The organism is Spirillospora sp. NPDC047279, assembly GCF_040643285.1.
Taxonomy (GTDB): Bacteria; Actinomycetota; Actinomycetes; order Streptosporangiales; family Streptosporangiaceae; genus Spirillospora.
In genome coordinates this window covers 1-55,992 of the sequence record NZ_JBEYUA010000033.1, presented here as the reverse complement: position 1 = coordinate 55,992, position 55,992 = coordinate 1, and the positions used below count along the sequence as shown (strand labels likewise).

At 71.8% G+C, this 55,992-nt stretch carries 50 protein-coding genes and 1 pseudogene (1 of these 51 only partly in view); 16 read left to right on the top strand and 35 right to left on the bottom strand.

The window, feature by feature from the left end; all coding sequences use genetic code 11:
* The 5 genes and pseudogenes from ABZ810_RS46425 to ABZ810_RS46405 form a co-directional block, all read right to left on the bottom strand.
* Positions 1–2,338: the start of an RHS repeat-associated core domain-containing protein gene (locus tag ABZ810_RS46425; protein WP_358414833.1), read on the bottom strand. It extends 3,737 nt beyond the left edge of the window; the window shows 2,338 of its 6,075 coding nt (coding positions 1–2,338); its start codon is at positions 2,336–2,338; its stop codon lies off the left edge, out of view.
* 61 nt (positions 2,339–2,399) lie between these two features.
* Positions 2,400–6,653, bottom strand: coding sequence for a LamG-like jellyroll fold domain-containing protein (locus ABZ810_RS46420; protein WP_358414830.1), 4,254 nt, complete (start codon positions 6,651–6,653; stop codon positions 2,400–2,402).
* A gap of 600 nt (positions 6,654–7,253) precedes the next feature.
* Positions 7,254–7,352 (bottom strand): annotated as a pseudogene (locus ABZ810_RS46415) (winged helix-turn-helix domain-containing protein); the annotation flags it as partial.
* A 236-nt stretch (positions 7,353–7,588) separates the two neighbouring features.
* Positions 7,589–8,425 (bottom strand): hypothetical protein, encoded by an 837-nt coding sequence (locus ABZ810_RS46410; RefSeq protein WP_358414827.1) that lies wholly within the window; start codon positions 8,423–8,425, stop codon positions 7,589–7,591.
* A 48-nt stretch (positions 8,426–8,473) separates the two neighbouring features.
* Positions 8,474–9,043, bottom strand: coding sequence for a hypothetical protein (locus ABZ810_RS46405; RefSeq protein ID WP_358414824.1), 570 nt, complete (start codon positions 9,041–9,043; stop codon positions 8,474–8,476).
* Between the two features lies 1 nt (position 9,044).
* On the opposite strand from ABZ810_RS46405, the gene ABZ810_RS46400 reads away from it, so the two are divergent.
* Positions 9,045–9,482: a hypothetical protein gene (locus ABZ810_RS46400; RefSeq protein WP_358414821.1), complete on the top strand. Its 438-nt coding sequence runs from the start codon at positions 9,045–9,047 to the stop codon at positions 9,480–9,482.
* A 1,340-nt stretch (positions 9,483–10,822) separates the two neighbouring features.
* Here the strand turns inward: ABZ810_RS46400 and ABZ810_RS46395 are convergent.
* On the bottom strand, positions 10,823–12,190 hold the full coding sequence (locus tag ABZ810_RS46395; RefSeq protein ID WP_358414818.1) for a hypothetical protein: 1,368 nt from the start codon (positions 12,188–12,190) through the stop codon (positions 10,823–10,825).
* 218 nt (positions 12,191–12,408) lie between these two features.
* Between ABZ810_RS46395 and ABZ810_RS46390 the strand changes: the two genes are divergently transcribed.
* Positions 12,409–13,638, top strand: coding sequence for a cytochrome P450 (locus ABZ810_RS46390; protein WP_358414815.1), 1,230 nt, complete (start codon positions 12,409–12,411; stop codon positions 13,636–13,638).
* Here the strand turns inward: ABZ810_RS46390 and ABZ810_RS46385 are convergent.
* From ABZ810_RS46385 to ABZ810_RS46365, 5 genes are all read right to left on the bottom strand, one after another.
* Positions 13,610–14,833: a cytochrome P450 gene (locus ABZ810_RS46385; protein ID WP_358414812.1), complete on the bottom strand. Its 1,224-nt coding sequence runs from the start codon at positions 14,831–14,833 to the stop codon at positions 13,610–13,612. The two genes, ABZ810_RS46390 and ABZ810_RS46385, sit on opposite strands and share 29 nt — an antisense overlap.
* Positions 14,830–15,447 carry an ATP/GTP-binding protein gene (locus tag ABZ810_RS46380; protein ID WP_358414809.1) on the bottom strand — a complete coding sequence of 206 codons (618 nt, stop codon included), beginning with the start codon at positions 15,445–15,447 and terminating at the stop codon, positions 14,830–14,832. Before ABZ810_RS46380 ends, ABZ810_RS46385 begins: the two co-directional genes overlap by 4 nt.
* A complete protein-coding gene (locus ABZ810_RS46375) occupies positions 15,428–15,790 on the bottom strand; it encodes a DUF742 domain-containing protein (RefSeq protein WP_358414806.1) in 363 nt (120 codons plus the stop codon). Before ABZ810_RS46375 ends, ABZ810_RS46380 begins: the two co-directional genes overlap by 20 nt.
* Complete coding sequence (locus ABZ810_RS46370; protein WP_358414803.1) at positions 15,787–16,197, bottom strand: roadblock/LC7 domain-containing protein; 411 nt, start codon at positions 16,195–16,197, stop codon at positions 15,787–15,789. The genes ABZ810_RS46375 and ABZ810_RS46370 overlap by 4 nt, the downstream gene beginning before the upstream one ends.
* 89 nt (positions 16,198–16,286) lie before the next feature.
* Positions 16,287–18,002 carry an ATP-binding protein gene (locus ABZ810_RS46365; protein ID WP_358414800.1) on the bottom strand — a complete coding sequence of 572 codons (1,716 nt, stop codon included), beginning with the start codon at positions 18,000–18,002 and terminating at the stop codon, positions 16,287–16,289.
* 575 nt (positions 18,003–18,577) lie between these two features.
* Here ABZ810_RS46365 and ABZ810_RS46360 point away from each other — a divergent pair.
* Complete coding sequence (locus ABZ810_RS46360) at positions 18,578–19,312, top strand: class I SAM-dependent methyltransferase (RefSeq protein ID WP_358414797.1); 735 nt, start codon at positions 18,578–18,580, stop codon at positions 19,310–19,312.
* Positions 19,313–19,379: 67 nt separating this feature from the next.
* Here the strand turns inward: ABZ810_RS46360 and ABZ810_RS46355 are convergent, their stop codons facing one another.
* A complete protein-coding gene (locus ABZ810_RS46355; protein ID WP_358414794.1) occupies positions 19,380–20,795 on the bottom strand; it encodes a serine/threonine-protein kinase in 1,416 nt (471 codons plus the stop codon).
* Between the two features lie 79 nt (positions 20,796–20,874).
* Entirely contained in the window at positions 20,875–21,435 is a 561-nt protein-coding gene (locus tag ABZ810_RS46350) for a dihydrofolate reductase family protein (protein ID WP_358414791.1), read from the bottom strand.
* Positions 21,436–21,818: 383 nt separating this feature from the next.
* Here ABZ810_RS46350 and ABZ810_RS46345 point away from each other — a divergent pair, with 383 nt between their 5' ends.
* Complete coding sequence (locus ABZ810_RS46345; RefSeq protein ID WP_358414788.1) at positions 21,819–22,760, top strand: alpha/beta fold hydrolase; 942 nt, start codon at positions 21,819–21,821, stop codon at positions 22,758–22,760.
* Between the two features lie 53 nt (positions 22,761–22,813).
* Here ABZ810_RS46345 and ABZ810_RS46340 read toward each other — a convergent pair whose 3' ends face one another.
* Entirely contained in the window at positions 22,814–23,659 is an 846-nt protein-coding gene (locus ABZ810_RS46340) for a sugar phosphate isomerase/epimerase (protein ID WP_358414786.1), read from the bottom strand.
* A 13-nt stretch (positions 23,660–23,672) separates the two neighbouring features.
* Entirely contained in the window at positions 23,673–26,162 is a 2,490-nt protein-coding gene (locus ABZ810_RS46335) for a PQQ-dependent sugar dehydrogenase (protein ID WP_358414783.1), read from the bottom strand.
* A 471-nt stretch (positions 26,163–26,633) separates the two neighbouring features.
* Between ABZ810_RS46335 and ABZ810_RS46330 the strand changes: the two genes are divergently transcribed.
* A complete protein-coding gene (locus ABZ810_RS46330; protein WP_358414780.1) occupies positions 26,634–28,553 on the top strand; it encodes a serine/threonine-protein kinase in 1,920 nt (639 codons plus the stop codon).
* Between the two features lie 102 nt (positions 28,554–28,655).
* Entirely contained in the window at positions 28,656–29,837 is a 1,182-nt protein-coding gene (locus ABZ810_RS46325) for a cytochrome P450 (protein ID WP_358414775.1), read from the top strand.
* Between the two features lie 3 nt (positions 29,838–29,840).
* Here the strand turns inward: ABZ810_RS46325 and ABZ810_RS46320 are convergent, their stop codons facing one another.
* The 3 genes from ABZ810_RS46320 to ABZ810_RS46310 all read right to left on the bottom strand — a co-directional run bounded on the left by ABZ810_RS46320 (position 29,841) and on the right by ABZ810_RS46310 (position 32,491).
* Positions 29,841–31,016: an SAM-dependent methyltransferase gene (locus ABZ810_RS46320; RefSeq protein WP_358414772.1), complete on the bottom strand. Its 1,176-nt coding sequence runs from the start codon at positions 31,014–31,016 to the stop codon at positions 29,841–29,843.
* Between the two features lie 100 nt (positions 31,017–31,116).
* On the bottom strand, positions 31,117–31,581 hold the full coding sequence (locus ABZ810_RS46315) for a hypothetical protein (RefSeq protein ID WP_358414769.1): 465 nt from the start codon (positions 31,579–31,581) through the stop codon (positions 31,117–31,119).
* A 55-nt stretch (positions 31,582–31,636) separates the two neighbouring features.
* Positions 31,637–32,491: a universal stress protein gene (locus ABZ810_RS46310; RefSeq protein WP_358414766.1), complete on the bottom strand. Its 855-nt coding sequence runs from the start codon at positions 32,489–32,491 to the stop codon at positions 31,637–31,639.
* Positions 32,492–32,696: 205 nt separating this feature from the next.
* On the opposite strand from ABZ810_RS46310, the gene ABZ810_RS46305 reads away from it, so the two are divergent.
* Positions 32,697–33,500: a DUF6544 family protein gene (locus ABZ810_RS46305; RefSeq protein WP_358414763.1), complete on the top strand. Its 804-nt coding sequence runs from the start codon at positions 32,697–32,699 to the stop codon at positions 33,498–33,500.
* Between the two features lie 51 nt (positions 33,501–33,551).
* Here ABZ810_RS46305 and ABZ810_RS46300 read toward each other — a convergent pair whose 3' ends face one another.
* The 3 genes from ABZ810_RS46300 to ABZ810_RS46290 form a co-directional block, all read right to left on the bottom strand.
* The gene (locus ABZ810_RS46300) at positions 33,552–34,166 is read right to left on the bottom strand and encodes an HNH endonuclease (RefSeq protein WP_358414760.1); all 615 of its coding nucleotides are present in this window, start codon (positions 34,164–34,166) and stop codon (positions 33,552–33,554) included.
* Between the two features lie 91 nt (positions 34,167–34,257).
* On the bottom strand, positions 34,258–34,923 hold the full coding sequence (locus tag ABZ810_RS46295) for a hypothetical protein (protein ID WP_358414757.1): 666 nt from the start codon (positions 34,921–34,923) through the stop codon (positions 34,258–34,260).
* 43 nt (positions 34,924–34,966) lie between these two features.
* Positions 34,967–35,764 carry a methyltransferase domain-containing protein gene (locus tag ABZ810_RS46290; RefSeq protein ID WP_358414754.1) on the bottom strand — a complete coding sequence of 266 codons (798 nt, stop codon included), beginning with the start codon at positions 35,762–35,764 and terminating at the stop codon, positions 34,967–34,969.
* Positions 35,765–35,872: 108 nt separating this feature from the next.
* On the opposite strand from ABZ810_RS46290, the gene ABZ810_RS46285 reads away from it, so the two are divergent.
* Positions 35,873–36,577 carry a helix-turn-helix domain-containing protein gene (locus ABZ810_RS46285; protein ID WP_358414751.1) on the top strand — a complete coding sequence of 235 codons (705 nt, stop codon included), beginning with the start codon at positions 35,873–35,875 and terminating at the stop codon, positions 36,575–36,577.
* A gap of 10 nt (positions 36,578–36,587) precedes the next feature.
* Complete coding sequence (locus ABZ810_RS46280) at positions 36,588–37,046, top strand: hypothetical protein (RefSeq protein ID WP_358414748.1); 459 nt, start codon at positions 36,588–36,590, stop codon at positions 37,044–37,046.
* A gap of 43 nt (positions 37,047–37,089) precedes the next feature.
* On the opposite strand, the gene ABZ810_RS46275 is transcribed toward ABZ810_RS46280, so the two are convergent.
* Complete coding sequence (locus ABZ810_RS46275; RefSeq protein WP_358414745.1) at positions 37,090–37,404, bottom strand: hypothetical protein; 315 nt, start codon at positions 37,402–37,404, stop codon at positions 37,090–37,092.
* A gap of 82 nt (positions 37,405–37,486) precedes the next feature.
* A complete protein-coding gene (locus ABZ810_RS46270) occupies positions 37,487–38,128 on the bottom strand; it encodes a TetR family transcriptional regulator (RefSeq protein WP_358414742.1) in 642 nt (213 codons plus the stop codon).
* An 88-nt stretch (positions 38,129–38,216) separates the two neighbouring features.
* Between ABZ810_RS46270 and ABZ810_RS46265 the strand changes: the two genes are divergently transcribed.
* Together ABZ810_RS46265 and ABZ810_RS46260 are read left to right on the top strand one after the other, a co-directional pair.
* Positions 38,217–39,098, top strand: a complete 882-nt coding sequence (locus ABZ810_RS46265; protein WP_358414739.1) for a hypothetical protein — start codon at positions 38,217–38,219, stop codon at positions 39,096–39,098.
* Positions 39,095–40,342: a methyltransferase gene (locus tag ABZ810_RS46260; protein ID WP_358414736.1), complete on the top strand. Its 1,248-nt coding sequence runs from the start codon at positions 39,095–39,097 to the stop codon at positions 40,340–40,342. Before ABZ810_RS46265 ends, ABZ810_RS46260 begins: the two co-directional genes overlap by 4 nt.
* A gap of 39 nt (positions 40,343–40,381) precedes the next feature.
* Here the strand turns inward: ABZ810_RS46260 and ABZ810_RS46255 are convergent, their stop codons facing one another.
* Genes ABZ810_RS46255 through ABZ810_RS46240 form a run of 4 tightly spaced genes read right to left on the bottom strand, consistent with a single transcriptional unit; the run spans position 40,382 to position 43,894 of the window.
* Positions 40,382–41,188: a heme ABC transporter ATP-binding protein gene (locus tag ABZ810_RS46255; protein WP_358414733.1), complete on the bottom strand. Its 807-nt coding sequence runs from the start codon at positions 41,186–41,188 to the stop codon at positions 40,382–40,384.
* Positions 41,185–42,213, bottom strand: coding sequence for an iron ABC transporter permease (locus ABZ810_RS46250; protein ID WP_358414730.1), 1,029 nt, complete (start codon positions 42,211–42,213; stop codon positions 41,185–41,187). Before ABZ810_RS46250 ends, ABZ810_RS46255 begins: the two co-directional genes overlap by 4 nt.
* Positions 42,210–43,250 (bottom strand): ABC transporter substrate-binding protein, encoded by a 1,041-nt coding sequence (locus ABZ810_RS46245; RefSeq protein WP_358414727.1) that lies wholly within the window; start codon positions 43,248–43,250, stop codon positions 42,210–42,212. Before ABZ810_RS46245 ends, ABZ810_RS46250 begins: the two co-directional genes overlap by 4 nt.
* Positions 43,247–43,894, bottom strand: a complete 648-nt coding sequence (locus ABZ810_RS46240; RefSeq protein ID WP_358414724.1) for a hypothetical protein — start codon at positions 43,892–43,894, stop codon at positions 43,247–43,249. Before ABZ810_RS46240 ends, ABZ810_RS46245 begins: the two co-directional genes overlap by 4 nt.
* Before the next feature lie 117 nt (positions 43,895–44,011).
* On the opposite strand from ABZ810_RS46240, the gene ABZ810_RS46235 reads away from it, so the two are divergent.
* The 5 genes from ABZ810_RS46235 to ABZ810_RS46215 all read left to right on the top strand — a co-directional run bounded on the left by ABZ810_RS46235 (position 44,012) and on the right by ABZ810_RS46215 (position 49,115).
* Positions 44,012–44,836 (top strand): hypothetical protein, encoded by an 825-nt coding sequence (locus tag ABZ810_RS46235; protein ID WP_358414721.1) that lies wholly within the window; start codon positions 44,012–44,014, stop codon positions 44,834–44,836.
* A 60-nt stretch (positions 44,837–44,896) separates the two neighbouring features.
* Positions 44,897–45,874, top strand: coding sequence for a hypothetical protein (locus tag ABZ810_RS46230; RefSeq protein ID WP_358414718.1), 978 nt, complete (start codon positions 44,897–44,899; stop codon positions 45,872–45,874).
* Positions 45,875–45,956: 82 nt separating this feature from the next.
* Complete coding sequence (locus tag ABZ810_RS46225; protein WP_358414715.1) at positions 45,957–46,919, top strand: DUF916 domain-containing protein; 963 nt, start codon at positions 45,957–45,959, stop codon at positions 46,917–46,919.
* Positions 46,916–48,076, top strand: coding sequence for a hypothetical protein (locus tag ABZ810_RS46220; protein WP_358414712.1), 1,161 nt, complete (start codon positions 46,916–46,918; stop codon positions 48,074–48,076). Before ABZ810_RS46225 ends, ABZ810_RS46220 begins: the two co-directional genes overlap by 4 nt.
* A complete protein-coding gene (locus ABZ810_RS46215; protein ID WP_358414709.1) occupies positions 48,060–49,115 on the top strand; it encodes a methyltransferase in 1,056 nt (351 codons plus the stop codon). The genes ABZ810_RS46220 and ABZ810_RS46215 overlap by 17 nt, the downstream gene beginning before the upstream one ends.
* A gap of 24 nt (positions 49,116–49,139) precedes the next feature.
* Here ABZ810_RS46215 and ABZ810_RS46210 read toward each other — a convergent pair whose 3' ends face one another.
* From ABZ810_RS46210 to ABZ810_RS46175, 8 genes are all read right to left on the bottom strand, one after another.
* Positions 49,140–49,445, bottom strand: coding sequence for an SHOCT domain-containing protein (locus ABZ810_RS46210; RefSeq protein WP_358414706.1), 306 nt, complete (start codon positions 49,443–49,445; stop codon positions 49,140–49,142).
* A gap of 11 nt (positions 49,446–49,456) precedes the next feature.
* Positions 49,457–49,897, bottom strand: coding sequence for a DUF6325 family protein (locus ABZ810_RS46205; protein ID WP_358414703.1), 441 nt, complete (start codon positions 49,895–49,897; stop codon positions 49,457–49,459).
* An 83-nt stretch (positions 49,898–49,980) separates the two neighbouring features.
* A complete protein-coding gene (locus ABZ810_RS46200) occupies positions 49,981–50,454 on the bottom strand; it encodes a carboxymuconolactone decarboxylase family protein (RefSeq protein ID WP_358414700.1) in 474 nt (157 codons plus the stop codon).
* 145 nt (positions 50,455–50,599) lie between these two features.
* Positions 50,600–52,027: a rhamnulokinase family protein gene (locus tag ABZ810_RS46195; protein WP_358414697.1), complete on the bottom strand. Its 1,428-nt coding sequence runs from the start codon at positions 52,025–52,027 to the stop codon at positions 50,600–50,602.
* The gene (locus tag ABZ810_RS46190) at positions 52,024–52,614 is read right to left on the bottom strand and encodes an LUD domain-containing protein (RefSeq protein ID WP_358414694.1); all 591 of its coding nucleotides are present in this window, start codon (positions 52,612–52,614) and stop codon (positions 52,024–52,026) included. Before ABZ810_RS46190 ends, ABZ810_RS46195 begins: the two co-directional genes overlap by 4 nt.
* Positions 52,601–54,028 carry a lactate utilization protein B gene (locus tag ABZ810_RS46185; RefSeq protein ID WP_358414691.1) on the bottom strand — a complete coding sequence of 476 codons (1,428 nt, stop codon included), beginning with the start codon at positions 54,026–54,028 and terminating at the stop codon, positions 52,601–52,603. Before ABZ810_RS46185 ends, ABZ810_RS46190 begins: the two co-directional genes overlap by 14 nt.
* Entirely contained in the window at positions 54,025–54,753 is a 729-nt protein-coding gene (locus tag ABZ810_RS46180; protein ID WP_358414688.1) for a (Fe-S)-binding protein, read from the bottom strand. The genes ABZ810_RS46185 and ABZ810_RS46180 overlap by 4 nt, the downstream gene beginning before the upstream one ends.
* Positions 54,750–55,775, bottom strand: coding sequence for a LacI family DNA-binding transcriptional regulator (locus ABZ810_RS46175; RefSeq protein ID WP_358414685.1), 1,026 nt, complete (start codon positions 55,773–55,775; stop codon positions 54,750–54,752). The genes ABZ810_RS46180 and ABZ810_RS46175 overlap by 4 nt, the downstream gene beginning before the upstream one ends.
* Between the last annotated feature and the right edge of the window lie 217 nt (positions 55,776–55,992).

Genomic DNA, 55,992 nt, shown 5'->3' with positions numbered 1-55,992 from the left:
TCGCGGTCGGGCCCAGCTTCCACGGCCTATGGACGACCGTCGTCAGCACCGGCCCACCGGCGCCCTCGTAAGTGATCTCCTTGCGGAGGAATCCGGCGAGCGGGTCGGTGTCGGCGATGCCGTCCACCGTCGCGCCGTCCATTCCCCGGAAGTATTGGTACAGCGTCGAGGACTGGGTGCCCTTCGACGGGTCGCCGTGCTTGACGTGCACCTTCTCGTAGCCCCGGTACTGGGACCAGGTCCGCAGCTTCTCCGGGATCAGCGGATTGTCGTCCTGACGCCAGGCGGTGCCGCCGACGTACTCGTAGGCGGTCTTCTCGGTCTGCTGCCCGCCCACCCGGTCGAGCTGCGAGATCGACTGCACGACGTACTTGTTCATCCAGTCGTTCACCTGGACGTGTTCGTCCGGCGTCCAGATCACCGGGTAGCAGCGGCTGGTGTTGGCCTTCGGGTCCGGCTTCGAGGCCGGGACGCAGTCGGTGTCGAGGTAGTGGACCTCCACCGTGCCGCCGGACTCGTTGTTGACCGTGGCGATCCGCCATTTGTTCATCGGCAGCAGGCCGTCGGTGTCGGAGTTGAGGCGGTTGGGCTTCTGGACGCCGCCGAAGGTCACCTTCGGCAGCGAGACGGCCTGGCCGACGACGTTCGGCCCTGCGGCGAGCCCGGTGTGGGTGATGGCGGCCAGCCACAGCGACGGCGTGGTGCCGTCGGTGTTGGCCGGGTGGCTGTGCTCGAACGTCCACCGGTCGACGTCGGTGAACGCCCCGCCCTTCCACACCTGGGTGGTGACCTTGGCCAGCCGCTTGGTCGTCCAGAACGTCGGGAAGTACTTTGTCCCGCAGTTCTGCCCGTCGGCGCACGCCTGGTCGGTCGGGACGTCGGAGCCGCCGCGCTCGGCGTGGTCGAAGACCACGGCGGCGGTCGCGTGCTCCCCGGCCCGTCCGCCGTAGTCGATGCGGTCCAGCACGCCGCCGCGCACGTACTTGGTGGTCTTCGCGCCGTCGAGGTTGCGGCCGTAGTTGTTGGTCTCGGTCGTGTAGGAGTACGTCATGACGTTGCCGTGGGTGTCGACGACCTTGTCGAGGTTCCACCGGTAGGCCTGGTTGCACCACGACGCGTCGAACGTGGACGCGTGGCACGGCTCGCCCGACTCGTTGCCGTAGACCGGCACCGTCCACGCCGACGAGGAGTTCTGGCCGAAGAAGTACTGGGTGCCGTCGGTCGTCGTGACCTTCCAGTACTCACCGGCCCCTTCCGTGCCGCCCTTGTCGCCGTTGGACGCACCGGTGAACCGCTCGACCCGCGAGCCGTCGTCGCTCTCCGGCCGCCACCGGAGCACGCCGTCGCTGCTCTTGCCCGCGTACACCAGCGGCGTCGAGCGCCCGCCGAAGCTCATCGTCGCGTTGTCGAGCTCCCAGCACAGGTCGCCCGTCTTCCTCTCCGTCGCGGCGACGTCGTCGGCGCAGCCCTTGTAGGAGCGCTCGATCGACCCCGGCCACATGGTCCAGCCCTCTCCGAGCACCGAGGTCTGGTTGTTGGTCGCCGCGGTCCGCCCGTCCACCGCCCCGGACGAGTACGACAACGACAGGTCGGGCTTCAACTCGCCGGGCGCGGCCGGGAACCGCAGCGGGTAGGAGTAGGTGAAGTCGCCGGACTGAGTCGACACCGCCCACGTGCCGGCCGGTGACAGCGACGTCGCCCGATAGTCGCCCGTCTCTCCGTTGGGCTCGGCGGCGAGAGCGAAGGTCGCGCCCTCCCCTGTCACCGCCGCGTCAGCGGTGGCCTTCCCCGCCTTGACGTCGTTCTTCGTCTTCAGGACCTTCGCCGCCGAGCCCTCGCGTAGCTCGACCAGCCGGAGCCTGGCCGCCCAGTCCCCGCCATAGGCGTAGCGGAACGACGAGTAATCAACGGTGAGGGACACGCGACCGGCCTCGGCGTTCCCGTCCGTACGCCTCAGCTTGAGGATGAGCCCGTCAACGCCCTGCTTGACCGCGCCCGCATGGTCGACCAGTTCCACCCCCACCTCGGCGGGCGGCCCGGCCTTCGCCGCGCCGTCCGTCCCGGCCGGTACAGCGGCGGCACCCACCCATACCGGGAGCCCGCCTGCCCGTTCAGGCGCGGCGGATCGAGCCGAGGGCGGTTTCGCCTCCGCCTTGCCCGCGGATGGCCAGGACACCGTCGGCCGCCAGGCCTCCGCGGCCTCGGCGGTTCTGTCGACCGGCCGCGGCTTGACCGGCACCTTGGTGGTCTTGGCCAGGTGCGGCGCCGCGGGCTTGATCGGCGGCCACGTCGCCGCCGCCCCGGCGGGCGCCGCGTGCACACCCGTGACCGCCCCCATGACGAGGGCCACACCAGCGCTCAGAGCTGAAAAGCGACGCATGAACATGGCGGACGTTCCTTCAGGGTGAGGAGATCACGTAGCCGAGCGGGAGACCGGGTTCGGCGTTCCCCTCGCAGAAGCGGTCGAGCGACTCGAACCGCTCGCCGTCGTCCCCACGGCAGGCGAACAGCTGCCGGCTCGCCAAGCCGGTGGGCGGTGCGGGCCAGAGCCAGCCCACGGGCCAGGCGCCCAGGTCTCGCTCGCCGTCGCAGTCAGGGTCGGTGGACAGGAACTCGTCGAACGTCTCGGGGTCGCTGACCTCGCACATCCGCAGCCGCAACGCCTCGTCCCCCGGATCGGTCAGCGCCAGGTAGCCCAACGCTCTCTCGGCCTGGTAGCCGGTCGGCAGCTGTTGGCCGTGCGTGCTGGCCCAGTGCTCTCCGTCCGGGCCCCGATGGCGGATGAGGGGCGCGAGCATACGGACGTAGCCGAGCAGCCCTTCGGTGCGCACCCGGTCCGGGGTGCTCTCGCAGTCGTCCCGGTGGGAGAGATAGTGGTCCCCGCTCCCCACGACCGCGCACCGGTAGACCGGCGCGGTCGGGACGCCCCCGGACGGCGGACTCGCGTACAGCCACCCGGCCTGGCCGAGGAGCTCCCGGCCCTCGCAGCCGACCGAGAGGGCGAGGAAGAACCCGCCGGAGTAGCGGCAGGAGTAGACCGGCCGGGTGTTCGGCGCGCCCTCCGGCGCTGTGAAACCGCGCGAACCCTCAAGGTGGTATCCCGGCGGCACCGGGCCCGGTCCGGTGTAGCGGCCGACGCCGTTCCCGCTGAACTGCGTGAAGGAACCCGCGAAGAGCGAAGGTGGCTCCGGCTCCGTCTGACCGCTGAGCTCAGCGATCGCCGGGTCGGGCAGCACACCGTTGTAGAGGTGGACCTCGTCGATCGACCCCCGCCAGGGGGCGACCGGCTGCCCCTTGAGCTTCGCCCGGCCGATGACGAGCGGGCCCGTGGCGTTCCAGGTCGAGGTGAACGGCGCCGAGCCCGCGAGCGCGCCGTTGACGTAGATACGGATCTCTCTCTTCTGCGCGTCGTAGACCCCGGCGAGGGCGGTCCACTCCCCCGTGACGGGCGCGGTCCCGGCCCCGGTCGCCGCCACGTAGGTCGTGTCCGGCTCGGTCTTGTCCGGCGTGGCGACCATGTGGAAGACCCATCGGTGGACGTTTCCGACCTTGGCCTGATGGAGGTAGAAGCCGCTGTGCAGGGCGCCCTCCTGGCTCACGGCGGTCCGCTCGTCGTCCAGCACGTCGGTCCTGACCATCGCTGTGACGGTGAAGCTGGAGTCGGTGCGCACCGCCGGGCCACTGGTCAGCCCTTGGCCGTCGGTGAAACGGACCGCCCCGCCGACCTTGCCCGGGACCCACGTCGCGCCCGTCAGGGCGGCGGTGCGGTAGTGTCCCGAGACGTCGCCGGCGCGGTCGCCCGAAGGCTCGTCCAGCGGGTAGTGCGCCTCCGCGACGGGGGAGGCCGCCAGGCGGTCGATCTCACTGCGGGCCGCGGTGTCTCCCGCTTCGAGGTACGGGAGGTCGCTGAGCGCCCGATCGTACATCCGTACGTCGTCGACGTCGCCCGGCCAGGCGTTCCCGAAGGCCCCGCGCGCCTTGCCCCGGCCCAACTGGATCGAGTCGGACGCCCACGGCGTGGACATCGTGGTGGTGCCCTGTGGAACGCCGTCCACGTACAGCGCCATCTCCTTCGTGGTGACGTCGTAGACGCCGGTGAGATGGGTCCATACACCGACCTGAGGCGGACTGGCGGCCACAACGTTCACCGCCTGTCCGTCATCGGCGTCCTTGGTGACCATCTGGAAGCCGTAGCGGTTGAGCTCGCCGATGTAGCTGAGCGAGAAGGCGAGCATCCGATCGCCGGTCTGCGAGACCGCGATGCGGGTCGTGCCGCCGGTCTGGGCGAGCCTCACCCAAGCCGAAACCGAGAAGCTCTGGTCCGTGCGCACCGCGGCTCCGCCCCCCGGCGCGACGTGGGAGTCGACGTTTCCGTTGAAGCGCAGGGCGTCACCGACCCGACCCCGGGTCCACCGTGAAGACCCGATGACGGTGCCATCGTGGTAACCGACGCTGTCGGGGACGGCGGTCTGGGTCCAGCGCCCGTCCAGCGGCCAGTGCGCCACGGCCAGCCGGCCCGGCCGCACATCGAACCGGTAGTGCACGCACTGCGGGCTCACGTTGTTGGCCCGATCGACGGCGCTCACCCACACGTCCCAGGGCCCCTGCTTCATCGGCGTGACCTGGAATGTCGCGCTGCCGCCCAGGGTGTTCGCGCGCATGGTGCGGGTCGTGCGGCACTGGGTGCCTCCCTGGGAGAGGCCGTATCTGTACTCGACGACGTCGGAGTCCCCGGCCGCGGCGGAGGCGGTGAACGTCACCGGCGCGCCCACCGTCGGCGTGCCTGACGGAAGGCTGACCGACGGGGTGCCGGGGGCCTGGTTGTCGATGTCGAACTGGCACCACGGTGACGGGCCCCACGGCCCGTCACCGTATTGGTCGGCGCTGCGGGCCCGCCAGGAGATCTGGCGTCCGTGGGCGAGCGCCCCCTGCGGAATGGTGGCCGAGAACTCGGTGCCGTTGCCCTGATATCCGTGCGCGGAAGCATTGATCATCTGCCCGTGCCGCGTCCACCACTCGAACCGCGTCCACATCGGGTCGCCGTCCCTGTCCCTCGCGACGGCGCGCAGCGTGATCGGACCGGCGGCGTTGTTGATGTAGTGGGGGCTGTTCTCGTTGGTGCTGCACGAACGCTTGATGGTCCCCGCCGTCCAGGCGTGGTTCGTGGGCGCGGAGGGCGGCCAGTTGTAGTGCACCAGCAGGCGGTAGGAGTTGAACTTCTTCCAGCCGTACTGGTCGGACTCACTGGTGCCGCGCAGCATGAAGGCGACCCGATCCGTGCGGGCGTTGGAGTACCGCACCTGGTCACCGACGCCCCAGCCGATCCACGCCGGACCGCAGTCCCCGCTCGTGGCGTATCCATGCATCACCCTGCGCGGTCCGCCGATGGCGCCGGACAACGTCGTCTTCTGGTTGCCCCAGTCGAGGCTGGAGTCGAAGGGGTTGGCGTGGTGGAGGTTGATCCCGAACTCCCGGCCGGCGGGAGCCGAACAGGCCGGTGCGTACACCTCGTGCGCGTTGAACTCCGCACCGGAGGTGACGTTCGGGACGCTGATGATGTTCGCGCCGTGCAGGCTCCGGATGTCGAACTGGACATAGGTCCGGGCGGCCGCGATGCCGTTGCAGTAACCGTTGTTCCAGCACTGGCCGACCTTGCCGAGGTTCAGCCCATCGAAAGGACCCCCGCTCTCGACGTCTCCGCCGCCGTACCAGTACGAGTTGCCCGGCTTCCCCTGGAACACCTTGGCCCAGCCCGCCATGGGCATGTTGAGATCCGGATCGATCGACACCGGGAACTTCGTGGCGGGGTCGGTGAGGAGTTTCTGGTCCGGGATGACGTTGACCGCGTCCCGGGCCAGGTCGAAACGACCGACCGCGTCGCGCGACCCGGCGTCCCACATCGCTGGGGCCTGTGACGAGAAGACCGTCTCGCCCTTGGCACTGACAAAGGCGGCCCCGCCGCCGTCGTTCTTCCGCAGGGTCAGCTTGTTCGTCTCCACGCCGAAGCGCACCTTGCGCAGCCGCGGGTTCCGCGCTGCCTTGCGGGTCTTGACGACCAGCACCTCGCTGAAGCCCGTCGCGTTCGCGGTGAGCTTGAGATCCACGCCCGGCATCACTTCCGGATATGTGGCCGTGGAGCCCTTGAGCACCGGCGTCGGCAACCGGCCCTGCCAGCGCAGCGCCACATGGCGCTCGCCCCGGCCGAGCCGTACCAGCGGTCCCTTCCCGCCGCCCGAGAAGACCAGTGGCTCCGAGACCGCACGTGGTGCGACCGAGCCGTCGGGCGTCCGCGTCAGGGTGACGTCGACCGGCGTCCACGCGCCGCCCTGCCGCACCCGTACCGGGCCTGGATGCAGCTGAGCGGTGAAGTGGCCACGGGGGTCGGCGTACACCTCCATCGTCTCGGTCCGCTTGGCCCTCACCTCGACCCGCTTGCCGGTCTCGCGGGCCCGTGTCAGGGCGAGGCGCTCCGCCGAAGTCGGAGCCGAGCTCGCCCACGTCGCGCTCGCCGCCACCGCGTCCGTGTCGCCGCTGTCCGCGCCCGCGCCGCCGCCGGCCAGATCATCCCCGGACGCCCCGGAGAGCAGGGCCGCGACCGTGACCATGACCACCGTGCTGCGGACGACCACGCCGTCCGCCGCTCGCAACCGCATCTCCCACCCCACGTCCCCGGGAGGCAAGCCTCCGCTGCGGGTCGATCATGACCTCGGGCGGCTTCACGCCTGCTTCATGCCTGCTTCATGCGTCCGGCACCCCATCTGAACAGGCGAATCGGCTCAGTGGCATTGCCAGAGGAAGCGCCCCTCACGTCCGTCCGGCGAAACGAACGCGTACCCGACCCCGGCATCCCCGAGAAGCGCGATCGCGCGCAACTGCTCCGCAGCGCGCGACAGCGGCTCGTTCTGCTCGGTCAGGGCGAGGGGAACGGTGGTAAGCGTGCGGTGACGTCGTCGGCGGACTCGGCGAGTCTGGCGACCGCGTACGCGCGGATGGTCTTCTATCATCCGGTCGCGTCGAGCGGGACGATCGTTTCTCGATCAGGGAGCCGATCACGTACAGGACGTCGTCAGCGTGCAACGAGCCGTCGTGGCAGACCGCCTCCAGCGACCGGAGGGTCGCGCCGCCGGGGAACGCGGACAGACGGCGTGCCAGCGCGCGTTCCGGCTCGTCCGGCAGGGTGGCGTTGCTTCCCAAGGTCAGGCCGCGATCGCTTCCTCATCGCGCTCGACGGCCCGGCGCTTGGGAACCTGTGGCGACCAGCCGATCCAGTGCAGCAGATAGGACGTACCACGCAGCGTGTACCGCACTCCAAACCGCTCGTTGATGACCTCGGCGATCCGGGCCAGGGTCCAGCGCTGGTCGTCCATCCCTTCTCCAGGGCCTGGTCGTAGCGCAGGAACGCGGTATGGCCGCTGAGGTAGCGGATGGCCGCGTCGATCTGGTGGCGGCGGTGTGTCGGGAGCGCGGCGGCTTGGGCGTGCAGGGTGGTGGTGGTGACCTGGTCGGTGTGTCCGGCCAGCAGGGCCAGGGCGCACGTGTGGCCCGGCCCGTGGCCGTCTGGTTCCGTGTCGTCCGCCGGGGACGGCGATCACATCGTGCGGGCGGCGTGGCGAGGGGACCGCGTCGTAAACCGCTGCGAGGGTGGCCATGCGTTTCTGGCGGGTTTCTCTCCGGCGGCCAGCCGGGTGCGGAAGGTGCGCGCGGCCCGGGCGGCGGCCTTGGCCGTGACCGGGCGCAACGCCTCGGGCCGCATCACCACACCCTTCTGGTCAACACTGACGATCAGCAGCTCCTCGGCGGTGCGCGGGACCGGCATGCGGGAGGCGTCGATGTCGCCCGCCGCCCGCCGCACCAGCTCCAGGAGTTGGCGCTTGCCGACCACGTTCCCGCACCGGGCGGTGATCGCCTCTTGGGCGGTGTCGAACGAGCCGCGCACCGCTTCGGCGGCCGCCAGCCTGGCCAGGCCGGCCGAATGCCGTCCGCCCGGCAGCGACAACGCCGCGTCGGCTGGGTAGAGGTTGGCCGCTCCCGGGGTGCGCCAGGCGCAGCGGGTGCCGAACACCGTGCCGAACACCGTGCCGAACACCGTGGCCAGCAACCGGTGATGCCCAGGCTCCAGTCGGCGGCGTTCGGCCCCGTCGGCTCCGGTCAGCCCGCCCCCGCCCGCGCGAGCGCGCCCGGCGGCGGCTTGTTCACGCTCGGCGCGCAGGTCCAGATGCGCCTGCAGCATCAACCGCAGCAGCTCACGCCCCTGCTCAGCGAGGGTGTCTTCGAGACGGTCGTGCGACCAGGACAGGGTCTGCGGGTGGGCGAGCTGTCCGAGGAGATAGTTGAACCTGTTCCTCGCGGCTGCAAAGGCGTCAACATCGGCCCCGGCGACGTAGCTTTCCATCGCGGGCTCTTCTTCCCGGCGCGGTTGGTTCACAAGGTGTGGTTGCCTTCGAACCTGCACCGGGGAAGAGCCCGCCCGCAATCACCCCGCCGGTGACGAGGCGATGCCGTCCCGTCCTTCGCCCGGCCCGCCACCCGGCCCGTCAGCCAGTTCGTCGGCCGCTGAGGCGGTCAGCGTGGACAGTCCCGGCTCGTTCTCGGTCGCCCAGCCGCGCTCGACCAGTCGCTTCAGCTTGCTCCGCAGCCCTTCTCGCTTGGCCGCCGAGTCCTCCAGCACCATCGCGGCCGCGACCTGGCCGGCCCGCATCGGCGCGGCCGCATCAGACAAGATCTCCACCGCGTCCCGGTAGGCGGCCGGCAACTCCGACGCCGCCATGCCCGGCCGCCACGGCGGCACCGTCAGCACCCCGATCGGCGAGGCCACCGCCTCACCAGCATTAACGGGGCCGGGCACAGCCACCAGATCCTCGACCGCCCCGGAAGCCTCACTCACAACCTCTTGCACGGTCTCCCGGGTGATGACCAGCCGCGACAACTTGTCTTCCTCGGCCTCCAGCAGCCCGGTCAACTCGGCGATCTGTTCCCCGATCTCATCGATCCGCTGCCGGACCACGGCCTCCCGCCGCACCAGCTCCTCAAAGAGTGAGCCCATCGTGGTCGCCTCCCCCCTGCTGACCGAACATCTGCGCTCTGGACGAGAACGCAACGACAAATGGACGACCGTGCGCAGGGAGGCCTACGCCGACTATCTGGCTGCCCTGCACGACGCCAACGAGGCACTGCGCACAGTCTCGCTGGGCGAGCATTCACCCGATCTCACCCGCAAGGCCGCAGCAAGATCGGCATTCCACAGCGCCGGGGTCACCAAAGCACGAGAACACATCATCCTGATCGCCCCGGAGACCGTGATCGCTGCAGCAACCGAGGCCTTCCACAGCCTCCGCACAATGCGCGACCACATCGGCCAAGGCGAAAACCTGGCCCAATACGAACCCGTGTTGCTGACCTATGACGAGCACCTACACACACTGAGAGAAGCCGTTCGCCACGACCTCGGCGTCACGGGGAACACCCCTCAAATCCCGCTCTGACACCACAGGGAGGTGGGGCCAAACTCACCCACGATCAAGGCCACCAAGATCGCTAAATGGGCCCAAACCCGCCCGAAGGTGGAGCCACTTCACACCAGTGAGACCAGCCACCGGCGGATCCGGCGCGGCACGATCGCACGTCCCCTCGAACCCGGATCGGGAGCTTGGTGTCGTTTGGGGTGGACTGGCGGTGCACGTCCTAGAATGCGCCGGTGACGACCGTTCCTGATGGCGCCCGGCCCGGCTTGTTCCCCGAGCGGGAACGCGCGGTTCTCGGCGAGGCCGGCATCGCGGTGTTCGCCGGCCGGTTGGTGCTGGACTCGCAGCCGCCCATCGACGCCACGGCGCTCGACGCGGTGGCCGCCCGCTGCGCCGGACCGCTCCCCGATCAGCTCATCGCGTTGTGGCGCACGGCCTTCGGGGGGCGGCTCGACTACGACCTTCGCGCCGACCTTGACGGCCAGGACGTGCCGGTGTCGTTCACCGAGCTCTTCTATCCCGGCAGCGGGGACTACCACGATCTGTGGGGCTGGATCGACCACGAGTGCGAGCTGGCGGAGGAACACCTGCCGGACTGGCCGGGCCGCCTCGTCCACCTGCCGATCGGCGGCTTCGAGTACCTCGACCGCGTCTACGTGCACACCGCCACCGGCCCGGACCACGGCTCCGTCATGTGCTGGCGCCAGGGACTGCCACCCGGGTGGGAACTGCGGACGGGCGACCGCGCCGCTCGGCTCGCCGACGACCTGCATGCGCTGTTCGGGCTGCTGATACTGGAGCAGGACCCCTGGGACGTGCAGGACGACGCGGTCGAAGCGGGCGGTGAGATGCGCGACGCCGTGGACGAGCTCGCCGACAGCGGCGACCCGCACGCCCGGTCCGCCGCGGCGAGATTGCGCCGCCTCGTGCGGGCGACCGTGCTCGACTGGCGCGGCGCTCTGGATCAGGGCACGCTCGTCGCGCAGCGCCGGTTGCGACGGCTCGCCCTGGACCGTGCCTCGGCCGCCGACGACAGGGAACTTCTCGCGCGGCTGGTGGAGCTGGGATGTGATCCGGCCGAGGAGGTTCGCAACGGACTGGCCCCTATCGACGTGGCTCTGCTGAACGGGGCCGCCGGCGTCGTCCGGTGGCTCCTGGAGCGAGGCGTCCCGGTCGGGAATGCTCTGCAGGTCGGCGCGCATGCCGTCGACCTGGACCTGGCCGCCGAACTCCTCGATCGAGGCGCGCGGGTCAATGCTTGCGCGGTCACCCGGGCGGTGGACAATCCGGACGTGGACGTCTTGCACCTGCTGGCCCGGGGCGTCCAGCCCGACGACGCGCTCGCCCGGCTTGAACCACGGCTACGGATGTTGGCCGCCCAGGCCGAGCACGCCGCCAGCCGTCTGACCGCCCAGGGCGAGACGACCGCCGCGGTGCGTGAGCAGCACCGATCCGCCGTGCTGAGAGGACTCGCCGTCCGGTTCGCCCCGGCCACCTGACCTCGCCCGCCGCCGCAGGGGGCCTGTGGCCCCATCGCGTCCGAGGCAAGATCGCCATTCCGAGCCAGTCGCAAAATGTCCCTGCGGGGACGCCTTGCAGGCGTGAAAATCGGGGGTGGCTGCTGTCCGCGGACGTCGAAGAATCTTGGCGCGTGCTGAGCCCGTGAGACAGTCTGACGCCGGGAGCCGGCCTCCGGGGCCCTGCATTGTTGCCGTGAGCACGTGATTCCGCCTCGTTCGTCCCCTCCGGCTCCCGCGGACGGTGATCTCGGCTGTGACGATGGCGGTGGTCAGGTCGTCGTCGGGGAGCGCGAGGGACGCCGACAGGGCGGTGACCAGGGCGTACAGGTCGACGGTCCGGTCGCGGTCGTGGGCTTCGGCGGCTGCCAGTTCGCGGACCGGCTGGATCGCGGCACGCAGATCAGGTGCGTGCCCGGCGGCTTGGACGGCTGCGTCGTCGGTCTCGTTCAGGGCCAGGTCCCGGTCGGTGGCGGCGTCGACGGTGGCGGCCTCGAGCAGGGAACTCAGCGCCTGCGTCAGCGCCCACGCCGCCTGGATGTAGGCGTCTTGGCGGCCGGTCTCGGTGATCCGGTACCGGGCCGGGCCGAGCACGCCGGCCAGTTGCTCCTCGACCTTGGTGAGCGCGGGCAACGCGTTCATGAACTCGGGCGGGGGGACAGGCGCGACGGCGACGGCGTGGCCGGCCCGTTGAGCGTCGTCTGCGGCGAGCGCCACGCGCGCGAGCCACGGCGCGGCGGTCACGTCACCGACGAGCAGGCCCTCGTGCTCCTCAAGCCGGTCCCATACGTCGACGTGTTCTGTCAGCGCCTGCACGGGCCCGTCCTTGGCTTCGGTGGCACGGGCCATGGCGAGCATGGTCTTGGCGCGGGTCAGCGGGAGGCCGGGCCTGAGCTCCAACGCCGCCCCGTCCACGTCGCCCATCCGAAGGTCGGCGGTCGCCAGCAGCGGTAGGGCCGCCGCCTCAAGGAGGCGGTTGCCGATCGATCTGCTACGGGTAACGACGAGCGTCGCCTCCGTCTTGGCTGGACCAAGGCTGCCTGTGGTCAAGAGCATGCCCGCCTGCAGGAGATCGACCGGGCCCACCTCGTTCAGCATGATGGCGAGTACCAGCCTCGGCGGGATGGTGCGGTCGTCCGGCGAAGCTTGGCCGGAGACCATGACGGCGAGGCGCCGTCGTCCAGGTGGAGTGCTGGCTGGCTCGTCGATCACCCACCGTCCTGCCTTCAGGGCCTGGGTGCTCCATAGGTGCTCGTCCGCCCCGATTACCGGGCGGCAGAAAGCGACAGGGACGCCCATTGCCTGCCGACCGGGGGCTTTTGGCCAGAGAGGTCGGTCCATCCTGGTCGGCGAATGATTTCGTGTCTGGACTGTGGGTCGCCGGTTATTTACGCTCAGGATGGCCCTTGCCCCGCTGCGTGAGGAACGCGATGACCACGGTTCCGGAGTTGCCCGATATCCTCTCCCCCGAATTCGCGATCGACCCCTATGGGGCCTACCGCGTGCTCCGCGAGAGGGCTCCGGTCTACTGGCATGAGGGCACTCAGAGTTTCGTCCTGTCCCGATACGCGGACGTGGCGCGTGCGTTCCGCGATCCGGTGTTCACCACGGCCAACTACGATTGGCAGTTGGAGCCGGTACATGGCCGGACGATTCTGCAGCTCAGCGGCCGCGAACACGCGGTGCGGCGGGCCCTGGTCGCGCCCGCGTTCCGCGGCAGCGAGCTTCGCGAACGGTTCTTGCCGGTGATCGAGCGGAACGCGCGGACGCTCATCGACGGGTTTCGCCGAACCGGCCAGGTCGAGCTGGTGGGCGAGTTCAGCACGCACTACCCGGTCAACGTGATCGTGGACATGCTTGGTCTGAACCAGGCCGACCACGCCCGCTTTCATCGCTGGTACACCGCGATCATCGCGTTTCTGGGCAATCTGAGCCGCGATCCCGAGGTGGCCGCCGCCGGCGAGCGGACCCGGGTTGAGTTCGCCGAGTACATGCTGCCCATCATCGGCAGGCGGCGGTCCGAGCTTGGCGAGGACCTGCTGTCCACGCTGTGCCGGGCGGAGGTCGACGGCACTCGGATGAGTGATGAGGACATCAAGGCGTTCTGCAGCCTGCTGCTGACCGCGGGTGGCGAGACCACCGACAAGGCCATCTCGGCGATCATCGCCAATCTGCTGGCCCATCCCGAGCAGTACGCGGCGGTGCGCCAGGACCGGAGCCTGATCACGCGGGCGTTCGCCGAGACGCTCCGCTACACGCCGCCGGTCCACATGATCATGCGGCAGCCTGCCGAGGACGTCGCGTTCCCCGGCGGGACGATCCCGGCCGGCTCAACCGTCACCTGCCTGATCGGCGCGGCCAACCGAGACGGCGAACGCTACCGGGCTCCCGACTCCTTCGACATTTTCAGGGACGACCTGGAGACGGCTACGGCGTTCTCAGCAGCCGCTGACCATCTGGCCTTCGCGCTGGGCCGGCATTTCTGCGTGGGGGCGCTGCTCGCCGAGACCGAAGTCGAGGTCGGCGTGAACCAGTTGCTGGACGCCATGCCCGACATGCGCCTGGCCCACGGGTTCAGGCCGATCGAGCAGGGCGTCTTCACCCGCGGGCCTGCCGAGCTGCGGCTGGAGTTCAGCCCAGCGCAGGGGCGGCCGGTGTGAAGGTCACCGGCAGCGTGTAAAGGCCACGCATCCAGAACGAGGGCCGCCACTGCAGTTCCTCAGGCGGGACGGCCAGCGCCACGTCCGGAAGCCGGTCCAGCAACACCTCGATGGCCGTCTTGGCGATGATCTCTGCGAGCTCGGGCGCGGGGAACGGGCATCCATGTTCACCGTGGCCGAAGGACATGTGCGCGCGGTTGGCCGCGGTGGCGCCGTAGGTCGCTGGTCGCACCTGCGGGTCGGTGTTGGCGGCCGCGAGCCCGAGGATGAGCAGGTCGCCGCGGCGGATGCGGCGGTCGCCGAGCTGGCAATCATGCACGGCCCAGCGGCCGATGAAGTTCTGGGTGGGAGTGTCCTCCCAGAGCACCTCGTTCAGCGCCTCGGACGCGCTCCGGCGGCCGCCCTGCAGCGACATGGAGAACTCGTCGTCGACCAGCATGAGCCGCAGGGCGTTGCCGATCCAGTTGCCGGTCGGTTGCTGTGCGGCCGCCATCACCACCAGCAGGTCGATCACGGTCTCCTCGTCGGTCAGCCCGGCATGGTGCTCCAGCAGCCGTGCCGGCACGTCCGGCCCCGGGTTCTGCCGCCGGTCGACGACAAGCTGCTGCATGCGGGCATGGATGCGGCCGTGCGCGGCGGCGGCGTCGTCGTTCACGTCCAGGGATTCGGCGACGTCCTGGACCAGGACCGGGATGTCGTGCTCGGGCAGCCCGTAGAGGCGGGCGATGATGTGCAGCGGCAGCTGGTGTGAGTATTGGGCGATCAGGTCGGCCGCGCCGTCGCCGGCGAATCGGTCGATCAGCTCGTCCGCGGTCCGCTCGCACATGGAGACCAGCTCGGTGCGATCGACGGCGTCCAGGGCGTCGCCGATGGCGCCGGCCCTGCGCTGGTGTTCGGTGCCTTCGGCGAACATCACTGACGGTGTCCAGCCGACGTAGGGCATGAGCGGCCAATCTTCTGGAACGTTGTCCCAGGCGTTCCACCGCCGGCAGTCCCGGGCGAACAGCCCTGGGTTGCTGGTCACATGGTGCACGTCCCGATAGCCGAACACGTACCAGGCCGGCACGTCACCGTCCAGCAGAACCGGCGCCACCGTACCGAAGCGTCGGCGCAGCGATCGATAGAGATCGCCTGGGTCGCCGGTCGGCGGCGCCCCGGTCAGCCGCACGGGCTCATCAGTGTGGTCGTCGGTCATGACGTCGTCTCCACGATCTCCCGCAGCCGGGTCAGATGGCGTACTAGCGTGATCAGCACGTCCTTGGCCGAGTCCCGGCGGCGGGCGTCGCATTCGATCAGTGGTACCGAATCGTCCAGGTCCAGCGCGTCGCGGATCTCCGCCAGGGCCGGGCCACCGTCGCCGAACCGGTTCACCGCCACCACGAACGGCATCCGGTGGTGTTCCAGCCGGTCGATCGCATACCAGGACTCCTGGATGCGGCGGGTGTCGACGAGCACGACCGCCCCCAGGCTGCCGGAGAACAGCTGGTCCCACAGGAACCAGAACCGCTCCTGGCCTGGCGCGCCGAACAGGTACAGCACCTGCTGCTCGTTCAGGGAGATCCGGCCGAAGTCGAACGCCACCGTGGTGGTCCTCTTGTCGGGTACCCGTCCTGGATCGTCGATGCCGACACCGGCCTCGGTCATGATCTCTTCAGTGCTCAGCGGGCGGATCTCGCTCACCGCGCCGACCAGGGTCGTCTTGCCGACCGCGAAACCGCCCGTGATCACGATCTTCAACGCGTCGCGGGTGGTCTGGCGCAGCGGCGCGCCGAGTACGGTGGCGGCTTGATCAGAGCTTCTGGAGTCCAAGGAGCACCTGCTTCAGGGTGTCCAGGTCGGGCAGTTGTGCCGGGCCTGGCGTCGAGGAGGGATGGCGAAGGGTGATGCGGCCGGCGTCGAGGAGATCTGCCAGGAGGATCTTGACGACGGTGACCGGGAGCGTGAGCGCGGCCGACAGCTCCACAACGGCCACTGGGCTGCGGCGGCAGAGCTGGAGGATCCGGGCGTGCTCGGACTGCATGCCCGGGGCCGGCTCGTCCTCGGCGACGACCAATGCCACCAGATCCAGCGCGCCTTCGGGGGCGCGGCTGCGCCCCCCGGTCACCGTGTAAAGCCGGTCCGGGTCCTCACGGTCGATGGCCCGGCGGGTCATGCCGACGAGGTCTCCGGCGGACGTGGCGCGGCCGACAGGAACGGCCCGATCCGTTCCACCAGCTCGTTCATGTTGTGGCCGACCAGCCCGACGTCGGCGTCGTCGGCGGCGACCGCCGCCATGTGTGCTCCGGCGCCTGCCGGAACGATCAGCAGCAGGCCGCCCGCGAACTCCACCATCGACAGTCCCGCGCTGATCCCGGTGCCGAACTCGGCTGATGCGCTCAACGACAGGCTCTGGATTCCGGAGGCGATGGCTGCCAGCTGATCCGCCCGGTCTTCGTCCAGCCCGGCGGTGCGGCAGATCTTCAGGCCGTCCCTGGAGGACACCAGAACGTGCCGCAGGCCTGGGGTCTGTTCCCGCAGGTTCTCCAGCAACCAGTCGAGGTCGCGGTTATCGGTGCTCATCAGGATCGCTGGGGTACGGCTGTTCGGCCGTGCCCCTGCCTCCCCTCTCTCCTGTTGTACTGCGATGACGCAAGACCGTGCGGGAGTGCTCAGTTGTCCGGCGTGGAATCCTCGTCCTGCGAGGTGTCTTGGCGGTGGTGACCACCAGCGGCCTGCCGGAAGGCAGCCAGCCGCGCGCCGGCCTCGGACCGTTGCGGACCTGTCTGCTCGACCACTGCCGGCAGTGACCGTGAGGCCGCCGCCAATGTCTCACCTCGCCGACGGCGGGGCAGGACGGTGCCTGTCTCCGCATCGTCCTGACCGGACTCTGCCGCCGGGTCGCTCGCAGACTGTGCCGGGCCCGCGGGTCGTGCCGCAGGGGGTTCGGCCTCCGCGGCGGGGCCGGGAACCGCGTCAGGGGAGACCGCGCCGGCACCGGCGGCCACCGCGCTCGTCACCGGGCTGGTCACCGGGCTGGTCGCCGCGCTCGACGTGGCAGACCGAGCGGTACCGGCCTCGTCGTGATGGCCGGGCGGCTCGGCCTGCGGGCGGGTGATCAGTGTGCGCGGAATCATCACCACCACACCGGTGCCACCGCGTGAGGATGGCCTGAAGCTGACCGTCAGTCCGTACCTGCCCGACAGCCGCCCCACCACGGCCAGGCCCAACCGGGTTCCGGGCAGGGAGGTCAGATCCAGCTGCTGGGTGACCAGCCGCTCGGCCCTGTCACGCTCGCGCTTGCGCATGCCGAGACCGCCGTCCTCGATCGTCACGACGACCCCGGCGTCTTCCTCCTCGACATAAACGTGGGCCATGGTGCCGTGCGCCGAGAACGCCGTCGCGTTCTCCATCAGCTCGGCCAGGGCGTGCATCACGCCTTCGGCGGCGAATCCGGCGACTGCGGCCGTGCTGGTCGCGTGCAGTTGCACGCGACGGTAGTCGCCGATCCGGCCCATCGCGCCACGCAGGATGCTTTCCATCGGGATCGGCTTGGTCCATCGCCGTCCTGACCGGCCGCCGCTGAGCAGAGCGATACTGTCGGCGAGCCGCCCCAACTGCGACACCTGATGATCCAACGCCAGCAGGTCGCCGAAGACTTCGTTCTCGCTGTGACGGTTCTCCAGCTCACGCAGCTCGGCCAGCATGCTGCCGGTCTGCGCCTGGACTCGCGCGGCGGCGCTGGCGCACGCCGCCAGCGCCGCCGCGCTCGCGCGCTCGCTCGCCGCGACCTCCCGAGCCACCACCCGCAACAGCCGGACCAAGGCGCCATTACTTGGCATCTCGGCCGCGGCCAAGGCGCTCTCGGCTGCCGTGCGATCATGCCGGATGCGTCCTATCAGTGCCGGAACGCTGCTATCGGCCAGCTGAGCCGCCTGATACTCCACCGCCAGCCGCGCCTGACGGGCATCGGCGGCACGCCGCTCTGCCTCGGCCAGGCCAGTGGCGAACACGGTGAGCATCCGCCCGACCGCCGGGTCCTTGATGTGCGGGACCTCGGCCAGCAGCTGCTCTGGAGCGACCCCGTCCTTGGCTCGATCGGCAACCGCAGGCAGGACGGTTTCGGCGAGTTCGTTGAGCCGGGCCGCGCCGGTTTCCGCCCTGACCGTCCGCTGGAGCATCTGGTCGGCCTTGCCCGCGAAGTAGGCCGCAGCCGCCACCGCGACGCTCAGCAGCAGCACCAGGGCTCCGCCTCCGATGACCGTCACCATCCGGGCCGCCGAGGACACCGCTGCAACCGCTGTGAGCCAGCCGCTTCCGAGGGCGATCACCGCCGCCAGCCAAACGAGCAGGGCACGCTCCAGCGGAGCACGAACATGAGCCGACATAGGCACAAGTCCTCGAAACGGAGGGAGGCCGCATCGTCGATTCCCGGGCGAACTGACGAGCGGCGCGGACGGCCACTGAGGGATTCCCGCAAGAGGCCAAAGGATCGCTTCGTACAGTAGAACTCGGAAACCCGAGCCGCAACAAGAATCACATTACCGCTCGTTCGTCGCTGATGCCTCATCAGCCACCCAAGCCGCACACAACCACGCGAGCAGCATCGACCTGACCTGACCGACCCGCAAGACCCTCATGATCTCAACGCGCCAGAGAACACCATTCTAAAAAGATCTTGATTGTTGATCTTGGTCGGACTCGCCCGGTTACGCAGCTCCTCCCGGCAACACCCAGTAGCCCGGCCAGACAATACCTGGAACGTTGTCACACAAGTACAGAAGCACCTCTCCGTGATTATTCGTGATAATTGCCACCGAACCGCGCTGCTGCGCCATTCACACGTCTCCTTCGAACGGGTCGGCGTCACCACGGTGCCGGGTACTCGGCGGCGAGCTGGTCGGCGGTGGACCAGTGCGTCGTAGCCAGCCCCCGAGCGGCCGGTTCGTGGCAGAGTGGCGGGATGCCTGGCGCGCGGTACGGGATGGATGCGCCCTACGGGTTCGGGTTCGTGGGCCTGGTCGTGCTGGGGTTCTGGGTGACCGGGCTGGTGATGACGGTCACCGCCGATCTGGCCGCCGCGCTGCCCGCGCTGGTCTCCGGCACCCTGCTGGCGGGATGCCTGGCCCTGAGCCTGCACACCACCCTGCGCGGCAAGTTCCTGGTCTGGCGGGACGTTCTGGACGAGCTGGACCTGCGTGGCGACGAACGGCTGCTCGACCTCGGCTGCGGACGCGGCGCCGTCCTGTTGGCCGCCGCCCGGCACCTCCCGCAGGGCCGGGCGGTCGGCGTGGACCTGTGGCGCGGACGGGACCAGTCCGGCAACACCCCGGCGGCGACCCTGCGCAACGCCCGCGCCGAAGGCGTCGCCGACCGCGTCCACGTGCAAGGGGGCGATCTGCGCAGGCTCCCGTACGCGGACGCAAGCTTCGACCTGGTCATGTCCAGCCTGACGGTGCACACCATCTTCGGCGCGGACGCCCGCGCCCAAGCGATCGCCGAGGCGTACCGGGTGCTGCGGCCGGGCGGCCGCCTGCTGATCGCCGACCTGGCGCGGACCCCCCGCGAGTACGCCGCGGTGCTGGCCCGGCTGGACGCCCAGGACATCCGCGTGCGCGGCCTCGGCTGGCGCGCCTGGTGGGGCAGCCCGTGGGTCCCGACCCGCCTGCTCACCGCCCGCAAACCAGCCACCCCCTGAACACACCTCCCGGCACGATCCAGGCTTTCGCCGTTCACGGTCGGGGTGGTGTGGGGGTGGGCGGTCCCTACGACTTCACGGTGCCGGCGATCGCCGCAACGGTCGCCGTCAGGACGCCGAAGATCATTGTCAGCGCCACGGCGACGCCGTCGCCTCCGTCGAAGCCGAAGACGAACGTGAGCTGAGTACCGAGGGCCGTGCCCCACAGCAGGGGAGCCAGGAAGATCGTCGCCACTACGTAGAGGGCGCAGAGACCGCACAGCGTCCACGCGCCGGAAATCCTGCGGGCGAACGTGAACCCCGCCGCGGCCACCAGCAACCCGGCACCGATGACGCCGCCGACCACGTTCACCACCGCCACGCTGGACCAGCGGCCGGTCGGCCCGCCGGCGTAGACGACGTTGTAGAGCGCGAACCAGACGAGCATGCCGGCGGTGAGCAGCGCCAGGGCGCCGGCGATCACCGCCGCCGCGGCGTTCGCCCTCGGTCTCGAGGGCGGCATGCCAGGGCGCGGGGGTGGGCCGGCCGGGTGCCAGGCGAACTGGCCAGGGCCGCCGGGGGCCTGACCGTAGGGGCCGGGACTGGGCTCCAGCGGCGGATTCGGCGCGGCCAACGGCGGCGTGGCGCTCTCGACCGCGGTGACGCCGGCCGCCAGGAGACCATCGGCCTCTCCCGGCGCCGTGCCGAGACCGAGCAGGGCGAGCAGGACGTGCGGTGCGGTCGGCCTGCGGGCGGGCTCCTTGGCCAGGCACGCGGTGACCAGCCCGGCCAACGGCTCGGGAAGCACGCTGGTGTCGGGGTCGGCGTGCAGGATGCGATGCATCACCGCGGGCACGGTGTCGGCCCCGAAAGGGGAACGGCCGGTCGCGGCGAACAGGATGGTGACCCCCCAGGCGAACATGTCGGTCCATGTGCCCAGCTCCTGGCCGCTCACCTGTTCGGGCGCCATGTAGGCGGGAGTTCCGACGACCTGGCTCGTCATGGTGGAGGTGCCGTCGAGCGCCTTGGCGATGCCGAAGTCGATGACTCGCGGACCGTCCTCGCCCATCAGCACGTTCGGCGGCTTGAAATCGCGGTGCACGACTCCGGCCTGGTGGATCGCCGCCAGCGCGGTGGCGGTGCCGATGGCCAGCCGCTGCAGGGCCGCACCCGTCCGCGGCCCCTCGTCACCGACGAGCTCGTACAAAGACGGGCCGGACACCAGCTCGCTCACGATGTAGGGCTGGTCGCCGTCGATGTCGGCCTCCAGCACCCGCGCGGTACAGAACTCGGCGACCTTCTCCGCGAACCCCAACTCACGCACGAACCGCTCACGCGCCTTCGGATCACGTGCGACATGAGCGCGCAGCAGCTTGACGGCCACCTCCCCGCCGTCCGGCCCGCGCCCGGCGTACACCACGCCCTGGCCGCCCTCCCCGAGACGGCCGGTCAGCTCGTACCGTCCCACCCGTTCTGGATCGTCGGATTCCAGTGATGCAGCCATAGTTGTCTATTTGACCATGCCGGAGCCCTCACCGAGCAGAGATCATCCACACCCGCCGCGGTGACGCCCCGGTGCGGTCCTAGGCTCCTGCGACGGGGTGGTAACGCACATCGACCTCGGCGAAGGGTTGCGAGCCGTGGGCGTGCCGCAGCCGGATCGGCCGGCCGCCGGGGTTGTCGAAGAGCCGGATGCCGTCGCCGAGCAGGACGGGTGCGATGTGCAGGTCGATCTCGTCGATCAGGCCGCGTTCGAGCAGTTGACGGCCGATCGTCGGTGAGAGGACTTCGAGGTTCTTGCCGCCGGCGGCCTCCAGGCCGATGCGTACCGCCTCGGCCACGTCGCAGTTCAGGAACGTGACGCCGTCGGCGGGCGTGGCGTCTTCGGGGTGGTGGGTGAGGACGAAGATCTGGCCGTTCCAGTCCTCGCTGTAGGGCCGGGCGCCCGGGTCGCGGTCCCAGCCGTCCCGCCCGCCCAGGACCGCGCCGGTGGTCTCGATGTACTCCTCCTCCACGCCGTCGCGGCCGGTGACCCCGGCCAGCCAGTCCATGGAATGGTTCGGGCCCGCCACGAACCCGTCCAGCGACATGCTGAAGTGGAAGAGGACCTTGCCGGCGGCCTGTTGCGGTTCGAGGTCGAACATCTGGAGCTCCTTCGCTGATCGGGCCGGTGCGAAAGCACCCGCCACACGGACAGACCAGCCGGGCGCCCCGAACTCGTCGCTACGTCAAAGCCTTCGTCGACCAGCGGCAGTTGGACGGTGGCCGGTACAGGGGGTGGTCCCGGACGGGCCGGGGACGCGCGCCGTGCCGAGCGGGGCACCCGTGTGGACGTTCTCCGGGTCGATGAGGACGAGCCCGCCGGGCCCCGCCCGTTCCGTGCCGTCGCGGGAACCTGATCTCCTCCGCCCCCGACTCGATCACCCCCAGCCGCGGGTGGGTTTTGTCAGTGGCGGTGGATGGGGGGCGCGTTTGTTGTCACGGCGCGTGTGGCAGAGGCCCGGCTTAAATGAATAGTGTTGTCTGTATGAACTTCTTCCTTCGGCGCAGGCTCACGGCGGTCGCCGCGGCCGCGGCCGCGGCGTTCGGCTCGGCCGTACCGGTGGCGAGTGCGTCCGCGGACAGGCCCAGCTATCCGGTGGGCGACTACTGGACCTCGCTCAGCAACTTCGTTCTCAGCCCGGGCGCGGTTGCCGGGGCCAACGTCTGGTCCTGCAAGCCGTCGGCCGAGCATCCCCGGCCGGTCGTGATCGTGCACGGCACGACGTCCAACTTCGGCGCGGCCGGGGCGATGATCGCGCCGACCCTGGCCAACGCCGGGTACTGCGTCTACGGGTTCAACTACGGCGAGACGTACTCCACCCTCGGCCACATCTACGGGCTCGGCGACATCGCGCGGTCGGCGCGCACGATGAGCGCGTTCGTCGACAGGGTGCTGGCCGCCACCGGAGCCGCCGAGGTCGATGTCGTCGGCGGCTCCCAGGGCGGGATGATGCCGAACCACTACATCAAGCGGCTCGGCGGCGCGGCGAAGGTCCGCACGCTGATCGGCCTCGGGCCGACCAACCACGGCACGACCCTGAACGGCCTGGTCAACGTGGGCCGCGCCCTGGGCGTGCTCGGGCTGGTCAACGGCGTCTACCACCTCATCGGCTCGCCCGCGCACGTCCAGCAGCAGGAAGGCTCGGACTTCCAGAACGCGCTGTTCGCCGACGGGGACACCGTGCCCGGCGTTCGCTACCTCACGATCGCGACGAAGCACGACACCACGGTCACCCCGCTGACCAACTCGTTCCTGCACGGTGACGGCGCCACCAACATCCTGCTGCAGGACCTGTGCCCCGACGACCCGGTCAGCCACTCCGGGATGTCGTACGACGGGCCGATCATGCAGATCGTCCTCAACACCCTCGGCCCCGACGTTCCGGGGTTCAGGCCGCAGTGCACCGGCTACGGCCCGAACGTCTGAACGGGACGGGCCGCTGAGGACGTGCTCTCCTCAGCGGCCCGCGATGGTTCCCGTCAGCGGCACTTGAAGCGGACGGTGCGGAGGTAGTCGTAGCCCACCTGGGCTGTCTTCAGGGGGTCGGGTTGGGTGTCTCGCTCGACGATGTACTCCAGGACTCCGGCTTCGCGGGAATGGGCGAAGATCCTCGGGAAGTCGATGGTGCCGGTGCCCAGGTCGGCGAACGTGCCGTCGGCCGCGCGGTCCTTGCAGTGGAACTGCAGGATGCGGCCGCGGTTGCGGCGGATGAGGTCGACGGGGTCCTGCCCGCCGGTCACCGCCCAGTAGAGGTCCACCTCGAGGTGGACGAGCCTGCGGTCGGTGGCGGTGATGATGTCCCAGGGGCGCTCGCCGGTCGGCAGCGGCTGGAACTCGTGCGCGTGGTTGTGGTAGCCGAACCGCAGCCCGGCGGCGCGCGCGGCCTTGCCCGCCGCGTTCAGGCGGGCGGCGTAGTCGCGCCACTCGGCGGCGGTGGCGAACTGGGCGAACGGCGCGACGACGAAGCGGTTGCCGAGCGTCCGGGCGTCGGCCAGCGTCCGCTGCCAGTCGCCGTCGATGCCGACGTGGCTGGAGGTGGCACTCAGGCCGTTCCGGTCCAGGATGGCGCGGAACTCGGCGGCGGTGCGGCCGTGCAGGCCGGCCAGTTCCACCTTGCGGTAGCCGATCCGGGCCAGGGCGGCGAGCGTTCCCTCCAGGTCGGCCGCGAGCAGCGAGCGGAGGGTGTAGAGCTGGATGCTGATGGCACCACGCGGCACCCGTCCGCGGGCCGTGGTGCTCGCGGCGGCGGAGCCCTGGAGCCCTGCCGTGGCAAGCCCGGCCGCCGCCACCCCGCGCAGCAGGGTGCGCCGGTTGATCTCGGTCATCGAGTCTCCCCTTTCAGGAGCCGGTGGTCGTGAACGTGAAGTCGTCGAGCTCGAAGAGCGTGCCGGTGCCGCCGGTGAAGACCAGGTAGAGCTTGCCGCCGGTCCGCGGCGCGTTCGAGACGGTGCCGGTCACGTCGAAGAAGCCCGTTCCGCCGGCGGGTACGGCGGCCGAGCCGAGCAGCGGGCCGTCCGGGGCCCCGGCGCGCAGTTCCAGCGTTCCGCCGTCGGTCCCCGCGGACGCGACCCTCGCGGTGAAGGACGAGGCGTTGCCGAGCCAGTACGGCTCGAACATGATCCAGTCGCCGGTCTGGACGGAGGCGACGACCTGGCCGTGCGCCCCGGTCCGGCTGGGCGTGGTGATGCCTTGCTGGGCCTTGAAGTGCTCGGCCTGCCGGTGCTTGGGCTGGGTGAGGTGAACGTCGGTCCCCTGGAGCGGTACGACGCCCTTGCGCCCGCCGTTGTCGGTGTACTCGGCGGCCCAGACGCCGTAGATGTTCTCCCCGGCGCCGTGGTCGCCGTCGTCCGGCGTCTGCAGGACGCCCGAGCACCCGGGCTGCTCGGCGAGCGCGTGCTGGTGGGTGGCGTGGCCCAGGAGGTAGGTCAGCTTGACCTTCGAGCAGTCGACGGGACTGTCCTCGGCGTCCCGTACGACGATGCGGTACGGGACGGCGTCGCCGAAGTCGACGAGCTGCCCGTCGCGCGGGATCTGGAGGGTCACCTGCGGGGCGGTGTTGCCGACGGTGATGACCATGCTGTCGGTCGCGGTCTTGCCGCTGGCGTCGGTCACCGTGAGCGTGGGCGTGAACTGCCCTCGCGCGGTGTAGGTGTGCCGTGGGTTCGGCGAGGTGGAGGTCTTCCCGTCGCCGAAGTCCCACTTGTAGGTGAGCGCCGTGCCCTCGGGGTCGAACGTGCCCGCGGAGGAGAAGCGCACCTTCAGCGGCTTGCGCCCGGACGTCCGGTCCGCGGCGACCTTGACCTCGGGGCGGCGCCCCGTGGTGCCGATGTACTCCATCCGGAACAGCCCGGCGTGGTCGTCACTGGCGAAGTACTGCTCGCCGTAGGTGAGCACGTACAGCGCGCCGTCCGGCCCGAACTCCAGGTCCATGATCTTGTAGTTCAGCGGCCAGGTGAAGCTGGAAATGGCACCCGGCGAGCCGTCCGCCTCGACCGCGGCCGTCTTGATCCAGCGCCGTTCGAACTCGCCGAGGAACGCCAGCCCGTCGTACTCGGCGGGGAACTTCACCTGCGAGGTCGACGCGGCGTCGTACTGGTAGATCGGCCCCATCATCGGGGACTCGGACTGCGAGCATCCGGTCGGCGGGTTCATGTCGGGGTTGTCGCACCCGCTGTAGCGGATCCACGCGGGCACCGGCTTGGGCAGCTGGGTGATCCCGGTGTTGTTGGGCGAGTCGTTGGCCGGGCCGTTCTGGCAGTCGAACTTGGGCCCGACGGTTTCGGTGGCGAAGTCGAAGTCGCCGTAGGTGTCCTCGGGAGTGTTGTTGCCGGTGCAGTACGGCCACCCGAAGAAGCCGGGGGCGGTGACCCGGGCGAACTCGACCTGGCCGAGCGGGCCGCGCTCCGGGGTGCTGTTGTCGCTCTTGTCGGGCCCGTAGTCCCCGACGTAGATCGCGCCGCCGCGGGCGTCCACGGAGATCTTGAACGGGTTGCGGAAGCCCATCGCGTAGATCTCCGGCTTGGTGCCGGCCGTCCCGGCGGGGAACATGTTGCCCGCGGGCACGGAGTAGCCGCCGTCGTCGGCGACCTTGATCCGCAGCAGCTTGCCGCGCAGGTCGTTGGAGTTGGCCGAGGTGCGCTGCGCGTCGAAGGCGGGGTTGCGCTCCGGCCGTTCGTCGATCGGGGTGTTGCCGGACGACTGGAACGGGTTGGAGTCGTCGCCGGTCGCCAGCAGCAGGTTGCCGGCGACGTCGAACTCGATGTCGCCGCCGACGTGACAGCAGATCCCCCGGTCCGCCGGGACCTGAAGGATCTTCTGCTCGCTGGCCATGTCCAGCTCGCCGCCGGTGCCGAGCTTGAACCGGGACAGCTGGTTGTGGCCCTTGTACGGCGCGAAGTCCGCCTCGTCGCCCTCGGTGGGCGCGTCGGTCAGGGGCGTGGTGAGCCGGGGCGCGTAGTAGAGGTAGACCCACCGGTTCTGGGCGAAGCCGGGGTCCACGGCCACCCCTTGCAGGCCGTCCTCGTCATGGGTGTAGACGTTGAGCTGGGCCGCGACGCTCGTACGGCCGTTGTAGTCGGTCAGCCGCAGCACCCCGTCGCGAGCGGTGTGCAGGATCGAGCCGTCGGGCAGCGGGTCGAAGGAGATCGGCTCGCCGACCTCCGCCGGTCCCTGCGCGAGCGCGTAGGGGTAGAAGTGCTCGGGGGGCGCCTGGGCGGAGGATGTGCCGGGGGCGATGGCGACCAGGCCCGCCGCGGCGACCACCACGGCCGTGATGGCCGAGGCGGGCGGGCGGAGCCGCCGCCGGGTTGACCCTACGTAGTCGAACATGATGCTGTGTACTCCTCACCGTTGGGGGGTCACGGATCGTTCGAACCGGCGTGCGGTCGGGTCACTCGATCAACGTTGATCACCCCCTTCGGCGAGTGCGGCGCCGACGTGAGCGCCGGGCGTCGGGTGGGGTCCGGGGCCTAGCCGGGCTCCACCGATGTCCTTCCGCCGTTCTCAGTGCGCGGGCCGCGCCGGGATGTTCGTGGGCTTGGGGCCGCGCGGGTCGCCGTCACCCGGCACACGCGGCAGACGTGACCGGTACTGGTTCCGGGAACAGACCCTCATCCGCATCACATGCCTCCCCATAGGGGACATCACGCCGCAAACGTACCTACTTTGGCCGCGCCTGAGAAGACTTACGACAAGGAGCAACGGACTTTCACCACTCCCAAAACAAAGTCCGGGGCCCGCAAGCCGTTCGCACGGCGGCCGGGTCTGCCGCGGCGGCGGCGGTGATGCGACCATCGGGCCATGACGAGCCTGCCCGGGCGGATCGGGCCGTACGCCATCGAGCGCAGGCTCGGCGCCGGCGGCATGGGCGTGGTCTACCTCGGCCGGGACGGGCGTGGCGAAGCGGTCGCGGTGAAGGTGATCCGGCCGGAGCTGGCCGGGGACCCGCGCACCAGAGCACGGCTGGAACGTGAGGTCCGCGCCGCGCGGACGGTCCCCCGCTACTGCACCGCGGCGCTCCTCGACGCCGACCTCGACGGGCCGCTCCCCTACCTGGCCACCGAGTACGTCGAAGGCCCCACGCTGGACGTCGCCCTGATGGAGCGCGGCGTGCTCGCCGGCGACGAGCTGACCGACCTGGCCCTGGGGGTCGCACTGGCACTGGGGGCCGTCCACGGCAGCGGCGTGCTCCACCGCGACCTCAAGCCCTCCAACATCATCCTGTCGGCGTTCGGTCCCCGGGTGATCGATTTCGGGATCGCCCAGCTGGCGGACTCCCGTACCCGCCTCACCGACACCGGCGCCGTCATCGGCTCGCTGGTCTGCATGGCCCCCGAGCAGCTGCGGGCCGAGCCGCTGACCCCGGCGGTCGACGTGTTCGCCTGGGCCTGCGTGGTCTTCTACGCCGCGACGGGCCGCTATCCGTTCGGCGCCGACTCCGGGATCCGGCAGCGCGTCCTGCATGACGACCCGGATCTCGGCCAGCTACGGCCCGGCCTGGCCGCGCTCGTGGAGAAGGCCCTGGCGAAGGATCCCCGGGACCGACCGACAGCGGACGACCTCGTCGCCGGGCTCGGCACCCGTACCCACATCGAGGAGACGGCGACGTTCCCGCGCACCGAGCCCGTCGTCTCCGTCCGGCCGGCGCCGCCGGGCCGTCGGCACGCGCGACGTGGCGGCCCTTGGACCCTGGTCGCGCTCGGCGTGGTGGCCCTGCTCGCCGGAGGTACCGGCTGGTGGTGGCTGGCCAGGCACGACGGGGTGCTGGGAAGCCAGGGCGACCGCGTGACGGCACTGACCATCGGCACGCTGCGCGACGGTCGGCCGGTCGCCGTCTCGGGGGCGGCGGACGGGATGGTCGCCTACTGGGACCTGAAGGACCGTAAGGGCATCGGCGACGTGGCCGCCTACACCCGTACCGGATGTGAGATCGGCGCGCTGGCCACCGGGACCGTGGACGGCCGTGCGGTCGTCCTGTCAGGAGGTGATGCCAGCTGCAGCACGGGACTGCTCGGCCTGGGACAGAAACACGACTATTCGATCATCGCCATGGACCTCGCCACGCGGGCCCACCTCTTCACCCTGCCGGAGAGCGGTGGCGGGGTGAGCGAGATGGCCCTGGGCACGGTGAACGGCGTCCCCATGGCCATCTCGTACGACGGGTCCGCCCGCCTGTGGAACTTGCGGACCCGGAAGGAGGCGAAGAAGGCCCTCCGCCTCCAGAACGTCCACGCGGTCGGATTCCGCGACGGACGCCCCCTGGTACTCGCCCACAAGGGGAAGACCGTCGTGGCCACGGATCTGCTCACCGGCAAGGCGGCCGGCCCCGGGATCGGCCTGGCGGCCGGGGGCGCGGGAGCCGACCTCGCCACACTGGCGGGACGCACCGTCATCGTCACCTACGCCCCGCGCCGCACGGACGGGCCCGACCTCGTCCGCATGTGGGACCTGACCACCGGTCGCGCCACCGGCGAGCCGCTCGAAGTCCCCGCCGACATGAAGGTCATCGGCACCGGCATGGCGGGCGACCGGCCCTACCTGATGGCCCGCGACCGGAGGTACGCCCAGTACGCCTGGAGTCTCGCCACCCGCGTACGGACCGGCCCGCTGAAAGGCCACAAGGACATCATCAACGACGTCGCCTTCGGCCAGATCGACGGCCGCCCCGTAGCCATCAGCGCGGGCTGGGACAAGAAGGTCCGCATCTGGAACCTCAAATAGCCGGAACTCCCGTCGAGGCGTTGATCGCGCTATGGACGTTGCGGACGGGTGAATGGAGACTTGGGGCGATCAGGTAACCGCGACGGTGAGGTGGCAGGCCTGGTGGCGACTCTGGCGTTCAGTCCGTACGGGTTCTATGACGTCGACTCCGATCCGTATCCGGTGTACGCGCGGCTGCGGGCCGAGGCACCCGTCTATCGCAATGACGAACGGGACTTCTGGGCGCTGTCGCGTCACGCGGACGTGCTCGCCGCGTTCCGGGATCCGCGCCGTTTCTCCAGCACGAACGGGCCGCTTCTGGAGGCGTCGGTCTGGGGGCCGGCGGCGCAGCGCGCGTTGTCGTTCATCGCGATGGATCCGCCGCGTCACACGCGGATGCGGGGGCTGGTGTCGCGGGTCTTCACGCCGCGGCGGATCGCCGAGCTGGAGCCGCACATCCGGGCGATCGCGCGGCGTCATGTCGACGAGGCCCTGTCCCGGGGTGAGTTCGACTTCATCGCCGAGATCGCGGGGCGCATCCCCACCGATGTGATCTCCGAGCTCGTGGGCGTTCCCGAGGGCACGCGGGCGGAGTTGCGGCGGCTGGCCGACCTGGCACTGCACCGTGATGACGAGGGGAAGGTGACGTCCGAGGGCGTGACGGCCGTCGTCGAGCTGATCGGGCACTTCGCCGGGCTGGTGTCCGACCGCCGGATCGAACGCCGGGACGACCTGCTGTCCGATCTCCTCGACACGCAGGTGGACGGTGACCGGCTGACCGACGAGGAGGTCGTCGCGTTCCTGCACCTGCTGGTCGGCGCGGGCAACGAGACGACCACCAACCTGCTCGGCAACGCGGTCTACTGGGCCTGGCGGTATCCGGAGCAGCAGGCCAAGGCCTTCGCGGGGCGGGTCACCGAGTGGGTCGAGGAGACCCTCCGCTACGACACCGCCGCGCCGACGCAGTTGCGGACGCTGACCGAGGACGCCGAGTTCCACGGGGTGAGGGTGCCGGGCGGGTCGCGGATCGTGCTGCTTCCCGGCGCGGCCAACCGCGACCCGGAGGTCTTCGAGGAGCCCGACCGGTACGACCTGGGGCGGGACACGAGCGCGGTCATCAGTTTCGGCAGCGGGCCGCACTTCTGCCTGGGCGCCTCGCTCGCGCGGCTGGAGGCGCGGGTGACGCTCCAGGAGCTCACGGCCCGGGTGACCGGCTTCGAGCTCGACATGGCCGGGGCGCGGCGGCGCCACTCCCCCTACGTCCGGGGGTTCGCGGCGCTGCCGATGCGCACGGTCGGCAGGTGAGGGTCAGGGTTTGCGCCCGGCCGCGCCGAGCCAGACGTTGCGGAGCTTCAGCTGGATCTCCGTCGGCGTGTCCAGGCCCCAGTCGGTCAGGCAGGCCAGCCCGGGCTCGATCAGCTCCAGGCCTTCGAGGAAGGTCTCGATCTCGGCGCGGCTCCGGAGGCGCAGCGGCGCGTTGCTCCGGTCGAAGACCGCCAGTCCGGCCTGCGCGTCCTCGGGCCTGCTCTTCTTGACGGTGTCGTCGGTGAGATGCGTCAGGGCGAGGTAGCTGCCGGACGGCATGGCGTCCGTCAGCACCTTGAGCGCGCGGGCCGGGTCGTCGTGGTCGGGAACGAAGTGCAGGATGCCGGTCGTCAGGACCCCGACGGGCCGGGTGAAGTCGATCATCCGGCGGGTGGCCGGATGGGCCAGGATCGCGGTCGGGCGCCGCAGGTCCTCCTGGAGGACGGTGACGGTCGCCGGGTTCTCGGTCAGCAGCGCGCGGGCGTGCGCGCAGACCGCCGGGTCGTTGTCGACGTAGACCACGCGCGTCTCGGGGTCCAGCCGGTGGGCGATCTGGTGGACGTTCTCCATCGTGGGCAGGCCGGTGCCGATGTCGATGAACTGCCGGACGCCGGCCTCGATGAGCCGCTCGACGATGAGCGCGAGGAACTTCCGGTTCTCCTTGGCGAACGTCGCCGAGTGCGGCTCGATCTCCAGGAGCCGTTCCACCGCGGCCCGGTCGACGGCGTAGTTGTCCTTTCCGCCGATCATGGCGTCCCAGATCCGGGCGACGCTGGGCGTCTGGACGTCGACGCCGAGACGGGCGGCGTCCTGGCGTTCGCGTTCCAGCCGGCCGCGTTCCCACCAGTGGCCGAGGTCTGCGAGGACGATGAGCAGCTCACGCCCGTGCCGGGTCAGCCGGTAGCGGGCGAGCTCGGCGTCGCCGTACTCCTGGTCGACGCCGCCGGCCGCAGCGAGCCGCCCGAGCGCCTGGTCCACTCGGCCGACGTCCAGTCCGGTGGCCTTGACGAGCTCGCCGTGGTCGAGCGGCCCGCCGATCAGCGCCTGGACGACCTTCAGCACCCAGGGGGCGGAAATGAGCTCCACGGCGGGCTCGACGTCACGCCACGCGATCTCGTAGGCGTCGGACTCGACCCACCGGGCGCCTCGCGGGTTCTGCCCATCTCCGCCATTTGTCATCGGGTGCTCCTGGTGCTTTTACCGGGCACTGCGGAACCACAGCACGGAGCATGAGAATTTCATAGATCCAACCGCTGGGCACCCGGTTGGAGCGCGCGGGCTAAGCGTCCTGCTTGCTCGCGCGCCACCAGTCACGGATCTGCTTCATCGACCGTTCATGCGCACGCGCGACCGCCTCACCGGTCCGCGGCCGGTTCTTGAACGCGGTCACCGTGGTCACGCGCTGTTCACCCCCGCCGTCCCGCCAATGGATCTTGGCCTCCTGCCAATGGATCGTGACAATTCGCTCGACGGGAATGTGCCTGTTGCGCAGAAAACCGCGAAGGAGGATCTCTCCGTTCCCGCAAATAACGGCTATCCGAAATACGCGAACGGCGAGTGCCGCGCCGAGGGCGGACGGTACGAGCGCGATCAGGAGGCCGACCACCTCGTTGAGACCCGCGCCATCGGCCGCACCCGACAGATAGGCGAAGGGCGCCATCCCGACGACCTGTCCGGCGACGAAACCACCGATGGCCCAGCCGACGCGGGTCACGGTCTGCGGGCGGAGCGTCAGTTCTTCCACGACCGTGAGACGCCTTCAGCTGATCAAGGGTTCCCGCCGGCCGGACCTCCCGCGATCATTTCTCGCTGCGGGCGCGGACCACGGCGACGGGGCTCTGGGCGTGCTGGACGACGCCGTGGCCGATCGAGCCGAGGCGGCGCAGCTTGTGCTCCGGGGCGCCGATCACCAGGAGGGCCGCCTGCTCGGACAGCGCGCAGAGCACCTTCGCCGGGTGCTCCTGGACGATCTCCTCGGCGATCTCGAGGCCGGGGTGGCGTTCGCGCCACGGCGCCAGGGCGCCCGCCAGGTTCTCGCGGATCTCGGCGACGACCTTGGCGGGGTCCAGCACGTAGCCGGCCAGCCCGAGCAGGGGCGACAGCTGCCAGGCGTGCACGATCCGCAGCGGCGCGCCGCGCAGGGCCGCGGTCTCGAAGGCGTAGCGGAGCGTCTCCTCGTCGTCGCCCTCCAGGTCGACGCCGACGACGATCTCGTCGGTCGTCGCGGCCGGCTCGTCCCGGACGATGACGACCGGCCCGGACGCGTGGCCCGCCATCCAGAGGCCGGTCGAGCCGATGAGCAGGCTGGTGAAACCGCCCAGCCCCCGGTGCCCGATCACGACCTCGAACGCGCCCTCGGACTCCTCGCGCAGCGCCGGTCCCGCGGCGGCCATGACCAGCCGGGTGGACACCTCGATCCCGCCCTGCCGCTGCCGGGCGGCCTTCTCGGCCTCGGCGAGGATCTCGTTGCCGGCGTTGGTGAGCGCGTCCGCGGACTCCGGCGCCACCAGCAGCGGGTAGGTGTACGGCGCGGGCTCGGCGGCGTGGACGATGCGCAGGGGCAGGCCCCGGCGCGCCGCCTCGTCGGCGGCCCACTCGACGGCGCGGTCGGCGTGCGGGGAACCGTCGGTGCCGACGATGATCGGGTCAGTCATGTCCATCCCTAGGTCGGCCGGTGTCCAGTGGACCACCGGGGCGGCTGTCTCCAGGTTTCTCGACGGCCGGGCCGATGATCACTGGCGAAGGTCCTCGCATTCTAGGGACCAAGGACCCTCCTCCCATGCCCCGAAGGTCCCTCCCGGCGGGACCGTACGCCTCTGTGCCCGGCCCCTCACGCACCGCGACCCTGGAGAGGTGGTGATGAGGGAGACGCAGATGGACGCGCAGGTCGGCGAACGTATGCCGCCGCTCACCGACGAGGTCGGCCGGGACTGGAGGCGGCTCGCCGGGCCCACCGGCCCGGTCGGCCTCTTCGATCCGGCGGCCGCCGAGACCCTTCCGGAGCCGGCCCGGCGCTGGGTCGTCCACGCCATCGAGCCGGGCACTCCCCTGCTCACCACGGCCCGGCTCAGCATGCGGGGCGAGATCCGCCTGGGCCGCTGGCTGCCGTTCGAGGCCGAGCAGGTCCTCAGGCCTCCCTGCGGGTTCGTCTGGGCGGCCACCGCGCATCTGGGGACGCTGCCGGTCACGGGATTCGACAGCTTCGTCGACGGCTCGGGACGGACACGCTGGCGCCTGCTCGATCTCCTCCCCCTGTCCTCGGGGGCCGGCCCCCGGACCAGCCGCGGCGCGGCGGGACGCCTGGCCGCCGAGTTCGTCCTCTCGCCCGCCTGCGCTTTCGCGTCCTGGGTCAGGTGGATCCCCGTCAACGAACGACGCGTGATCGCCTTCGTCACCGTCCACGGGATCCGGCACCGGGTGTCGCTCACCGTCGGCCACGACGGCGCCCTCTCCAAGCTCACCGTCATGCGCTGGGGCGCCCCCGGCGGCCGCCGCCGCGGCAGGCAGCTCTTCTACGTGAACGTCACCGAGGAGGCGACCTTCGACGGCTTCACCATCCCGTCCGCCGTCGAAGCGGGCTGGCTGGCCGGCGGCGAGAGGCCCTTCATCCGCTACACCATCGATCAGGCCTCGTACCGCTGGCCCCTCCGCCCTCACCGTTGACGGCGAGCTCCGCACGAGGATCCGGGACGCGAGCCGGAACCGGGCCGGCGGTCAGGTTCTGGGCTTCCGGGACCGCTGGCGTTTGCAGGTCTTGCACTGGCGGCGCGGTGTCGGGTCCTCGCGGGACCTGGCGACCCAGTAGGTGTTGGCGTCCGTCCAGGGGTGCCCGTTCTTGCAGGTGGCCTGTTCGCGGCGGAGCGGGGCGTCGAGCGGGATCCCGTGCTCCTCCCGCCAGCGTTCACGGTCGCAGGCGCGGCACGCGCGGCCGGTGGAGGTGTACCGGGTGTTCTCGGCGTCGTAGGGATGCCCCTTGGGGCAGTGGGTCTTGGAGCCGTTGCCGGGACGCGTGCTCCTGGTCGGCGCCTGGAGGTGGTCGGCCGCCACGCAGGCGCGCACCTGGCACAGATGGCGGACCGGCCCGTGGGGCGGCTCACCGCGGTCGATCTCGAAGGCGACGCGGTGGACGCGGCGGCTGCGGCTGACCGTCGAATCCCAGATCAGCCCGTAGCCGTCCTGGTCGGTCGCGCCGGTCCAGACCAGGCAGGGGCCGGTGAGGGGTCTCCCCCACCGGTCGAGCGGGGCGGGCGGGTCCGCTTCGATCACGCGTTGCCGAAGCCGGTCGTGAACGCTCACAGCCACCCGTTCGGCAGCCGTTCGTGCACTCATGCAGGGACTCCTGAACGAAGGAGGTGAAACCGGGGACGGGTGGGTCCGTCTGCCGGTACGCGCCTCGCGTCAGGAGCGTTCAGAACTCAGGTCACGACGCCGCTCCTGAGGCGATCATCGCCTCGGGCGGGCCGCGCCGCGCCAGTGCGTACCGCAGGAACGCCCGGACGGGCGAACGCTCGGCCGCCCGGCGGAGCAGGATCTGCCGCGGGGACGCCGGCGGGCGCCGGGCGATCAGGAACAGCAGCGGCCGCAACATCCAGGAGGTCAGCAGCCGGACCAGCGCGCACAACCTGGCCTCGCCCCACACCAGCCACGAGGCCGTCAGCAGGACGCTGACCGCGTGCATCAGCACCATCGCCAGGTTGAAGGGCCCGCTGTGATGCACCTGGGCCGAGGCGCCGTCGGCCGTGGCGAGCGCCGCCACCAGCGCGGCGTCCTGGTCCCCGGCCGCCGGGGACAGCAGGACGTGGAGGACGGCCTGTGAGGTCGCCGTGGCGGGCAGGATCGAGGCCATGGTGCGTTCCCGGCCGCTGAGCAGCAGCGCCGGAACGAAGACGATCAGGAAGCCGGCCGGCACGGCCCACGGGCGGAGGCCGCCGCCGCCGGCGACGTGCCCGGCCGCGGCGAGCCCGGCGCACGCGGCGGCGAAGCCCGCCGCACGCACCCACCGGACCACCGACCACGCGCCCATGATGATCGGATTTTTCCACAGCGCCGTCTCCCGCGACAGCCCCGCGGAGGTGCAGGACGCCATCGCGGGGCCGCCGAGGTCGCTGTTCCCCGCGCGACGGCCGGCGTCAGGCCTTGCGGGCGATGACCAGCAGGTACTCCCACTCCATGGCGCCGGCGTTCAGGTGGCGGCGGGCCAGGTCGGCCAGCGCCGCGTCCAGCGCGGCGGTCCGCTCGGGGTCGTCGGCGATGTTCCGGTACACCGCGATCGTCGGGCCGTAGAAGGCCTTGAAGTAGTCCCGGAACTCCTCCGGCGTCCGGAACCGGTCGATGTGCGCGGTCGCGCGGACGGCGGTGAAGCCGTCCACCCGGTCACCGAACAGCGCCTTGACGTGGTCGGGGTCGCCCCACAGCGGCGGCGGCTGCGCCCCGGGCGGTGGCGGCGGCGCGTACGGCTTCATCACGGCGAACATCTGCCCGATGAAGCCCTCCGGCGTCCAGCTCAGCAGGGCCAGGGTGCCGCCGGGACGCGTGACGCGGACCAGCTCGTCGGCGCCGGCCCGGTGGTGCGGCGCGAACATCACGCCGACGCAGGACATGACGACGTCGAACTCCTCGTCCTTGAACGGCATCGCCTCCGCGTCGGCGACCTCCCAGCCCAGGAGCGCGCCGCGCTGGGCCGCGACGGCCTTCCCGGCGTCCAGGAGCTCGGGCGTCAGGTCGCTGGCCACGACCTCCGCACCGGCCAGCGCGGCGGGGATGGCGGCGTTGCCCGTGCCCGCCGCGACGTCCAGCACGCGCTGCCCCCTGCGCACGCCGGCCGCCTCGACCAGCGCCTGCCCGAGCCCCGGGATGACCTCCGTGGCGAGCGCGGCGTAGTCCCCCGTTGCCCACATCGCCCGGTGCCTGGCCTTCAGTTCACTCATGCATGCCCCCTTCGTTCGTCTACGGGCCGAGGTTAGGGAGCCGGGGCGTACTTCCCTAGTACAGGATCTGTACTAGCCGGGCGGCCGTGCCGGACCTAGCCTGCATGCATGGGGTCCTCGTACCACCAGTTCTGTCCCGTCGCCAAGGCGATGGAGTTGCTCGACGAGCGCTGGACGCTGCTCGTCATCCGCGAGCTCCTGCTGGGCAGCCGGCACTTCAACGAGCTGCGCCGCGGCGTGCCGCGCATGTCGCCCACCCTCCTGTCCAAGCGCCTCAACCAGCTGGTGCGCGCCGGCGTCGTGCACCGCCGGGAGGAGGGCGACCAGGTGCACTACCTGCTGACCGAGGCGGGGCTCGAGCTGCGGCCGATCGTGGAGGCGCTCGGCGCCTGGGGCGTCCGGTGGATCGGTGATCTCGGCGACGAGGACCTCGATCCGAAGTTGCTGATGTGGGACATGCGCCGCAACATCGACCACGCGGCCGCGCCGCCCGGCCGGACGGTGGTGCTGTTCCGGTTCCCGGACGTGCCCGCGAAGCTCCGGCACTGGTGGCTGGTGATCGCCAGGGGTGAGGCGGACGTGTGCGACTTCGACCCCGGGCACGACGTGACCGTGACGCTGGAGGCCCGGCTGCGTGACATGATCCGCGTCTGGCGCGGCGACGTGCGCTGGGCCGACGCGCTGCTTGCGGGCGAGCTGACCGTCCAGGGCCCGCAGGAGCTGCGGCGGACGGTGCCCGGCTGGTTCACCCTCTCGGGATTCGCCGAGATCCCGCGCGCCCACCCCCCTGACGCCGTCGCACCCTTCCGATAGAGTCGAACACATGTTCGCATCGAACCTGGGTGACACCGAGTCCGCGTTCCCGACACCGACCACCGCGATCACCAGCGCCCAGGCACGCCAGCGCCCCGTCATCATGATCACTCGCTCCCCCGACGGGCGGTCCCAGGTCTGCGTACCCGACGCGGGCGAGCTGCGCGTGATCGACGACCGGCGCGTGCGGGTCGCGGTGTGGCCTTCCTCCCCCACCGCCGCCGACCTGGACCGGGACGCGTCGGCCCTGCTGATCGTCACCAACCCCTCCGACGTCCACCTCATCCACGTCACGGCCCGCCGCCTGGCCAACGCCGCCATGGTGTGGGCCCACTACGAGCTCACCGTCACCTCGTCACGGACCGCCGCCCGCGGCACCGCCCCGGACCTGCAGCCCGCTCCCGGCGAGGCCGAGGTCATCACCGAGTCCCGCCCGCGCAAGCGCCGCGACCTCGCGACCCGCCGCTGACCCCGGCCGCCCGCCAAGGACGCCCCGGGTCGCGTCCCCCGCCTCAGCCGGGGAGCGCGACCCGGGTCGGACGGTCGATCACCGGGGTGAGGCAGACGCCGCGGCTGCAGGCTCCGTACGACACCGCGACCTCCGCCGTCCGGGCGGTCCGGCGGACGGGGAGGGAGATCGTGACCGGGCCGTCGAGGTAGACCGGAAGCCGCGCGTCCAGCGCCGGTAGATCCAGCGAGCGCACGGCCTGGTTCGCGCGGGGTGCGCCGGTCGCCACCAGCCCCGCCCGCACGTTCACCCGCGTGGGGACGCCGAGGTCGTCCGGCGGCACGGCCGCCAGGACGGCGGTGAATCTGAGGGCGGGCATGACGGGCGCTCCATGATCAGTTAGATGTGCCAGGAGAGTAGCCGCCCCTTCCCTCCTCCCTCCTGATCAAGGCCATGTCTGGTCACACACTCCGGTCACCGGTCGGGGGGTTCGGCTTGCGGCGGGGGAAGCGCATGGTGAGGAGCTTCGCCCGGGGCGCGAGGCGCCCGGCCAGATTGAACAGCGACTCGGTGCGGGTGCGGTCGGCGTCGAGGTGGGTGAACAGGTTGACGCCGAGGTAGAACGTGATGGCGGCGTAGGCGAGCTCGCGCGGCGGCATCAGCTTGGCCAGCGGGGAGCCGCCGATCACGCGTTCCAGCGTCTCCTCGACGAACACGATCCAGGGGTCGGCCCGGGCGACGATCTCCTTGCGCAGCTCGGGCCGGGCGATGCTCGCCCCGACCAGCTCGGAGAACAGGGTGATGTGGCCGCCCTCGATGTCCGCGCGATAGATGCCGGTGGCGGCCTCGACCAGGTCTTCCAGGGTCTTGGCGCCGGCGACGGCCTCCCGGTGGGCGGTCATGCGCTCCTGGGACGAACGGTCCAGCGCGGCGAGCAGGAGGGGGTCGACCCCGCCGAAGTGGTAGAAGATCAGCGCCGAGTTGCAGCCGGCCGCCTTGGCGATCGTCCGCGCGCTCGTTCCCGCGTAGCCCTCGGTGCGCAGGGTGTGCGCGGCCGCCTCGACCAGCCGCTCCCTGGTCTCCGCGCTGTTCTGCTTGCTCATCGTCTCCCGGATTCCGTGGTTGACAACCGGCCGTACCTTCATCATACGGTTTAATCGCTCGATTAAACCGATCGATGAAGGGGTCCCCATGGTCGAACCGGATCCCGGGCGCAGGCGCTCGGCACGGCGCGTCCTGTTCGCCGTCCTGGCCGCGCTGTTCGCGGCGATGCTGGCGTACAAGATCCTCGAAGCGGGACGCCTGGAGCAGACCGCGCTGTTCTACGTCGGGATCCCGGCCCTGATCGCGCTGACGATCGTGCTGACGGCGAACCCGCGCGGCTCGGTCGGAGCGATCTTCGTCACGGTCACCGTCGGATTGACGCTGGCCGGTCCCCTGCTCGACGAGGGCATCGTCTGCCTGCTCTTCGCCGCGCCGTTGCTCTATCTGGTCGGAGCGATCGTGGGTCTGCTCCTCGACTGGGCCCAACGCCACCGTGGTGTGCAGGCCTTGCTGCTGCTTCCGCTGCTGCTCGTCGGCGAGGGCACGATCGCCGAGGTGCCGCGTGGCGGCGCGGTGACGGTGACGCGGACCGCGCCGGCCGGCGTCGACCTCGAGCGGGCGCTGGCCGCCGCGCCCGAGTACGGGCCTGTCCGGTCGCGGCTGCTTCGGCTCAAGCTCCCCAGGCCCGTGCTCGCGGAGGGTTCGGGCCTGGACGTGGGCGACACCCGGCGCGTCACCTTCACCCCGCGCACGTCGCTGGGGATCGGCGCCCGGCCCGAGCCCCGGTCGATGGAGCTCAGGGTGGTCCGCCACGAGCCCGGCCGGGTCGTCTTCGCGATCACCAGGGACACCACGCTGTCGCGATGGCTGGAGCTCGAGGAGGCGGAGTTCAGGTGGCAGGGGCCTCGCCTGAGCGTCACCCTGCGGTACACCCGGACGTTCGATCCCTCCTGGTACTTCGGCCCGGTCCAGCGGTACGCGATGCACGAGGCCGCCGCGTACCTGGCCGAGACGTTCACGGCGCCATGACCGATCCGGCGCTGATCCGCGGGGTGGCGCTGTTCGCGCCGGCCCTGGCGTTCGCGGCCACGCTCAAGTACCGGCCGCCCGGCCGGCGCGAGATCGCGGCCCTGATCCTGGCCGTCTCGTGGAACGTCCTGGCGCTGGCCGGGGTGAACCTGCTGGCGATCCGGGCCGGATGGTGGTCGTTCGAGGCGGAGGGCGGCACCCTCGGGGGCGTGCCGCTCGACCTGCTGCTCGGCTGGGCCGTCCTGTGGGGCGGCCTGGCCGTGCGGGCTCCGCGCACGCTGCCGCTGCCGCTGGTCGCCGGGCTCGCGATCTGGGTCGATCTCGCGCTGATGCCGCTCGGGCAGCCGGTCGTCGTGCTGGGCGGCGGCTGGCTGACCGGCGAGACGGTCGCGGTCGCCGTCGCCCTGGTGCCCGGGTTGCTCCTGTCCCGCTGGACGGACGCCGGACGCCGCCTCATGCCGAGGGTCCTCATGCAGGCGGTGCTAGCGGCCGTCGCCATGGTCGTGCTCCCGGTCATGCTGAGCGACGTCCCGGAACGTCCGGGCTGGGCGCTCGGGCTCGTGGCCCAGCTCCTGCTCGTTCCGGGGGCGCTGCTCGCCGCCGCGGTCTGGGAGTTCGCGCGCACGGGCCGGGGCACACCGCTCCCGTACGACCCTCCGGCCCGGCTGGTGACCACCGGCCCGTACGCCTACGTCCGCAACCCCATGCAGACCGGGATGGCCGCCGCCTACCTGCTCCTGGCCACGCTGGATCCCGTGTTCCTGCCGGCGGCCGTCGTGGCCTTCTCCTACGGCGCGGGACTCGCGGCGTGGCACGAGGACGAGCAGCTGCGGGCCGAGTACGGCGACGCGTGGACGTCCTACCGCGCCGCGGTCCGGCCCTGGCTTCCCAGGCTGCGCCCGTTCCCGGGCATGCCGCCCGCGGTCGTCTGGATCGCCGAGGATTGCGGTCGCTGCTCCCCCGTGGCCGCCTGGACCAGCCGGCGGCACCCGGTCGCCCTGACCGTGCGCGCCGCCGAGGACCATCCCGACGGCGTGCGCCGCATGACCTACGAACGGGCCGACGGCGTCCGCGCCCAGGGCGTCGCCGCCTGGGCCCACGCCGCCGGCCATCTCCACCTCGGCTGGGCACTGCTCGGATGGACCCTGAACCTCCCCGTCCTCGGCCGCTTCGCCCAGCTGTGCGCGGACGCCTTCGGCGCCGGTCCCGCCGCGGCACCCGCCAGACGCTCTGGTCCCAGGTGACGGGCAGGGTGTCCGGGTGTCCCGGCGGCAGCGCGGCCGTCAGGGGCGGCGGGGGACGACCAGCGGGTGGGAGGCGCGGGGGTGGGTGAGCACCTCGATGTCGTGCTGGTAGACCTCGGTGAGCAGCTCGGCGGTCAGGGTCTCGGCGGGCGGACCGCAGGCGACGAGGCCGCCGTCGGCCAGGACGGCGACACGGTCGGCGTGGGCGGCGGCCAGGCCCAGGTCGTGGACGACCACGACGACGGCCACGTCCTGGCGGGTCAGGCGGCGGGCCACGGCGAAGACCAGTTCCTGGTGGCGGATGTCGAGCGCGGCGGTGGGCTCGTCGAGCAGGACGAGGCCGGTGCGCTGGGCGAGGACGCGGGCCAGGGCGACCCGGGCCTGCTCCCCGCCGGACAGCGACGGGAACCGGCGATCGGCGAAGTCGAGGACGTCCGCGTCGCGCATCGCCGCGGCCACGGCGTCGTCGTCCGCGTCCTCCAGCTCGGTGCCCGCCCACGGCGTGCGGCCCATGCGCACGACGTCGGCCACGGTGAACGGGAACGCCAGGCTGTGGTGCTGGGGCAGCATGGCGCGGCGCATCGCCAGCTCGCGGGCGGTCCAGCCGTGCAGCGGCGCCCCGGCGAGGGTGACGTCCCCGGCACGGATCTCGCCGCCGAGGACGCTGAGCAGGGTCGACTTGCCCGCGCCGTTCGGCCCGACGAGCGCGAGGGTCTCGCCGTGGCGGACGTCGAGGGCGACGTCGCGCAGGATCTGGCGGCCGGCGCGCTCGACGGTCACGCCGGACGCGGTGAGCGCGACCTCGCCGGGGGCGGCGGGGAGGCGCGGACGGCGGAACGAGATCATGCCCAGCCTCCGGACTTGGTACGGGTCCGGCGCAGCAGCCAGAAGAAGAACGGGCCGCCGACGACCGAGGTGAGCACGCCGAGCGGCAGCTCCTGGTAGGCGATCGAGGTACGGGCGACGAGGTCGGCCGTGACGAGGATCAGGGCGCCACCGAGGGCGGAGGCCGGCAGCAGCACGCGGTGCCCAGGGCCGGCGACCATCCGGATCAGGTGCGGGACCACCAGGCCGACGAAGCCGATGATGCCGCTGAACGCGACCGCCGACGAGGTGAGCAGCGCGATGACGACGATGCCGGTGAGGCGCAGCCGTTCGACGTCCACGCCGAGCTGGCGGGCGGCGCGTTCGCCGAGCGACAGGACGTCGAGGCGGCGTGCGCAGACCATGGCCACCGCGATGCCCGCGACCGCGCACGGCGTGACGGCCGCGACGGCGGGCCAGGTCGCGCCGGCGAGGCTGCCCAGCTGCCACGAGGTGATGGCGCGCAGCGCGTCGTTGCCCGCCGCGAACATCAGCAGGCCGAGCGCGGCCGTGGCGACGGCGTTGATGGCGATGCCGGTGAGCAGCAGCGTGACGACCTCGGTGCGGCCGCCGGACCGGGCCATGGAGTAGACCACGAAGACGGTGCCGAGCCCCAGGACGAACGCGGCGAGCACGATCGTCCAGTTGCCGAACACGGTGAGCCCGAACACGGTGACGGCGGCGGCGCCGACGGCCGCGCCCCAGGAGATGCCGATGACGCCGGGTTCGGCCAGCGGGTTGCCGAACACGCCCTGCATCATCGCGCCCGCGCAGCCGAGCGAGGCGCCGGTGACGGCGGCGAGGGCGACGCGCGGGAAGCGCACGAGCCAGAGCGCGTTCTCGCCGTGGACGGCGGTGGGCTCGGGGCCCAGGTCGAGGCCCGCGCGGTGCAGGACGGAGCCGACGACCTGGTCGAGCGGGATGTTGACCTGCCCGAGGCCGGCGGCGACCAGCGACATCACGACCAGCCCGGCCGCCAGTCCGGCGAGCAGGAGCACCTTCCTCATGAGCCGCACGGGGGACGGTGGACGGCGGTGGCGAGCGCCTTGATGGTGTCGCCGGTGCGCGCGCCGAAGTTGAGCAGCGTGCCGTCGTCGGCGTCCACGATCCGCCGGGCCTGGCCCGCCGGGGTCTGCCGGATGCCGGGCAGCTTGAGCAGCCCGTCGACGCCGCCGACCGACTTCAGCCCGGCCGACAGGACGAGGATCACGTCCGGCGCCGCGTTGATCATGCCTTCGCTGGTGAGCGGCCGGAAGCCGGAGAGGCCGGCGGCGGTGCCGGCGTCCTCGGCGCCGATGGCCTGGATCATCGCGTCGGAGCCCGCGCCCCTGCCGCCGATGAGGTAGACGCCGGCGGTGCCGCGCACGTACAGGAAGGCGACGCGCAGGGGCTTGGCGGTCTTGGGCGTGGTCGAGCGGGCGGCCTCGATCTGCGCGTTCACGCGGTCGTTGAGCCGGCGGCCGGCGGCCGGGACGCCGAGCGCGGCGGCGACCGCGGTGATGTGCTCGCCCACGGCGGGCAGCGTCTGCCGGTCGTCGACCATCACGACCGGGACGCCGGACGCGCGCAGCTGGTCGAGCGCCTCGGGCGGGCCGATGCTGCGGTCGGCCAGGACGACGCTCGGGTCGAGCTTGAGGATGGCCTCGGCGGACAGGTCATGACCCTGGTTGGTGACCAGCGGCAGGCGGCGCGCCGCGGGGAACGTGGTGGAGGCGTCCCGGCCGACGACGCGGTCGCCGAGGCCGAGGCTGAAGACGATCTCGGCGAGCGAGCCGTAGAGGTTGAGCGCGAGGACGCGGCGGGTGTCCTTGACGGTCACCTTCCGGCCGTCGGCGGACGCCACGGTCACCGGCGTGCGCGGCTCGGGGGCGGGCGTGAGCGGATCGACCTCGGCCGAGACCCGCATGCTGGACGGGCCGCAGGTGGCGGCGGGGTCGACGGCGCCCGTCGTGGTCCGGGCCGATCCGGCGGCGCACGCGGAGGCGGGCAGGATCAGCGCGAGGGCGAGCGCGAGGGCCCGCACCGGGCGGCGGGGTCCGGTCACGCGGCGGCCCCGGCGGAGGCCGGAGCGGCGGCGGCGCGGGCGCGGCGGCGGCGGGTGACGAGGATCCCGCCGCCGACGGCGAGGAGGCCGATGGCCACGCCGCCGCCGATGATGAACGGCAGCGGCCCGCCGGAGCCGTCGTCGAACGTCACCGGCACGCGCACGTCCTGGGAACGGTCGGAGGTGCGGGTGTGGTCGGCCCGGGTGGTGACCACGCACTTCACCTCGGTGCAGTCGAGGGCGTCGGTCAGCTTGGCGCTCACCTTGATCTCGACGTTGAACGTGCCGCCGGGGCCGAAGGGGACGGCCAGGCCCTTGCCGTACGGCGGCGGGTTGGACGAGATCCACTGCGAGCCGCCGGTCTTGCCGCTGGTGTCGGCGCCTCCGCCGCACGGGGTGGCGACCTTGCCGGGCCCGTTGTCCTTGCAGAAGGCGACGTAGACGCCCTTGCCCGTGTCGTAGCCCCTGCCGATCGCGGTCAGCGTCGTGCCGGCCGCGGCCAGCCCGTCCGCCTGGGAGATCGAGAGGGTCTGGCCCTTCGGCCCGGTCGCGGTGGCACCGCCTCCGGTGGCGGCGTGCGCCGCGGGGGTGAGCAGGAGTGTCGCCCCGAGGGCGAGAAACAGGGGGGTGCTGAGCGGCCGCATCGTTCCATCCATTGATCGCTTTACGCCGGATGAGCCACGATGTTAGCTTAGCCTGACCTAAGTTAGGTATGCCTAATTTGCTGCTGACCTGTGGGGTTGACCGATGAGCTCCGAAACATGAGCAGGACCGCCGCCGCGTGCGCCGCGTTCACGGCCGTCTGCGCCGGGCTCGCCGTCGCCGCGCCGCCCGCCCACGCCGCGGGCATCCGGGTGTCGCAGACGACCGGTCTCGCCCCCGCCGGTCAGTCGGTGACCGTCACCGGCTCGGGGTTCGACCCCAAGCGCAACAACCGTTTCGGCGTGTACGTCGTGTTCGGCCCGCGCCGGGCGGACTTCTTCAAGAACGCCGACGCCTTCGGCTCCGCCGTCTGGGTGCACCCCGGCGGTGGCGGCGGGCAGCAGGCCCCGATGAGCGCGTCCGGCTCGTTCACCGTCACGCTGCGGGTCCAGGCCCGCTACACCGACGGCGACGGCAGGAAGGTCGACTGCCTGGCCACCCGCTGCTACGTGATGACGATGGCCGCGCACGGCGTGCCCGACCGGAGCCAGGACACCTCCGCCGCGCTCACCTTCAAGGGCGGCGGCACGCAGGGTTCGGGCTCCGGCGGGGCGGGGTCCGGGACCGGCGGCTCGGGCGGCACCGGGTCCGGCACGTCGGGCGCCGGGACGGGCACCGGCACGGGGACGTCCGGCGCGGGAGGCACGGTCGCCGGCGCCTCCGGGGCGACCGCGTCGCCCGGCACGTCCGCGACCGCCCCGCCGTCCGGCGGCGCGGCCCAGCCCGCCTCCGGCGGCGCCGCGGTCCCCGTCGCCACCCAGACCTTCGTCCAGACCGCGACCGGCCCGACCGCCCGTTCGCCCTGGCTCTTCTGGCTGCTGACCGCGGCCGTGCTCGCCGCGATCTACGGCGTGCACCGGTACGCGCGCCGCCGCCACCTCTGACCACCCGTTCCCGACGGGTGCCGTATGACCCCCCGCTCTTGCCTCAATAAGGAGTAGTGAATGCAGCGCATCGCCCCGCGGTTGACCCGCGGAGCCGCCGTGCTGGCAGGTGCCGGACTGTGCACCGCCATGTTCGGCATCGGCCCCGCCCTCGCGGCGGGTCCGGCGACCGAGGTCACCCCCGCCACGGAGGCGAACCCGGACGGCCAGGACCTGCGCGTGGTCGGCTCCGGTTTCGACCCGGACAAGAACAACGGCTTCGGCGTGTACGTCGCGTTCGGGCCCAAGACGCCGGACCACACCACCAACGCCAACGTGTTCCAGCAGGCCAAGTGGGTGCACAAGAACGCGTCCAGCAGCCCGGGCCAGGCCAGGATGAACACCGACGGCACCTTCGACCTGACCCTCGCGGGCATCAAGGCGAAGTACACCGACGGCGACGGCAAGGCGTGGGACTGCCTGACCACGCAGTGCTACATCATCACGATCGCGGCGCACGGCTCGCCCGACCGCAGCCAGGACACCTACACGCCGGTGCGGTTCGTCGGCGGCGGCGACCCCGGGGACCCGGGCGACCCGGGCGGCGGCTCCGGCGACCAGACCATCACCGCCAAGGTCAAGCGCGGCGGAGCGCTGACCCTGTCGCTGGCCGGCTCGAGCGTCGCCCTGCCCGAGGTGGGCGCGGGCGAGCGCACCAGCGGGCAGCTCAACACGGCCACGGTGACCGACTCGCGCGGCACCAACGCCGGGTGGAACCTGGTCGGCCAGGCGACCGACCTCACCTCCACCGAGGGCGGGACGGTCCCCGCGTCCAACCTGGGCTGGACGCCCGCCGCCGGACCGGCCAAGGACGGCTCGACCGGCGTGGCCACCCCCGGCCCGCAGGTCACCGGCCTCGACCAGGCCCGCACCCTGGCCGGTTCCGCCGCCGGGAACAGCGGCGGGGTGTTCGACCTGGGCGCAGGGCTCGACCTGCTGATCCCGGCCGGGGCGACCGCCGGGGACTACACCGGCACGCTCACCCTGACCCTGTCCTGACAGTGCCCGGGGGCCGTCCGCGTCGCCTCGCGGACGGTCCCCGCGTACACCGCGCGCCCTCACGAACAACCCGGAGCACGACATGATCCGAGCGGCCCTGGCCCTCGCCCTCACCCTGGGCGTGACGGCCGCCCTCCAGCCGCCGCCGGCGCTCGCCGCGACGGCGGCGCCCGAGCCGTCCAAGGGCGGCTTCACCTGGGCGGTCCAGCCGTCCGGGCCCAAGGGCCCGACCGGACGCGACCACTTCGTCTACAGCGCCGCGCCCGGCCAGAAGATCGAGGACACGGTCGGGATCACCAACGGCGGCCGGTCCGCGCTGACGTTCAAGGTCTACGCCACCGACGCGTTCAACACCGCGGACGGTTCGTTCGCGCTGCTGACCGCCGCCCAGCGGCCGCGCGACGTCGGCACGTGGACGACCTTCAAGGCCGCCACCTACGAGGTGAAGCCGGGCAAGCGCCTGGACGTGCCGTTCACCGTGACCGTCCCGCACGACGCCACGCCCGGCGACCACAGCGGCGGCGTCATCGCCGCGGTCACCGAGCAGGTCCCGAACGCGCGCGGCCAGCGCGTCAACGTCGACCGCCGCGTCGCCGCCCGCGTCTACCTGCGGATCAACGGGCCGCTCAGCCCGGCCGTCCAGATCGACGACATCACCACCGCACACGACACCCCCACGCTGGGCAGCGGCCCGCTCACGGTGACCTACCGCGTCCGCAACACCGGCAACGTCCGGGTGACGGCGGGCGCGAGGATCACCGCGCAGGGCCCCGTCGGCACGCTCGGCAAGCCGGTCTCGCGCACGATCCCCGAACTGCTGCCGGGCGCCGGCTACACCTTCACCGAACGGATCCCGGGCGTCGCGCCGGCCGGGCGGCTCACCGCCTCGGTCAAGCTCACCCCGGCCGATCCCGGCAACGGGTCGCCGCTGCGGCCCACCACCCGGGCCGCCTCGACCTGGGCGGTCCCCTGGCTGCCGCTGGCCGCGACCGTCCTGCTCATCGTCGCCGCCATCGCCCTCCTGCGCCGCCGGAAGACCTCGTGACCCTCCCCCTCCTCCTCACCCTGCCCCTGCTCGCGGGCCCGGCGATCGACGCCCCCGGTTCGGCCCGGATCGGCCAGGAACTGACCGTGAAGGTGTCGGGCTTCCCCGCGGCCTCCGTCGCCGTCGAACTCTGCGGCAACCAGGCCCGCCGCGGCACGGCCGACTGCGCCGTGAGCTCCTCGGCGACCATGTTCGTCCCCGAGGGCAGGCCCGCCACCGTCGTCCTCAAGGTGGTCAGGCCACCGATCGGCTGCCCGTGCGTCATCGCCGCCCGGCCCGTGTCCGGCGGCACGGCGACCACCGTCCCGATCAAGATCAAGGGCGTGCCGACGGTCAAGGCCGTCGCCGCGCCCGCGGTGCCGGCGCGGAACCTGACCGCGACCAAGGTCTCCGTCCGCGGCGGCCCGTCGTGGTTCGGCGCCTCGACCGGGCGGACGCTGGCCGTCACCCTGCGCAACCAGGGCTCGGTGCCCATCACCGACCCGCCGCTCTCCCTCGCCGTCGGGCGCGGGGCGGAACCGACCGGCGTCGTCCCCGCCCCGCCGCTGGGCACCCTGGCCCCCGGCGCCGAACGTACCTACGAGATCCCGTTCACCCTGGACGGGCCGGTCTTCGGCCGCTACACCGTGCGCGGCGAGATCACCGGGCTCGACCGCCCGATCGCGTTCACCGCCTCCACCTCCGGCTACCCGTGGGCGCTCCCGCTGCTCGGCGTCCTGCTGATCCCGCTGCCGCTCCTGCGGCGCCCGCGCCATCGGCGCCGCGCCGGGGCGGCCGTGACGACGCCGCTCACCATGAACCAGATCGTCGCGTCCAACCTCGCCCACTGGCGCCGGAGCCGGGACCTCCCCGCGCCGGCGCTCGCCCTCGCCCTCCGCGACGCCACCGGCCGCGGCTGGACCGCCCGCCAGATCACCGACATCGAGGCCGCGTGGCCCGTCACCGAGCCGCACCGCTTCGACGCCAACGAGCTCGTCGCCCTCTCCCGGGCACTCGGCGTCTCCCTGACCGACCTCTTCCTGCCGCCCACCCCCGACCGGCCTCCCGCGACCCCGTCTTCCGCAGATCCGTCTTCCGCGGGCCCGTCTTCCGCGGGCCCGTCGCCCGCCGACCGCGACCCCGCCTCTCCGAGGAGTGAGAATGGCGCAGCCATCTGAGAACCCCGAAGCGACACCCGGTGCCGAGGCTCGCGCGATGGTGATGCGCCTGGTCTTCGGCGGCATGGCCGTGCAGGTGGTCGGGGTGGCCGCCCGGCTGAACCTGCCCGACGAGATCGGGCCGGACGACGCGACGGTCACCGACCTGGCGGGCACGTACGGCTTCGAGCCGGTGCGCATGACGCGCCTGCTCCGCGCGCTGGCCGGCCTGCAGCTGTGCCGCGAGGTCGAACCCGGCCGGTTCCGGCTCACCGACGCCGGTCATCTGCTGCGGCAGGGCCACCCGGCCTCGGTGCACCGGTTCGTGCTGATGTTCACCGATCCGGTGATGCTCGGCGCCTGGCCGCGGCTGGAGACCGCGCTGCGGACCGGCCGTACGCAGTTCGACGAGGTGTTCGGGCAGCCGTTCTTCGACTACCTCACCGAACGCCCGGAGAAGTCGGCCGTGTTCAACGACTCGATGAGCCAGGCCACCTCGGCCGTCGCGGCGGTGCTGCCGGGGTTGCACGACTTCGGCCGCTACCGGCTGCTGATGGACATCGGCGGCGGCGACGGGACGTTGCTGACGGCCGTGCTGCGCGACCATCCCGGCCTGCGCGGGCGGGTGTTCGACACCGCGCCGGGCGCCGCCCAGGCCGGCGAGGTGATCGGCCGGACCGGGCTCGCCGGGCGCTGCGAGGTCGCGCACGGGGACTTCTTCGGATCCGTGCCCGGCGGCGCCGACGCCCACCTCCTCAAGAGCATCCTGCACGACTGGGACGACGCGCGGGTCGTCACGATCCTGCGGCACTCGCGCGCGGCGCTTCCCGGCGACGGCACCCTGCTGATCGTCGAGCCCGTCCTGCCGGAGACCGTTCCGGAGGAGGGCATGGGCGGCATCTACCTCAGCGACCTCAACATGCTGGTGAACGTGGGCGGCCGCGAACGTACCCGCACCGAGTTCGAGCACGTCTGCCGGGAGGCCGGTTTCACCGTGACCGCCGTGACTCCCCTGGCCGCCACCGGCTTCAGCCTGATCGAGGCCGTCCCGGCGGCCTGACCCTCGCGAGGCTCGGCCCGGTGGTCAGCCGGCCAGGATCCTGGCCTTCTGCTCGGCGAACTCGGCGTCGGTGAGGATGCCCTTCTCCTTCAGCTCGGCCAGCGCCTGCAACCGCTGGATGGGGTCGGTCGGCGGCGCGGGCGGGGGTGGTGGCGGGGGCGCCGTCTGGTAGCCCTGCTGCTGGTCATACGCCCGCTGCCGCTCGGCCGCGACATTCGCGTCACGTCCGGCGAACTTCTCGGCCTGGCGGCGCTGCACGCGCCCGTTCACCGCGGACGCCGTTCCGGCGATGACCGCCGTGCGCGCCACTCCCCTGAGCAAACCCGGCATGGCTCTTCTCCTCAGATCGTCGTGTCGAGTGCGTCGAGCGCTTCCATCACGTCCGTGGCCGGGATGCGGGCGCTCGCTATCAGCTCGCCGCCGTTCTCGCGCGCGGCGGCCACGAACGGGATGGCCCAGGTGTTCTCGTAGATGATCAGCGCCGCGAGCGTGTCGTCGCGCATCGCGACGGCAGCCTCGCGGGCGTCGGACTCGCCGAGCAGCCCGGACCTGGCTCCCGCGAACTCGACGAACGCGCCCAGTTCCTTCGCCGACGGCTCGGTCAGGTCCACCATGAAGATCGACCCGTCCGGCGCCTTCCCGATCAGCATCAGGTCCAGCACCCGGACCACGCCGCGCTCGATCAGGTCCATCAACGCCTGGGCGGTGCTGCCGGTGAGACGGTCCTTGGGGAACTCGATCAGAACGAAGTCGATGGGGCCGTGGACATCTGTCGTCGTCATGACCGCCAGGTTCCGGCCGCGGGTCCGGCTCCGGCATCACCCACGCGGGGTGACCTCCCGCGCGGGTGACGCCAAGCGCCCGGTCAGCCGAACTGGCCGGGCGTGTAGTCGCCGGCGGGCTGCCGGGTCATGACGTTCAGCCGGTTGAACGCGTTGATGAGGGCGATCGAGGCCACCAGCCCGACGAGCTGTTCCTCGTCGAAGTGCTTCGCGGCGTTCTCCCACACCTCGTCGGGCACCCCGCCGGCGGCGTCCGCGATCCGGGTGGCCTCCTCCGCCAGCTCCAGCGCGGCCCGCTCGGCCTCGGTGAAGACGGTGGCCTCCCGCCAGGCGGCGACCAGGTTGAGGCGCAGCGCGGTCTCACCGGCGGCCAGCGCGTCCTTGGTGTGCATGTCGGTGCAGTACGAGCAGCCGTTGATCTGGCTCGCGCGCAACTTCACCAGTTCCTGCGTGGCGACGGGCAGCCCCGAGTCGGTGACCGCCTTGTTCGAGGCGACGAGGTGCTTCAGGACCTTGCCTGCGGTCTGGCTGGCGAAGACGTTCAAACGGGCGTCCATGGTGGGCTCCTCTGCCGTGGTCGTCGAGCTTGCACACCCTGGGACGGGACGGCCCGCGGGGATGTGACACGCGCGAACGTGACGTGCGTCTCCCCTGCGGTCGGCTCGGAGGACGGAACCCTGGCCCTCACGCCGGGCGATCGCTCTAGCGCGGGAGGGTGAGGCGGTCGGCGGCGGCCTGCCAGCGGGCGGTGCCGCCGGCGGGTTCGTAGGTGCGCAGGTCCTGGGTGGCGGCGATGCGGGCACGCAGCGCGGCGAGGTCGTCGATCACTCCCAGGGCGCAGGCCTGGACGCCGATGTTGCCGAGCGCCGTCGCCTCGGCCGGGCCCGCCACCACGGGCAGGCCGGTGGCCTCGGCCGTCAGGCGGCACAGCAGGTCGTTGCGGGAGCCGCCGCCGACCAGGTGCACGGTGTCGACCTCGCGGCCGGACAGCCGGGCGGCGTCGGCGATGGTCGCGCGGTGCGCCAGCGCGAGGCTGTCGAGAACGCACCGGACCGTCCCGGCCCGGTCGCGGGGCTCGGGCTGCCCGGTGGCCGCGCAGTAGCGGGTGATCCGCTCGGGCATGTCCCCCGGGGGCAGGAACATCGGGTGGTCGGGGTCGACGACGGATCTGAGCCCGGGGGCGTCCGCGGCCGCGTCGAGCAGCGCCGGCAGGTCGGCCGCGCCGAGGTCCCAGGTCCGCACGGACTCCTGGAGCAGCCAGAGCCCCATGATGTTGCGCAGGTAGCGGATGGTGCCGTCGATCCCGGCCTCGTTGGTGAAGTTCGCGGCCCGGCCGGCCGCCGAGACGACCGGCGCGGTCAGCTCGACCCCGGCCAGCGACCACGTGCCGCAGGAGATGTAGGCGAAGTTCGGGCCGGTGGCGGGGACGGCGGCGACGGCCGAGGCGGTGTCGTGGGAGGCGACGGTGGTGACGGGGATCGCGGGCAGCCCCGTGCGCCGGTCGAGGGCGCCGGCCGGGTCGCGGGGCGAACGCAGCTCCGGGAAGACGTCCCGCGGCAGGCCGAGACGGCCGATGAGATCGTCGGACCACGTCCCGGCGTGCGCGTCGTACAGGCCGGTCGTCGAGGCGTTCGTCCGTTCGGCGCCGCGCTCGCCGGTGAGCCAGTACGCGATCAGGTCGGGCATGAGCAGGACGGTCCGGGCACGGTCGAGGAGCCGGTCGGCGGCCAGCTGGTAGAGGGTGTTGAACGGCAGGAACTGCAGGCCGTTCACCGCGTAGAGCTCCTCGGGAGGGACGCGGTCGTGGACGTCCCGGATCACCGCGGCGGTCCTGGCGTCGCGGTAGTGGACCGGGTTGCCGAGCAGCGCGCCGGACGAGTCGATCAGGCCGTAGTCGACGGCCCAGGTGTCGACGCCGATCGAGTCGAGCCCGGGACCGGCGGCCTTGAGCCCGTCGAGGATGTCGCGGTAGAGGCCGAGGGCGTCCCAGTGGAGGGTGCCGAGCAGGTCCACCGGGCGGTTGGCGAACCGGTGGGTCTCGGTCAGATCGAGTCCGTCCGCGCCGATGCGGGCGGTGATGACGCGGCCGCTCGAGGCGCCGAGGTCGATCGCGGCGATCCGCGCGGTCATATGAGGAAAACCTCCAGAGTGCGGGGGCCGTGCACGCCTTCCACCCGGGACAGCTCGATGTCGCTGGTGGCGGAGGGCCCGGAGACGAAGGTCAGCGGCCGGGTGACGTCGAGCCGTTCGACGGCCTCGGGCACGTCGGCGACGATCTGGGCGGCGCGGACCACGACGAGGTGGTGGTCGGGCACGAGGGTGAGGGCGCGGCGCCCCTGGCCGGGGCCGTGGTCGAGGACGATGGTGCCGGTCTCGGCGATGGCGGCGGCGCAGCCGGTGACCACGCCGGCGGCGTTCACCAGGTCGGCGTCGCCAGTCGTCTCGGGCAGGGCGGACGTCCACGCGGCGGGGAGACCGGGCGGCAGGGCGTACGCGCCGGGCCGGACCGCCGCCGCGAGGGCCGCGGGAAGCCCGTCCTCGGTGAGGACGTGCACGGTCGCCCGGTAGTCGGCCACCCGTTCGGCGAGGAGGCCTGCCAGGTCCCGTTCGTGATGGCGGCGCAGGTAGCGCCGCCGCACGGCCCGGTAGTCCGCCGCTGGATCGGCGGCCGGGCCGGTGTCGTCGAGGCGGGCGAGGATGTCGTCACGGGCGCTCATCGCGGGCCTCCTCCTTGGCACGGGCCGCCCACCAGGCGCGGAACGACGTGCTCGGCGGCACGGGGACGTCCCGGGTCGCCGTCCAGGCGCGCGGGACCCGGGCGAACCGGGCCAGGCGCCGGGCACGGCCCGCGCTCCACTGGGCCGCCGCCAGCCGCCGGGGCGAGGCGAGCACCCAGCCGGCGGCGCCCATCGCCAGCCGTTCGGGCCGCTTCTTGGGCGCCTTGGCGCGCAGGTGGACCAGGACCTCGGGGATGTCGATCGCCACCGGGCAGACCTCGTAGCAGGCGCCGCAGAGCGAGGACGCGAACGGCAGGGACGCGTCGACGTCCGAGCCGATGCCGCGGATCTGCGGCGACAGGATCGCCCCGATCGGCCCCGGGTAGGGCGAGCCGTACGCGTGGCCCCCCGCGCGGGCGTAGACGGGGCAGACGTTGAGGCACGCCGAGCAGCGGATGCAGCGCAGCGCCTGGCGGCCGATGTCGTCGGCGCGCGTGGCCGTGCGTCCGTTGTCGAGCAGGACGAGGTGGAAGCTCCGCGGCCCGTCCCCCGGGTGCACGCCGGTCCAGGCCGAGGTGTAGGGGTTCATGCGTTCGGCGGTGGACGAGCGCGGCAGCACCTGGAGGAAGACCTCCAGGTCGCGGGCGGTGGGCAGGAGCTTCTCGATGCCCATCACGGTGATCAGGGTCTCGGGCAGGGTCAGGCACATCCGGCCGTTGCCCTCGGATTCGACGACCAGGACCGTGCCGGTGTCGGCGATCGCGAAGTTGGCGCCGGACACCGCGACCTTCGCCGCGAGGAACTTGGCGCGCAGGTGGCGGCGCGCGGCCTCGGCGAGCGCGGCCGGGTCGTCGGTGAGCCCCGCCGGCGCGGACGGCATCGTCCGCCGGAAGAGGTCGCGGATCTCCTCGCGGTTCTTGTGGATCGCGGGGACCAGGATGTGGGAGGGACGGTCGTCGCCGAGCTGGACGATCAGCTCGGCGAGGTCGGTCTCGTACGCGCTGATCCCGGCGTCGGCGAGCGCCTCGTTGAGGCCGATCTCCTGGGTCGCCATCGACTTGACCTTGACGACCTCGGTCTCGCCGGTCGCCTTCACCAGGTCCGTCACGATCCGGTCGGCCTCGTCCGCGTCGCGCGCCCAGTGCACCGTTCCCCCGGCTTCGACGACCTTCTCCTCCAGCATCCGCAGGTAGTGGCCGAGGTGCGCGAGGGTGTGGTCCTTGATCTGCTTGGCGGACTCGCGGAGCTCCGCCCAGTCGTCCAGCTCGGCGACGGCGGCCGCCCGGCGCGTCCTGATCGTCCCGGTCGCGTGCGCGAGGTTGCCGCGCAGCCGCCGGTCGGCGACGGCGTCGCGGGCGGCCTTGGGGAACGACGGCATGCCCACGTACGCCGGCATGCTCCCGGGGCCGCTCATGCCGTGCTCGCCAGGATCTCGGCCAGGTGCATGACCTGGACCCCGGAGCCCCGCTTGGAGAGCGCGCCGCCGAGGTGCATCAGGCAGGAGTTGTCGGCGGCGCAGAGCACGCCGGCGCCGGTCCGCTCGACGTTGGCGATCTTGTCCGCGCACATGGCGGCCGAGACGTCGGAGTTCTTGAGCGCGAACGTGCCGCCGAAGCCGCAACACTCGGCGGCGTCGGGCAGCTCCGCCAGGTCGAGGCCGCGCACCTCGCGCAGCAGCCGCAACGGCCGGTCGCCGATCCCGAGCATGCGCAGGGAGTGGCAGGTCGGGTGGTAGGTGACCCGGCGCGCGAACGTCGCGCCGACGTCGGTGACGCCCAGGACGTCGACCAGCAGCTCCGACAGCTCGTGCACGCGCGGCGCCAGCGCGGCGGCGCGTTCGGCGAGGTCGGCGCGGCCGTGCCGGGCGGCCAGCTTGGCGTGCCAGTCGCGGACCATCGCGGCGCACGATCCGGAGGGGACGACGACGGCCTCGGCGTCCTCGAAGACGCCGGTGAACGCCTCCACGAAGGACAGGGCCCGGTCCGGGTATCCGGTGTTGAGGTGCATCTGCCCGCAGCACGACTGCCCGCCGGGGAAGACGACCTGGTGGCCGAGGCGTTCCAGGACGTCCACCACGGCACGGCCGGTGCCGGGGAACAGCGTGTCGTTCACGCAGGTGACGAAGAGTGCGATCTTCATGGGCGGGTCGACTCCCGGGCGACGAGTTCGGGCTGGAACCGGATCTGCTGGTGCGCGTGGCCCTCCGGGTCGTCGCACTCGTCCAGCAGCAGCTCGGCGGCGATGCGCCCCAGCCGGTACGTGGGCTGGCGCACCGACGACAGCGGCACCGCGGGCGCGCTGGCGTACTCGATGTCGTCGTAGCCCATGAGCAGCACCTGACGGGGCACCCGCACGCCCTGCCGCAGGAGAACGCGCAGGACGCCCATCGCGAGCAGGTCGTTGGCGCAGAACACGGCGTCGGGCAGGTCCCCGGCGAGAAGCCGCTCGCCCGCCTTCTCGCCGGAGGCGGCCGTCAGGTCGTCCACGACGAGGTGGCTCACGGTGCCGCGTCCCGCCGCCTCGACGGCGGCGCGGGCGCCGGTGAGCCGGTCCGCGCACTGGCGGAGCGACACCGGCCCGGACACGTACGCGATGTCGGCCGCTCCCCGTTCCAGCAGGTGGTCGACGGCGAGCCGCCCGCCGGTCACGTCGTCGACGCTCACCGCGCACTGGTGCGGGCGGGTGGCGGCGTGGTCGAGCATCACGGCCGCGATGCCGCGCTCGCGCAGCACCGCCAGCCGTTCGGGCCGGTCGTCGACCGGGGTGACGAGCACTCCCCTGACCCCCTGCTCGGCGAGCATCCGCAGGTTGCGCGCCTCCCGTTCGGACGAGGTCGCCGAACTGCACAGGATCACGCCGTGGCCGCGTTCGCTCATGAGGTCCTCGACCCCGGACGCGAGACCGGCGAAGAACGGATTGGCGAGGTCGTGGACCATCAGGCCCACCAGCCTCCCCCGGCCCGCGCGGAGCCGGGACGCCGAGCCGTTGCGCACGAAGCCCAGCGTCTCGATCGCCTGGAGCACCCGCTCGCGGGTGGCCGCGGCGACCCGGTCCGGCCGGTTGAGGACGTTGGACACCGTGCCCGGGGACACTCCGGCCTCGGCCGCGACCTCCCGGATGCCGACGGCCCCGTCCCGCCCGCCGGAGGAATCACTCGTCATGGGGAGGATTAAAACGTCTTACAACACCACCTGCCAACCCTCCGGTGTCTTGACGCCTCCATGGCCCTGAATCTACGGTTCTGGAACGGAATCTGATTAAAACGTTTTTACAAGGTGGGGTCATGACTGACATCGCTGCCGGGTTGGATGACCTGGCGATCGAGACGCCGTCGTGGGCGTATGGGAATTCTGGGACGCGGTTCAAGGTGTTCGCGCA

Excerpts from the sequence above, each read along its gene's own strand:
- ABZ810_RS46420 (WP_358414830.1), bottom strand. The coding sequence starts at position 6,653 with ATGCGGTTGCGAGCGGCGGACGGCGTGGTCGTCCGCAGCACGGTGGTC.
- ABZ810_RS46405 (WP_358414824.1), bottom strand. The coding sequence starts at position 9,043 with ATGGGCTCACTCTTTGAGGAGCTGGTGCGGCGGGAGGCCGTGGTCCGG.
- ABZ810_RS46390 (WP_358414815.1), top strand. The coding sequence starts at position 12,409 with ATGACCACGGTTCCGGAGTTGCCCGATATCCTCTCCCCCGAATTCGCG.
- ABZ810_RS46385 (WP_358414812.1), bottom strand. The coding sequence starts at position 14,833 with ATGACCGACGACCACACTGATGAGCCCGTGCGGCTGACCGGGGCGCCG.
- ABZ810_RS46375 (WP_358414806.1), bottom strand. The coding sequence starts at position 15,790 with ATGACCCGCCGGGCCATCGACCGTGAGGACCCGGACCGGCTTTACACG.
- ABZ810_RS46370 (WP_358414803.1), bottom strand. The coding sequence starts at position 16,197 with ATGAGCACCGATAACCGCGACCTCGACTGGTTGCTGGAGAACCTGCGG.
- ABZ810_RS46365 (WP_358414800.1), bottom strand. The coding sequence starts at position 18,002 with ATGTCGGCTCATGTTCGTGCTCCGCTGGAGCGTGCCCTGCTCGTTTGG.
- ABZ810_RS46360 (WP_358414797.1), top strand. The coding sequence starts at position 18,578 with ATGCCTGGCGCGCGGTACGGGATGGATGCGCCCTACGGGTTCGGGTTC.
- ABZ810_RS46355 (WP_358414794.1), bottom strand. The coding sequence starts at position 20,795 with ATGGCTGCATCACTGGAATCCGACGATCCAGAACGGGTGGGACGGTAC.
- ABZ810_RS46350 (WP_358414791.1), bottom strand. The coding sequence starts at position 21,435 with ATGTTCGACCTCGAACCGCAACAGGCCGCCGGCAAGGTCCTCTTCCAC.
- ABZ810_RS46345 (WP_358414788.1), top strand. The coding sequence starts at position 21,819 with ATGAACTTCTTCCTTCGGCGCAGGCTCACGGCGGTCGCCGCGGCCGCG.
- ABZ810_RS46340 (WP_358414786.1), bottom strand. The coding sequence starts at position 23,659 with ATGACCGAGATCAACCGGCGCACCCTGCTGCGCGGGGTGGCGGCGGCC.
- ABZ810_RS46335 (WP_358414783.1), bottom strand. The coding sequence starts at position 26,162 with ATGTTCGACTACGTAGGGTCAACCCGGCGGCGGCTCCGCCCGCCCGCC.
- ABZ810_RS46330 (WP_358414780.1), top strand. The coding sequence starts at position 26,634 with ATGACGAGCCTGCCCGGGCGGATCGGGCCGTACGCCATCGAGCGCAGG.
- ABZ810_RS46320 (WP_358414772.1), bottom strand. The coding sequence starts at position 31,016 with ATGACAAATGGCGGAGATGGGCAGAACCCGCGAGGCGCCCGGTGGGTC.
- ABZ810_RS46310 (WP_358414766.1), bottom strand. The coding sequence starts at position 32,491 with ATGACTGACCCGATCATCGTCGGCACCGACGGTTCCCCGCACGCCGAC.
- ABZ810_RS46305 (WP_358414763.1), top strand. The coding sequence starts at position 32,697 with ATGAGGGAGACGCAGATGGACGCGCAGGTCGGCGAACGTATGCCGCCG.
- ABZ810_RS46300 (WP_358414760.1), bottom strand. The coding sequence starts at position 34,166 with ATGAGTGCACGAACGGCTGCCGAACGGGTGGCTGTGAGCGTTCACGAC.
- ABZ810_RS46295 (WP_358414757.1), bottom strand. The coding sequence starts at position 34,923 with ATGGCGTCCTGCACCTCCGCGGGGCTGTCGCGGGAGACGGCGCTGTGG.
- ABZ810_RS46290 (WP_358414754.1), bottom strand. The coding sequence starts at position 35,764 with ATGAGTGAACTGAAGGCCAGGCACCGGGCGATGTGGGCAACGGGGGAC.
- ABZ810_RS46285 (WP_358414751.1), top strand. The coding sequence starts at position 35,873 with ATGGGGTCCTCGTACCACCAGTTCTGTCCCGTCGCCAAGGCGATGGAG.
- ABZ810_RS46280 (WP_358414748.1), top strand. The coding sequence starts at position 36,588 with ATGTTCGCATCGAACCTGGGTGACACCGAGTCCGCGTTCCCGACACCG.
- ABZ810_RS46275 (WP_358414745.1), bottom strand. The coding sequence starts at position 37,404 with ATGCCCGCCCTCAGATTCACCGCCGTCCTGGCGGCCGTGCCGCCGGAC.
- ABZ810_RS46270 (WP_358414742.1), bottom strand. The coding sequence starts at position 38,128 with ATGAGCAAGCAGAACAGCGCGGAGACCAGGGAGCGGCTGGTCGAGGCG.
- ABZ810_RS46265 (WP_358414739.1), top strand. The coding sequence starts at position 38,217 with ATGGTCGAACCGGATCCCGGGCGCAGGCGCTCGGCACGGCGCGTCCTG.
- ABZ810_RS46260 (WP_358414736.1), top strand. The coding sequence starts at position 39,095 with ATGACCGATCCGGCGCTGATCCGCGGGGTGGCGCTGTTCGCGCCGGCC.
- ABZ810_RS46255 (WP_358414733.1), bottom strand. The coding sequence starts at position 41,188 with ATGATCTCGTTCCGCCGTCCGCGCCTCCCCGCCGCCCCCGGCGAGGTC.
- ABZ810_RS46250 (WP_358414730.1), bottom strand. The coding sequence starts at position 42,213 with ATGAGGAAGGTGCTCCTGCTCGCCGGACTGGCGGCCGGGCTGGTCGTG.
- ABZ810_RS46240 (WP_358414724.1), bottom strand. The coding sequence starts at position 43,894 with ATGCGGCCGCTCAGCACCCCCCTGTTTCTCGCCCTCGGGGCGACACTC.
- ABZ810_RS46235 (WP_358414721.1), top strand. The coding sequence starts at position 44,012 with ATGAGCAGGACCGCCGCCGCGTGCGCCGCGTTCACGGCCGTCTGCGCC.
- ABZ810_RS46230 (WP_358414718.1), top strand. The coding sequence starts at position 44,897 with ATGCAGCGCATCGCCCCGCGGTTGACCCGCGGAGCCGCCGTGCTGGCA.
- ABZ810_RS46225 (WP_358414715.1), top strand. The coding sequence starts at position 45,957 with ATGATCCGAGCGGCCCTGGCCCTCGCCCTCACCCTGGGCGTGACGGCC.
- ABZ810_RS46215 (WP_358414709.1), top strand. The coding sequence starts at position 48,060 with ATGGCGCAGCCATCTGAGAACCCCGAAGCGACACCCGGTGCCGAGGCT.
- ABZ810_RS46210 (WP_358414706.1), bottom strand. The coding sequence starts at position 49,445 with ATGCCGGGTTTGCTCAGGGGAGTGGCGCGCACGGCGGTCATCGCCGGA.
- ABZ810_RS46205 (WP_358414703.1), bottom strand. The coding sequence starts at position 49,897 with ATGACGACGACAGATGTCCACGGCCCCATCGACTTCGTTCTGATCGAG.
- ABZ810_RS46200 (WP_358414700.1), bottom strand. The coding sequence starts at position 50,454 with ATGGACGCCCGTTTGAACGTCTTCGCCAGCCAGACCGCAGGCAAGGTC.
- ABZ810_RS46195 (WP_358414697.1), bottom strand. The coding sequence starts at position 52,027 with ATGACCGCGCGGATCGCCGCGATCGACCTCGGCGCCTCGAGCGGCCGC.
- ABZ810_RS46190 (WP_358414694.1), bottom strand. The coding sequence starts at position 52,614 with ATGAGCGCCCGTGACGACATCCTCGCCCGCCTCGACGACACCGGCCCG.
- ABZ810_RS46185 (WP_358414691.1), bottom strand. The coding sequence starts at position 54,028 with ATGAGCGGCCCCGGGAGCATGCCGGCGTACGTGGGCATGCCGTCGTTC.
- ABZ810_RS46180 (WP_358414688.1), bottom strand. The coding sequence starts at position 54,753 with ATGAAGATCGCACTCTTCGTCACCTGCGTGAACGACACGCTGTTCCCC.
- ABZ810_RS46175 (WP_358414685.1), bottom strand. The coding sequence starts at position 55,775 with ATGACGAGTGATTCCTCCGGCGGGCGGGACGGGGCCGTCGGCATCCGG.